Below are 57,671 nucleotides of genomic sequence, written 5' to 3' on the forward strand. Positions count from 1 at the left end.
TCTCGCTACGCTGGGCCACGCTCAGCTCACCCTTGGCCTGCACGTAATAGGCAATGCCGCGCTCCAGCCGCTTGACCTGTTTCAGGCCGCAGTTGTGGGCGATGTCGGTTGCTTTGGAAGACCAGGGGGAGATAGTGCCGGGGCGGGGGGTAACGAGGAACAGCTGACCGCTGGGGGTGTGTTCCGGGATGGTCGGGCCGTAGCGCAGAAGCTGGCCCAAGGTCGCTCGCTCGGGGGGCGACAGCGGGCTCGTCAGCTCGGCAAAATGCACGTATTCCGCATAGACGCTTGCTATCTCTACTCCTCTCTGTGCGCAGCTCTGCAGCAGCTTGTGGACACGAAACTCAGACAGTGCTGGGGCACCACGCAAGATTTCCATATACCTTTCTCACCAAGTTTTAGAGTGTGGGGGGATTTGAGACGCGCGTATTATAGGGATCAGGCCCATCCTGAACAAACGTTTTTCTCATCTCGCGCGGTGTGACTCCCTTCATACTCTCTGGTATAAAGGTGCCTCTTTTTTGACAAATGCCGTTTTTTTCAACAAGGGTACTCACCTACTTGCGCTGCATTTTTCGACTGTTCATCGGGATGATGTTGACGCTGGCCCTGGCCGGTTGCGACTTCTACCACCCCTCCAGCCAACTGGAGCAGATCCGCCAGCGAGGCGAGATCCGGGTTGGCACCCTCTATGGCCCCACTTCCTATTACCAGCGTGACGACACCGCACTGGGGTTCGACTACGAGCTGGCGCAGCTTTACGCCGACTGGCTGGGGGTCAAGCTGACCATAGTACCGGCCTACAGCACCGCCGAGCTGGTCGAGCAACTGCAAAAGGGCAAGCTGGATCTCGCCGCCGCCGCCATCGTCGTGACCCCGGAGCGGCGCAAGCTGTTCCGCTTCGGCCCCGGCTTCTACCAGGTCTCCCCCAAGCTGGTCTATCGCAACGGCTCCCCCAGGCCCAAGAACCTCGGTGACATCAAGGGCAGCATAGTGGTGCCGGCGGGCTCCACCGGCGAGGACCTGATGAAGGAGCTGGCCAAGCAGTACCCCAACCTGAAGTGGAGCACCAATCGGGATGCGGACGTGGAAGAGCTGCTCAAGCAGGTGGCCGACGGCAAGGTGGACTACACGGTGGTGCAGGACACCATACTGGCCCGTACCCAGCGCTACTACCCCGAACTCACCGAGGGCTTGACCCTCGCCAGCAAGCAGACCGTGGCCTGGGCCATGACCAAGCTGCCCGACGACAGCCTCTACGCCAGCATCATCGACTTCTTCGGTCAGCGCTTCATGGATGGCGCCATCGCCAAGCTCGACGAGAAGTACTTCGGCCACGTGCAGAACTTCGACTTCGTCGACACCCGTACCTTCCTGCAACGGGCCAAGAGCCTGCTGCCCAAGTACCAGGCGCTGTTCCAGACCCACGCCAAGGATATCGACTGGCGGCTGCTGGCCGCCATCAGCTATCAGGAATCCCACTGGGATCCCCAGGCACGCTCCTACACCGGGGTGCGCGGCATGATGATGCTCACCGGCCCGACCGCCAAGGCGATGGGGGTAAACGATCGCACCCACCCGGAAGAGAGCATCAAAGGGGGCGCCCGCTACCTGCAGGAGATGATGGCGAAGGTGCCCGACTCGGTCCCGGCGGACGAGAAAGTGTGGTTTGCCCTCACCGCCTACAACATCGGCTACGGCCACATGATGGATGCCCGCCGCCTGACCAAGGAGCTGGGCAAGAACCCGGACGCCTGGAGCGACGTGAAAGAAGTGCTGCCCCTGTTGCAGCAGTCACGCTGGCATCGCAAGGTGCGCTATGGCTATGCCCGTGGCGGCGAGGCGCGCAACTATGTCAACAACGTGCGCCAGTACTACCAGAGCCTGCTCTGGCTCGACAACGAACAGCAGAAGGCCCATCGTCGGGAGGAGCTGGACGAGGACGACAGCAGCGAGCCGGACGTGCCGGCACAGCGTCCGGCCATCATCGCCGAAGTGGTCAAACAGATCATCACCCCCTAGCCTCGCCAGGGGTGTGTTTTCCTGCCCTGTTCTCTGTTACCATCCTTTGGTATACGAGGGGCGCTGGAGCGAACTTATTGCAATGTATTCATTGCGTTGCAGTTCCTGCCAAGGGCCCTTTCGGCCCCACGCAAGACCAGGGAGGAGAACAGGATGCGAGCACGCAGAAGAGCCATATTGGCCCGAAAAACCAAATGTGCCTGGAGCCCGAGACGCAAGCTCAAGCTGGCCGACATGAAACGCAAGATCTGGCACAGAAACCGCTCCTTCACGCTGCTGATAGCGGAGCACACAGTATAAACCCGGCATCAGCCGGGTTTTTTTATGCCTTGTCAGGCTGCGCCTCAAACAGAACGGTGCGCTTGGAGACCAGGGTGTTGCAGTGGTTGCAAAAATAATCCACCGCGCCGCAAGCCCGAAGCCGCTCCAGCTCCTGCCCGCAGGCAGGACACAGGGCCCGAATGCGATAACGGGCCTGACACTGGCCACACGTCGTCTCGCGGCTGCGGCTGTCCAGTTCGCCCTGACAGGCAGGGCAGGTCAGCGTGTTCATTCTCTTCTCGACTCCTCTTTACGTCACTGTGCACCGGCGTCACTCGCAGCCCCTCCCCTGGTTTGTCTGCCCTGAGGAGGGCCATCAAGAAAAACGGCTGCCGGTAAGGGCAGCCGCAGGGCTTTATTTCTTCGCTTTGGCCTTGAGCAGGCGCTTGCGCTGGCGTTCCTGGCTCAGGGTCAGGGTGTTCTTCTTGCCCTCGAACGGGTTGACCGACTCCTGGAACTCCACCCGGATCGGCGTCCCCATGATCTTCAACGACTTGCGGAAGTAGTTGATGAGGTAGCGCTTGTAGGAGTCCGGCAGGTCATTCAACTGGTTGCCGTGGATCACGATGCGCGGCGGGTTGTAGCCACCGGCGTGGGCATACTTCAGCTTGACCCGGCGACCATTCACCATGGGCGGCTGGTGATCTTCCTGGGCCATCTGCATGATGCGGGTCAGCATGGCGGTGCTGGTGCGGCGAGTCGCGGACTCGTAAGCCTCGTTGATGGATTCGAACAGGTGACCGACGCCACTGCCGTGCAGGGCGGAGATGAAGTGCACCCGGGCGAAGTCGATGAAGCCCAGACGTCTGTCCAGCTCGTTCTTGACGTCCTCTTTCACCTTCTGATCCAGGCCGTCCCACTTGTTGACCACCAGTACCACGGAGCGGCCGCTGTTGAGCACGAAGCCGAGGATGCTCAAGTCCTGATCCGTGATGGTCTCCCGAGCGTCAATGACCAGCAGGCAGACGTTGGCATCTTCAATCGCCTTGAGCGTCTTGATGACGGAGAACTTCTCCACCGTCTCGTGCACCTTGCCACGGCGACGCACGCCGGCGGTGTCGATGACCACGTATTTCTGATCGTCGCGCTCCATGGGGATGTAGACGGAGTCGCGGGTGGTACCCGGCATGTCGTAGACGATGACCCGATCTTCACCCAGCATGCGGTTGGTCAGGGTCGACTTGCCGACGTTGGGACGACCGACGATAGCAAATTTGATGGGCAGGTCGGCGAACGGCGTCTCCTTGGTGTCTTCCCGGGTGTCGAGCTCACCGGCAGCCACCATGCGCAGCAAGGCCTCTTCGTCGAACTCCTCCAGCTCCTCTTCCTCTTGTGCCTCGGTGGCAGAGCCGACCAGGGTCTCGAGGTGAGGGGCCAGGGCCAGCTCCAGCAGGCTCAGTACGCCACGGCCGTGGGCGGCCGCCATCTGGTAGACCTCGCCCAGGGCCAGACCGTAGAATTCGGACACCGCGGAGTCACCGTCGATGCCGTCGGTCTTGTTGGCTACCAGAAACACCTTCTTGTGGGTCTTGCGCAGGTGCTCGGCGATGGCCTGATCCGCCGCGGTGAGACCGGCACGGGCATCCACCATGAAGAGCACCACATCGGCCTCTTCGATGGCCAGCAGGGACTGCTCGGCCATCTTCAGCTCGATCCCCTCCTCGGTGCCATCGATACCGCCGGTATCGACCACGATAAATTCCAGCTCGCCCAGCTTCGCCTGGCCATATTTGCGGTCCCGGGTCAGGCCGGGGAAGTCGGCAACCAGGGCATCCCGGGTACGGGTCAGGCGGTTAAACAGGGTGGATTTCCCCACGTTGGGGCGGCCCACCAGGGCAACTACAGGAGTCATAAAAGCCTCATTCTCAAGACGACAAAGGCTCCGGGTCCGAAGACCAGGAGCCGGATATTCACATTATCGGACGATCAAGGACGCTTGAGGGCGTACAACTTGCCGTCACGGCTCTGCACATACAGGGTGTCACCCTCCACCAGCGGAGCGGCATAGAGACCACTGCTGTCGAGCTGCTGCATGGCCTTGATGGTCCCGTCGGTACGGTCCAGCCAATACAGGTAACCTTCCACATCGCCGACCACCACATAGTCACCCAGGATGACGGGGGCGGTCACGGTGCGGTTTTCCAGCTGGGTGTTGGACCACAGCTCGAGACCGTTGCGACGATCGACCGCAAACAGATGGCTGCGGCTGTCGGTCAGCACGATGGCATTGCCGGTCACCGCCATGTCGCGATAACCGGAATACTTGCGCTTCCACACTTCGTCGCCGCTCATCAGCTTGCGCGCCATCAACTGGCCGTTGTAGGCGATGGCGTAGAGCTCATCACCGGCAATCAGCGGGCTGGCATCGACGTCCACCATCCGATCCAGTTCGGTGGCGCCGCGCGGGTCAGCCACCTTGGATTGACGCACCGGCTGGCCGTTGCTCAGCAGGGCGATGCCCACCTTGCCATCGGCGCGGCCATAGATGACGGCACCGTTGGTGATGATGGGGGCGCCGGCACTGCGCAGGGTCAGGGGCGGCTGCTCTTCGGACAGGGTCCACTGCAGCTTGCCTTCGTCGGTATCGAGCGCCACCAGGCGACCGGAGGTGGTCAGCACCACCACGCGGCCATCCTCGACGGCGGGGCTCGCCACCACTTCCCCCGGCACCGTGGTCTGCCACAGCACTTCGCCGTTGGCCTCGTTCAGGGCGTAGACCACCCCGTTTTCGGACCCGAGGAACAGCTTGCCGTAGCGGGAGACCAGACCACCGGAGAGACGGGCGCTGCGCTTGTCGGCGTTGATGGGCAGATCTGCCAGATCCACGCTCCACAGCTCCTTGCCGCTCTCGCGCTCGAAGGCGGTCACATCGCCATCGCGGGCCGCTGCATAGATGCGGTCCTCTTCCACCACCGGCTTGAGCTGGGAGTAGAAGTCGCCGATGCCATCCCCGACCGAGGAGGACCAGGCGGTATCGGCAGTGAACGCGGACTCGACCTTGGGCAGGGGCGCCATGGGGTTGAGATCCTCTTCCGAACTGAACAGGGAGCAGCCCTGCAAGGCGAAGGAGACAGCCACCCCCAGCGCCATTCGCTTGTACAGATTACGCATCCGGTGCCTCGCCCGCAGTGACGGCTGGCAGCGCCAGATCATCCATCTTCAGCTTGAGTTCGGCGCTGCTCTGCAGGCCGCCGGCATCCGCCGCCGCCTGATAGGCATCGCGCGCTTCTTCGGCCTTGCCCTGCTTTTGCAGGATATCGCCGCGCACTTCCGCCACCTGGGCCTTGAAGGCGTCGTTGTTGATCTTGCCAAGCTGGGCCAGGGCCTCGTCAGCCTTGCCCTGATCGCTCAGGACCCGTGCCAGACGCAGGGCGGCGATGGGCTTGATGCTGTCGTCGCCACTGGCGGCCACCTGGGTCAGCTGCTCGGCAGCCAGATCCAGCTTGCCCGCCTTGACGGCGGCCGCGGCCAGTTGCAGGGCGGCCAGCTCGGCATAGGCGTCACCCTTGTGAGCGGTAATGAAGCTCTTTGCCTGCTCCAGGGCGGCGTCGTCCCCCTTGGCGAGCTGGGCGGTCATCTCGTTGTAAGCCTGGGAGGCGGCTTCCTGGTTGTTCTGCTGCATCTCGTTGTAGTAGCGCCAGCCAAAGAGGCCGACCAGACCGATCACGGTCCCGGCGATCACCGAGGTACCGTTCTCTTTCCACCAGTTCTTGATGACCTCAACCTGTTGTTCTTCAGTGGTATACACTTCCACAGCTTACTCTCCTTTCGCTGCCAGCAGGGCGATGGCGGCATCGACCGAGACGGTCTGTTGCTCGGCCTGGCCACGCAGATATTTAATGGTGATCTCCCCGCTTTGCACCTCGGTCTCCCCAAGGATCAGGGCAATGGCCGCGCCGCTCTTGTCGGCACGCTTGAGTTGTTTCTTGAAGTTGCCGCCGCCGCAGTGGCTCATGAGGCGCAAGTCCGGCAGGGCATCGCGCAGGCGCTCGGCCAGGGCAAAGCCAGCCTGCTCGGTCCCCTCACCCACCATGCAGAGATAGACATCCACCGCCGGGCGGATGTCAGCATTGAGCTCGAGGGTTTCGAGCATCAGTACCAGACGCTCCATGCCCATGGCAAAGCCCACCGCCGGGGTCGGCTGGCCACCGAGCTGCTCCACCAGGCCGTCGTAGCGACCACCGGCACAGACGGTGCCCTGGGCCCCCAGGCTGTTGGTCACCCACTCGAACACGGTCAGGTTGTAGTAGTCGAGGCCGCGCACCAGACGCTCGTTCACCTCGAACTGGATGCCGGCCGCCGTGAGCAGGCGCTTGAGCCCTTCGAAGTGAGCCAGGCTCTCTTCGCCCAGGTGGTCGAACAGACGGGGGGCACCCGACAGGATGGCCTGCACTTTTTCGTCTTTGGAGTCGAGCACCCGCAGGGGGTTGCTGTACATGCGGCGCTGGCTCTCTTCGTCCAGCTGCTCCTTGTACTGCTCCAGATAGGCCACCAGCGCATCGCGATAGGCGGCACGTTCGCTGCTCTGACCGAGGGTATTGAGCTGCAGGGTCACGTGATCGCTGATGCCGAACAGACGCCACAGGCGGTGGGTCAACATGATGAGCTCGGCATCGATGTCCGGCCCGTTGATGCCGAACAGCTCGACCCCGAACTGGTGGAACTGGCGATAGCGACCTTTCTGGGGACGCTCGTGACGGAACATGGGGCCCATGTACCACATCCGGCGTTCCTGGTTGTACAGCAAACCGTGCTCGATGCCGGCACGGACGCAACTGGCGGTCCCTTCCGGACGCAGGCTCAGGCTGTCGCCGTTGCGGTCTTCAAAGGTGTACATCTCTTTTTCGACCACGTCGGTCACTTCACCGATGGCACGCTTGAACAGATGGGTCTGCTCGACGATGGGCATGCGCACTTCGCTGTAGCCATAGCTGGCCACGACCTGGCGCAGGATCTGTTCTACTTTCTGCCATACCGGGCTCTGCTCCGGCAGGCAATCATTCATACCGCGAATAGCTTGGATCTGTTTTGCCACGTTGATACTCGAGAAAAAGAGGTAAAATTTGGCCGCATTATAGGGATTTTCGACCCCGAGGTAAAATCGGGTACCCGGATGCGGGATGTAAAATCAACAACCTAAAGCCGGGGCCACCCCAGGTGGCCCCGTCATGGTTCAACCTTTGTCCACCTGGATCTGGTTGGCCGGATCCAGCATGGCGGCCCGGGCACGGATGCGACGCTCCAGGGTCGGGATCAAATCCTTGTTGTCGAGCCGGTCGACCCGCTGGCCCCCCTCGTAGAAGGCACTCTTGTTGGCGGCGCCCGCAAGGCCGAGATCGGAGACCAGCGCCTCCCCCGGACCGTTCACCACACAGCCGATGATGGAGACATCCATCGGGGTGATGATGTCTTCGAGCCGCTCTTCCAGGGCATTGACCGTGCCGATGACGTCGAACTCCTGACGGGAGCAGGAAGGACAGGCGATGAAGTTGATGCCGCGGGAACGGATGCGCAGGGATTTGAGGATGTCGAAGCCCACCTTCACCTCTTCCACCGGATCGGCGGCCAGGGAGATGCGCAGGGTGTCGCCAATCCCTTCGCTCAGCAACATGCCAAGGCCAATGGCGGACTTGACCGCGCCGGCGCGAAAACCGCCCGCTTCCGTGATGCCCAGATGCAGGGGTTGATCGATCTGCTTGGCCAGCAGGCGATAGGCACCGACCGCCAGGAAGACATCGGACGCCTTGACGCTCACCTTGAAGTTCTGGAAGTCGAGGCGATCCAGGTAATCCACGTGGCGCATGGCGGACTCCAGCAGCGCCTCCGGGGTCGGCTCGCCGTATTTCTCCTGGAGATCACGCTCAAGGGAACCGCCGTTGACGCCGATCCGGATGGGGATGTTGTAGTGACGGGCGCAATCCACCACCGCACGCACCCGCTCTTCGTTGCCGATGTTGCCCGGGTTGATGCGCAGGCAGTCGGCCCCGTACTCGGCCACTTTGAGGGCGATGCGGTAGTCGAAGTGGATGTCGGCCACGATGGGGATGCGGGTCTGCTGCTTGATGAGCTTGAACGCTTCCGCCGCCTCCATGGTGGGGACGGAGACCCGGACGATGTCGGCGCCGACCCGCTCGATCCGCTGGATCTGCTCGACGGTAGCGGCCACGTCCGTGGTCTTGGTGTTGGTCATGGTCTGTACCGTGATGGGGGCATCGCCCCCAACCGGCACGTTGCCGACCATGATCTGTCTGGATTTGCGACGAACGATGGGTGATTCGTGTGCGGGCTTTTCGTGAACAGACATGGCGGACTGATTACTCCTGCGGCAGTGAGAAGCGGGCAGTCCGGCCGTTGTTGTAACGGCTCATGTCGAAGGACTTGCCCTGATATTCGAGATTGACCGCCATGGGCGCGCCAATGATGAATCTGAGTGGCTCGGGTCCTTCCAGTACCAGTTCGTCGTTCGCCTTCTTCAGACCGCTGAACAGGGTCTTGCCGTTGGCATCCTTGACGTCCAGCCAGCAATCGGCGGTGAAGCTCATCTTGAGCTGGGGCGCCTTGGCGGGCTCGGTGGTCGTGCTCTCGGCAGTCGAGACCGCACCGGAAACGTCCGTCGGGACGGCTGCGCTGGCATCCGTAGCGACCACAGGCAGGGTCGCGGTGGCACCGCTCACCACAACCTGGGTGGACACGGCATCGGACGCTGCGGGCAGCACGGGCTCGGTGACCTCCACGGCGGGGGCAACATTCGCTTCCGGCGTATTGACGGTCGCGCTCATCTCGGTCGCCGCCAGGGCGTCGTCACCGGCTGAGCGGCGCGCTGTGCTCTGCCACCACCAGGCGACGGAGAGCCCGATCAGCACCAGAATCACCAGCCAGGTCACCACCTTGAGCCGGCTGTCATTGGCCTGCTGGCGGGATCGACGGGAGAAGCTCTGCATGTCGATGTTGTCGGGGGGAGTCAGTCCCAGCTTCTCGTAGGCGGCGAGGATGGTCTCCTCGGGGATGCCCACGAGCTTGGCATAGGCGCGCAGATAGCCACGAATGAAGGTATGGGACGTGTGCTTGTCATAGGTATCCGCTTCGATGGCGGCGATCAGGGTCAGACGAAGGTGAATGCGGGACGCAACCTGTTCCCGGGTCCAGCCGAGCTGTTCACGGGCATTGCGCAGCAGCTGGCCTGGGCCCACTGCCTGGGAGTCGTCTTGGAAATCGTGTGGCTGTTCAGTAGTCATTGGCTAAGTAACGCTTGGCTTGTTGCGAAGTGGGATATTGCCTTACCAGCTCAGTCCCGAATTGGTGAAGTAATGCCGGTTTGTCCATGGCCTGGGCCAGCCGCAGCCGGAGCCAGAGGCTCTCCTCGTTCTCCTCTGCCACATCGGCAAAGCGCACGAGGTAAGACTGGACATCAGGAAGCTTGCCATCTTTCATGGAAAGCTCGGCCATGTCCAGCAATAACCTAGGATTGCGGGGATTATACCCCAAGGCCAGACGATAATACTCGCCGGCCTTGTCATTTCTGTGATTTTGCATCGAGCAGAGCGCCGCATTCTCGTAGGTATCGGCGATCTTCACGTAATCGGGCTGGCTGACGGCCTGCAAGAACGCCTTTTCCGCTTCGTCGAAGCGGCCACGGTTGCAGAGGAAGGCGCCATAGTTGTTCATCGCGTCAGCATTGGACTGATCCATGGCCAGCGCTTTCTTGTAGCTCGCCTCGGCGGCCTTGAAATCCGACACCTGCTGATAGAAATAGGCAAAACCGATGTAGACCTGAGGATTGTTGGGATCGTACTGAAGGGCGCGGTCGAGGTTGAATTTGGCCTGCTCGGCATTGCCCTGGCGCAGATACTGGATACCCAGATCGAGACGAGTCTGGGCGGCGGCCTTGAGGTCGGGACCCACTTCACGCTGGGTCGAATTCTGGCCAGCGTAAGTGGTCTCTGTGACACAGCCTGGCAGCGCACAGAGCGCTGCCACTACGATCAATGTACGGATATCCATTTCCTGTCTATACAATGGCTTAGGAGTTAAACCATTTTGACGGAAATCCCATCCTGTTGCATCCGATTTTTCATGGTGCGCTTGGTGCGGTCAATCACCTCCCCCACCAGCTGCCCACAGGCGGCGTCAATGTCGTCACCGCGGGTCTTGCGCACGATGACGGTCAGGCCGTATTCCATCAGCACCTTGGAGAAACGGTCGATACGGCTGTTGCTCGGCTTGCCAAACGGGTTGCCCGGGAAGGGGTTGAACGGGATCAGGTTGATCTTACAAGGGGTTTCCTTGAGGACCTTGGCCAGCTCATGGGCATGCTGCATGTCGTCGTTGATGTGATCGAGCAGCACATACTCCACGGTCACCCGGCCGCCGTTGGCGTTGGACTTGGCCAGATAGCGGCGTACCCCGGCAAGGAAGGACTCAATGTTGTACTTGTCGTTGATCGGCATGATCTCGGAGCGAAGCGCATCGTTCGGCGCATGCAGGGAGATGGCCAGGGCAACGTCGATCTGGTCCCCCAGCATATCCAGCGCCGGTACCACACCGGAGGTGGAGAGAGTGACGCGGCGCTTGGAGATACTGAAGCCGAAGTCATCCATCATCAGCTTCATGGCAGGTACTACGTTGGCGAGGTTGAGCAGCGGCTCACCCATGCCCATCATCACCACGTTGGTGATGGGGCGCTTGCCGCCCACCACTTTGGCGGCACGCCACACCTGGCCGATGATCTCGGAAACTTTCAGGTTGCGGTTGAACCCTTGCTGGGCGGTGGAGCAGAAGGTGCACGCCAGGGCGCAGCCCACCTGAGAGGAGACGCACAGGGTCGCGCGGTCCGCTTCCGGAATGTAGACGGTCTCCACCTCCTGATCGCCCACCTGCAGCGCCCATTTGATGGTGCCATCGGCGGAGCGCTGTTCACGGCTGATCTCGGGGGCACGGATCTCGGCAATCGCCTTGAGCCGCTCGCGCAACGCCTTGTTGACGTTGCTCATCTGATCGAAATCATCACAACCGAAGTGATAGATCCACTTCATTATCTGATCTGCCCGGAACGGCTTCTCGCCCAACTCGACGAAGAAGGCACGCATGGCATCCCGGTCGAGATCCAGCAGGTTGGTTTTTGTTTCGCTCATCAGGGGCCTCAGCTCACACACTTCATAAATTATCGGCTGACCTACGTCAGGGGGCGGCATTGTACAAATAATGGGTCTGGCTTTCCACCTGGAGAATAAGTGGATATTGGCAGGATGACCAAAAAACAAAAGGGAGCCGAAGCTCCCTTGGTCACCAGCAGACAACATCAGCCGCGCGGGCAGATCTCGTCGTCGGAGAAGAAGTAGGCGATTTCACGGGCGGCAGAGGCCGGGGCATCGGAGCCGTGGACGGCGTTGCGATCGATGCTCTCGGCGTAGCAGGCGCGCAGGGTGCCGGCCAGTGCCTCTTTCGGGTTGGTGGCGCCCATGATTTCACGGTGACGGCGGATGGCGTCTTCACCTTCCAGCACCTGTACCATGACGGGGCCAGAGGTCATGAAGCCGACCAGACCATCATAAAACGGCTTGCCCTGGTGCTCGGCGTAGAAACCGGCGGCCTGTTCGCTGGTCAGGTGCAGCATCTTGGCGGCGATGACTTTCAGGCCGGCGCTTTCGAAGCGGCTGTAAATGGCACCAATCAGGTTCTTGCTGACCGCATCCGGCTTGACGATGGAGAAGGTACGTTCGATAGCCATTGAGTTCTTTCCTTAACTACAGAGTTTTATTGTAGGAATCCATGTTCGGCGGCGATTATACGTAAACAAAAAACGAAATAACACACAAAAAATCAACTTTTTGTTAAACAAAAGAATCCTTGAAACAACATGGTGACTCATCTTGTGCCAGGGCAGAGAGAAAAAATGTGCGCTTGCGCACGATCGGCATGCTAATGCTTCAAAACCGTATCAATTGCTCAGCAAAGCAGCGCTGGAAAGGGCACCCTGAGGTGCCCTTGTGATGCCGTTCACTGACTCAGCGCGTCTCCGCCATCAGGGTATGGGCGATGGTGCGCATCCCCAGGGTATTGGCCCCGGGCGCCCACAGACTGTCGCCGTTCTCGCTGAAGCAGGCGGCGAGATCGACATGCAGCCAGCCTCTTCCCTCATCAGGGACAAAGCGGGAGAGGAAGCCTGCCGCATTGGAGGCTCCCCCCGGTCCGCCGCCCGGCACGGGGCGGCTGTTGGCGGTGTCGGCATAGTGGGACGGGCACTGCTGGCGATGCCAGGGCTCCAGCGGCAGCGGCCATGCTGGCTCCTGCTCCGCATCCGAATAGGCCATGGCGCGGCTCACCAGCCCCTTGTCCAGTCCAAACAGGGCGTTGTAACGCCCCCCCAGCGCCATCACGGCCGCCCCGGTGAGGGTGGCGGCGTCGATGATGAGCGGCGCACCAGACTCGCCGGCCAGTTGCAAGCCGTCTGCCAGGATCAGACGCCCTTCGGCGTCGGTATTGACCACCTCCACCGTGGTGCCGTTCTTGTAGGTAAGGATGTCACCCAGCTTGTAGGCATGGCCGGATACCAGGTTCTCGGCGCAGCAGAGGATGAGCTTCACCCGCTTGTCGAGGCCACGCAGAATGGCCAGCGCCAGCGCGCCGGTGACGATGGCGGCACCGCCCATGTCGTGTTTCATGGTCAGCATGCCCTGGGAGGTCTTCATGGAGTAGCCGCCGGAATCGAAGGTGATCCCCTTGCCCACCAGGGCGGCCGCTACCGGCGCCTTGGGATCCTTGCCCGGATTGAAATCCAGCTCCAGCATCACGGGCTCGCGGTCACTGCCACGACCCACTTGATAGAGACCGACCCAGCCCGCCTGTTGCAGCGCCTCTCCCTTGAGGATGCGATGGCTGATCCGGTCCGGTGCCAGCTCGGTGAGGAAGGCAGCGGCTTCGACCGCCAACTCCAGCGGCCCCAGCTGCTCCGGAGTGGCGTTGGTCATCTCCCGCACCCAACGCCCGCACAGCCAGCGCGCCTCCAGCTCCTCCCTGTCCTCCTCGGACGAAGTGGCCCACTGCAACCCCACTTCCGCCTTGGGCGTCTGCAGCCCCTGGGCAAAGGCCCACTGCTGCTCCCGCTCCCAGTGGCCAGCCAGGACCACCTGCTGGATCCCCTGGCTGCACAGGCGCCGCGCCGCCTGCTGGATATCCAGCAAGGGAGTGGCGCTCACCAGATGGATCACCATGCCGTCGGCACGGTGGGAGAGCAGTGCCCCCTCCCCCCACTCGGCCGGTGCAAACTCTCGGCTCAACCAGACGTTCATGCGCACACCTCCTGCAACCAGCGGGCAATCGTGCGAAGACCATGGCCCTTGGCCCCGGTCGCCCAGAGCTCATTGCCCGACTTCTGATAGGAAGCGGCCAGGTCCAGGTGCACCCAGCCCTTGCCTTCGTCACGGACGAAGCGCGACAGGAACGCCGCTGCCGTGGTGGCGCCGGCAGTACCTTCGGCGGATGCCACATTGCCCAGCTCGGCAAAGGCCGAGGTGAGCTGGCCTGCGTGCCAGGGTTCGAGCGGCAGCGGCCAGGCCTTCTCGTTTTCGGCGTTGGCGGCAGCCAGCGCGCGCACCTGCTCCGCCTCATCGAGGGCAAACACGGCATTGTAGTCGCGGCCCAGCGCGGTCTTGGCGGCGCCGGTCAGGGTGGCAGCGTCCAGGATGTAGGCAGCCCCGCTTTCGCTCGCAGCCAGCAGGCCGTCTGCCAGCACCAGGCGACCTTCCGCGTCGGTATTCTGGATCTCGACCGAGATGCCGTTGCGATAGGTGAGGATGTCGCCGAGCTTGAAGGCGTGGCCGGAGACCAGGTTCTCGGCGCAGCAGAGGATGAGCTTGACCCGCTTGTTCAGGCCACGGCTGATGGCCAGCGCCAGGGCGCCGGTCACCATGGCGGCGCCGCCCATGTCGGACTTCATCGGCAGCATGTTGTCGGAGGACTTCATGGAGTAGCCGCCGGAATCAAAAGTGATCCCCTTGCCCACCAGCGCCGCGACCACGGGGGCGTTGGCATCCCCGGTCGGGTTGTAGTCGAGCTCCAGCAGCACCGGCTCGCGCTCGCTGCCACGGCCCACCGACCAGATCCCGATATGACCCGATTCACGCAAGGCTTCGCCAGCGGTGATGCGGGCGGTCACCTTGTCACCGCCAAGGCTGCGAATGAGCAGCAGAGCGGACTCCGCCAGGCTCATGGGGTAGATGGCTTCCGGGCAGCCGTTGGTCACCTCGCGCACCCAGTGGGTCGCCTTGAGCAAGGCGGCGAGTTCGGCCGCTTCCTGTTCGCTCTGTTCACCAAAATCGAGCTCGCGAACCCCCTTGGCGGCATAGAAGCCCTGGGCAAAGGCGTAACGACGCTCCCCATTCCACCCCTCGCCCACCAGCTTGATGCGCTTGATGCCGCTCGACTCGAGGCGTCTGGCCCCGCGCTGGATGGCGCGCAGCGCCTCCTTCTCCTGGCCAGCGGCCAGATGGAGATGGGCCTCGTCCCCGTTGAAACTGAGCAGGGCACCCTCGCCCCACTGGGCGGCGGCAGCCTGGGACGACAACCTTACGTTCATCATGTCAGCCATGTTCTCTTGCTTCCTTTTTATTGGCACTTTCATCAACGAATAGGGAAATCACGGGCACAAAAAAGGCCGCTCCCTCAAGGGTCACGGCCTTCACCATATCATTACTGCACCATGAGATGCTGCACGCGCAATTCACTCATGTGTAATTAAGGGGTCATCAGTGGCGCTCGGACGCCAGATTCAGGGTGTACTTGGGCAGTTCCACCACCAGATCCTCGTCCGCCAGTCTGGCCTGGCAGCTGAGACGGGATTCCGGCTCCAGCCCCCACGCCTTGTCCAGCATGTCGTCTTCCAGCTCGTCGCTCGGCTCGAGGGAGTCGAACCCTTCCCGCACCACGCAGTGGCAGGTAGTACAAGCACAGGACTTCTCGCAGGCGTGCTCGATCTCGATGCCATTGCGCAGCGCGATATCCAGAATGGTTTCACCGGTCGCACCTTCGAGGGCCGCGCCGTCCGGACAGAGCTCGGGATGGGGCAGAATAATCAGTTTTGGCATATCACACCTTGTTGACGTTTTGTCCGGTCAGCACCTTGCGGATGGAGGCATCCATCCGGCGGGCTGCAAATTCGCCACTGGCAGCGTCCGCCGCCTCGATGGCCTCTTTGATCTGGTTGGTGGTGCCCGTGCTGCGCATGGTCAGCAGATGGGCGATAGCGGCATCCAGCTCGGCCCGCTCGGCGGGGCTCAATAAAGCCTCGCCATCGGCGGCCAGGGCGGCGTTGAGGCTCTCGACCACCCGGTCGGCCTCAACCTGCTGCTCAGCCAGCATGCGGGCATCCATGTCCTGCTGGGCATTGGCGATGGAGGCGCTCAGCATGTTGAGGATGTCATCTTCCCCCAGCCCGTAGGAGGGCTTGACCTGGATCTCGGCCTGCACGCCGGAGGATTTCTCCATGGCGCTGACCGACAGCAGACCGTCCGCATCCACCTGGAAGGTGACGCGAATGTGGGCGGCGCCGGCCGCCATGGGCGGAATGCCGGTCAGGGTGAAGCGGGCCAGGGAGCGGCAATCCGCCACCAGCTCGCGCTCCCCCTGCACCACGTGGATGGCCATCGCGGTCTGGCCATCCTTGAAGGTGGTGAACTCCTGGGCGCGGGCCACCGGAATGGTGGTATTGCGCGGGATCACCTTCTCGGCGAGGCCGCCCATGGTCTCCAGACCCAGGGAAAGCGGGATGACGTCCAGCAGCAGCATCTCGGCGTCGGGCTTGTTGCCCACCAGGATGTCGGCCTGGATGGCGGCACCGATGGCCACCACCTTGTCAGGGTCGATGCTGGTCAAGGGGGTGCGGCCGAAGAACTCGCCCACCCGCTCGCGCACCAGCGGCACCCGGGTCGAGCCACCGACCATCACCACTTCCAGCACCTCTTCCTGCTCGAGACCCGCATCGCGCAGGGCGCGCCGACAAGCCTGCAGGGTGCGTTTGACCAGGGGCTGGATCAGCTCGTCAAACTGGCTGCGGGTGACGGTACCCTGCCAGCCGGCAAAGGTGCAGGCAACGGCATCTGCATCGGTGAGGCCGTGCTTGATGCTGGCCGCCGCATCCAGCAACTCGCGCTGGGTACGGGCATCGAGCTGACCGGACAACCCGGCTTGCTCTTTGAGCCAGTCCGCCAGCAGATGGTCAAAATCGTCACCACCGAGTGCCGAGTCGCCACCGGTGGCCATCACCTCAAACACCCCGCGATGCAGGCGCAGGATGGAGATATCGAAGGTTCCGCCACCCAGGTCATAGACGGCGATCACCCCTTCCTGACCCGAGTCGAGGCCATAGGCGATGGCGGCTGCCGTGGGTTCATTGAGCAACCGCAGCACGTGCAGACCGGCCAGTCTGGCCGCGTCCTTGGTACCCTGACGCTGGGCATCGTCAAAATAGGCGGGCACCGTGATGACCACGCCGTCGAGGTCTCCCCCGAGGGACGCGGCACCGCGCTCGGCCAGTTTTTTCAGGATCTCGGCCGAGACCTGCACCGGATTGACCAGCCCCTGGCGGGTCTGCAATTGCGGCATGCCGTTGTCGGCCGCCACGAATTGATAGGGTTGCTGGCGGGTATCGATGTCGGCCAGCCCCTTGCCCATCATCCGCTTGACCGAGACGATGGTGTTGTGGGGATCGAGGGCCGCCTCACGCTTGGCATCGAAGCCAACCCGGATGGTATCGGCCTGGTAATGGACCACGGAAGGCAGCAGATCACGCCCCTGCTCGTCACAGAGGGTGTCGGCCTGGCCGCTGCGCACGGCGGCGACCAGGGAGTTGGTGGTGCCAAGATCGATGCCGACGGCACGTTTATGCTGGTGAGGTGCGGCGCTCTGGCCTGGCTCGGCAATTTGCAGTAATGCCATGGGTAATCACAATTCCTGCGTTAGAGGGTCAAGACTCGAACAGCGAGTCTTCGAATCGTTCCAGCTCCTCGAGGAGCTTGTCGACAAATTTGAGCTTGCGAACGCAATCCGCCGCCTGCAGATCCTCACCCCTGGTGAGAGAGTCGGTCAGCCGTTGCATCAACGCCTGGTGATCATGCCTGATTTCCTGGCGAAAATCCTTGATGGCCCCCTCAGGGTCGGCGTCGCCCTTGAGATCAGCCAGCCGCTCTCGCCACTCCAGCTGTTGCATCAGAAAGGCGGGATCTTGCAGTGTCTGCTGCTCGCCGCGAATATCGGTGCCCCGCAAGGAGAGCAGGTACTCGGCTCGGCGCAAGGGGGCCTTGAGGGTGGTAAAGGCATCGTTGATCTGGGCAGCACGCTGCACGGCAGCCAGTTGCTCCCGCTCGGGGGCAGTCGCAAAACGATCGGGATGGAACTGGGTCTGCAGCTGACGATAGGTGTCAGCCAGTTGGCGAGTATCGAGCTCGAAGCCCTCAGCCAGCCCGAACAGCTCGAAATGATTCATCCTTCGTCCTCAGACAATAGCGCTGGGAGTGCAACCACACTCGTCTTGAACTTGAGAGCAGTGGCATGGACTGGCGTCCACACCACTGTGTTGATGAGCAAGGTGTTGATCACAAGAGACTCGCCGCAACAGGGCTCACCCTTGGGGCTACGAGGCGTTGCAAACATGGGCGATCGGTCAATCGAACCACTTACACGCTGAAGCTTTCGCCACAACCACATTCGCCCTTGGCATTCGGGTTGTTGAACTGGAAGCCCTCGTTGAGGCCTTCCTTCACGAAGTCCAGCTCGGTGCCATCCAGGTGGATCAGGCTCTTGGCATCCACGATGATCTTGACGCCTTTCTGCTCAAATACCTGATCCTCGGCAGCCAGCTCATCCACGAACTCGAGCACATAGGCAAGGCCAGAACAGCCGGTCGTCTTGACGCCGAGGCGCAGGCCGATGCCCTTGCCCCGGTTGATCATGAAGGAGGAAACCCGCGCCGCTGCGGCATCTGTCATGGTTATGGCCATACTGCTCTCCGGACCTTAAAGACCTTTCTTCTGCTTGTAATCGGCGATGGCGGCCTTGATGGCATCCTCCGCCAGAATGGAGCAGTGGATCTTCACCGGCGGCAGCGCCAGCTCTTCGGCGATGTCGGTGTTCTTGATACCGGCCGCTTCGTCCAGGGTCTTGCCCTTGACCCACTCGGTCACCAGAGAGCTGGAGGCGATGGCGGAACCACAGCCGTAGGTCTTGAACTTGGCATCTTCAATGATGCCATCGTCGCTGATCTTCAGTTGCAGCTTCATGACGTCACCACAGGCCGGTGCACCGACCATGCCGGTGGCGACGCTGGGATCGTTCTTGTCAAAACCACCGACGTTGCGGGGATTCTCGTAGTGGTCGATTACTTTTTCACTGTAAGCCATATCTAACTCCTGCTAATTCCGTTGTTCACCAGACCCTTGCCATGCTGGCAAGGATCAGTGATGTGCCCATTCGACCGTGTTCAGATCGACGCCATCCTTGAACATCTCCCACAGGGGGGACATCTCGCGCAGACGACCGATGGAGTCGCAGATGAGCTTGATTGCGTAGTCGATCTCTTCTTCGGTGGTGAAGCGACCGATGCTGAAACGGATGGAGCTGTGTGCCAGCTCGTCGTTCAGACCCAGGGCGCGCAGCACGTAGGAAGGTTCCAGGCTGGCCGAAGTACAGGCAGAACCGGAAGAGACCGCCAGATCCTTCAGTGCCATGATGAGGGATTCCCCTTCCACATAGGCGAAGCTCACGTTCAGGTTGCCCGGTACACGCTGGTCCAGATCCCCGTTGATATAGACTTCTTCGATGTTCTTGATGCCATCCCACAGACGCTGGCGCAGGGCCATGATGTGCTGACTCTCGCTCGCCATCTCTTCCTTGGCGATGCGGAAGGCTTCACCCATGCCGACGATCTGGTGGGTTGCCAGGGTGCCGGAGCGCATGCCGCGCTCGTGACCACCGCCGTGCATCTGGGCTTCCAGGCGCACACGGGGCTTGCGGCGTACATACAGGGCGCCAATGCCTTTCGGGCCGTATACCTTGTGGGCGGACATGGAGAGCAGATCAACCTTGAGTGCTTCCACGTCGACCGGGATCTTGCCCACGCTCTGGACGGCGTCCACGTGCAGCAGGATCTTGCGGGAACGGCACAGCTCACCGATGGCAGCGATGTCTTGCACCACCCCGATCTCGTTGTTGGCGTGCATGATGCTGACCAGGATGGTGTCATCACGCAGGGCGCCTTCGATCTGCTCAAGGGTGAACAGGCCATTGGGCATGGGCTCGAGGTAGGTCACCTCATAGCCTTCCCGCTCAAGTTGGCGGCAAGTATCCAGCACGGCTTTGTGCTCGGTCTTGGAGGTGACGATGTGCTTGCCCTTGCCGGCGTAGAAATGGGCGATGCCCTTGATGGCCAGGTTGTTGGACTCGGTCGCACCGGAGGTAAAGACGATCTCGCGCGGGTCCGCGCCGATCAGCTCTGCCACTTGATTACGGGCCAGATCCACCGCCTCTTCGGCCTGCCAGCCGAAACGGTGGGAACGGGAGGCTGGGTTGCCGAACAGGCCGTCCATGGTGAGGCACTGCATCATTTTTTCTGCGACACGCGGGTCCACCGGACAGGTTGCCGAATAATCAAGGTAAATAGGCAGTTTCATCTTTTTCTCCGTTACGACGGGGTCACACAGCGACTCGTCGTGGAAAGCACGTTTATAGTTGGACTTTCAAGCTCACATCACCGCGTTCGGCCCGATCAACCAGGGACAACACGGTCTTCATTTGTTCATCTTGCTTGCCGGCGATACGGCGCACATCGGCCTGACCAACCAGCTCGGCCAGGGTGATATCCCCCAGGAAACTGGAGATGCGTTCGCTCAGATCCCGCCACAAGGAGTGGGTCAGGCACTGGGTACCACCGTGGCAGCCCCCTTTGCCGAGGCACTTGGTCGCATCGACCGATTCATCGACCGCGGTGATCACCTGACCGACCGAAATCTCGCCAGGGGCCAGACCGAGGCGATAGCCGCCACCGGGGCCACGTACGCTGCTCACCAGACCATGCTTGCGCAGACGGGCAAACAGTTGTTCCAGATAGGACAAGGAGATGCCCTGGCGCTCTGAAATATCAGCCAGGGGCACGGGCCCCTGCTCTGCATGCAACGCCACGTCGAGCATGGCTGTCACCGCGTAACGTCCTTTTGAGGTCAGTCTCATATGCCTTACCGTCTTGCGAACCAATCAATATGTGGCATATGGTCACATACCCGACTAAATCAGTCAAGTATATGCTTGAGTAAATCAGTCGGGATTAATCCTGTGCCCTGGACTTCTGGACAGAGGTGAGAATGCCCCGCAGGATGTTCAACTCCACCGCTTCGGGTCTGGCCCGATTGAATAGACGACGCAGTTTGCTCATCACATGGCCTGGATGGTCATCGGCAATGAATCCCGTCTTTTGCAGCGTCTGCTCCAGATGCTGATAAAACCCTTCCAGTTGCTGGGCGCTGGGGTACTCGACCCGCTCATCCTCCGGAGCCGAATGCTCCTGGTTCTGTACTTCCAGCCAGCGCATCCGCACCTCGTAACAAAGGGTCTGCACTGCCATGGCCAGATTGAGGGAGCTGTATTCTGGATTGGCGGGAATGGCCACATGGAAGTGGCATTTTTGCAGTTCGTCATTGGTGAGGCCGGTGCGTTCACGGCCAAACACCAGCGCAACCGGGTGCGCCATGCCCTCGGCAACCAGCTTCTCGCCCGCTTCACGGGGATCCAGCATGGGCCAGCTCAGGGTGCGGGAACGGGCACTGGTGCCGATGACCAGACCACAGTCGGCAATGGCTTCATCCAGGGTCGGCACGATACGAGCGCGAGCCAGGATATCGCTGGCCCCCGCCGCCAGGGCGACGGCCTCCTCATCCGGCTGGGCCTGGGGATCGACCAACACCAGTTGAGTCAGCCCCATGGTCTTCATGGCCCGCGCCGCGGATCCCATGTTGCCGGTGTGAGAGGTGTTTACCAACACGATACGAATCTGATCCAACATGCCCAGTCAATCTTCAGTCAAAAATGGCGCGCAATTGTAACATAACCAATCGCTATTTTGGCACCGCTTCCAACCAGGCATTTCTGCACAAACAGGCAGATGACGCCTCCCCACCCTGCGTGGTCACGCTGACAGTGGGGTACTGCGGCTCAAGTTCACTTGTTCCGCAGCACTCGGGCAAGAAAACGGCTCAGCTCATTGTCGCGGCAGTGGGCACGTGCGTCTCGCGGGCCCGCTCGATAAAGGTCGCCAGATCCATAAGGGGGTATTTCATCAATCCCAGCCCGTCCAGATCCAGGCTGTCCATCAGATTTTTCACCTCCAGGCCCAACTCTGTATCCCCCTCTATCTTCAGTCGGCGCTGGAAGAAGAGGGAATCCGGGTCTTCACGGCGCCCGGCGATCAGAACAAGATCCTGGCTATTGCCGCTGAAACAGACATCGGCGCGCTCACACTTCCTCGCCACTACCAATTTGCCCTCCTGCTCGCTGATAAACCAGCATAGCCCCAGATCGCTGACTTCCACTTTCAGCCACTTGCCCGCAAGAAACGCAAATTCCCCCTCTTCGATGGCCTCCCGGAACACCCTGCCCAGCAGGGCCTCCATCAGGTTTTGTTGCAAAGGGAAGGGCACCAGCTTGAGGGGGTGGCGCAAGAGACGGGGTGCTTGTTCGACCAGGCGACGTTGCAGATGTTGAAACACGATAAACTCCCAGTTTTTTGCGCATTCAAGCACAGCCCCTTCGGCAAGATCCTGTTGAAAATCAAACTTGTGCCCACTTACCTCAAGAAGGGTAAAGCCACCTAAAGCTGCCTCAGGTCAAAAAGCGGGAGGGCAAGCATGAATACAATCGGGCCACTTTTGCATTTTTGCCCTCTCGGAGCGTACCCGATGGAATTACTCTGCCCGGCAGGCAGCCTGCCGGCACTGAAGACAGCCGTGGATAACGGGGCCGATGCGGTCTACATCGGCTTCAAGGATGACACCAATGCCCGCCACTTCGCCGGGCTCAACTTCACCGACAGCAAGCTGGAAAGAGCGGTTGACTATGTCCACCAGCATGGCCGCAAGCTGCACATCGCCATCAATACCTTTGCCCACCCGGGCTCCGATGCCCGTTGGAAGCAGGCCGTGGACAAAGGGGTGGCGCTCGGTGCCGATGCCCTGATCATCGCCGATCTCGCCGTGCTCGATTATGCCAGCCGCCGCCATCCCGGCATGGAGCTACATGTCTCGGTCCAGGCCAGCGCCACCAACGCCGCTGCCATCCGCTTCTACCAGCAGCACTTCAACGTCGGCCGGGTGGTGCTGCCGAGGGTGCTCTCCATGCATCAGGTGAAGCAGCTTGCCCGCGAGACCGACGTCGGCCTCGAGGTGTTCGCCTTCGGCAGCCTCTGCATCATGGCGGAGGGGCGCTGCTACCTCTCCTCCTACATGACAGGCGAGAGCCCCAACACCGTCGGCGCCTGTTCACCGGCCAAGTTCGTGCGCTGGGAAGAGACCCCGAGCGGCCTCGAATCCCGCCTCAACGAGGTGCTGATCGATCGTTACGGCCCGGGGGAAAACGCCGGCTACCCGACCCTGTGCAAGGGGCGCTTCGAGGTGGATGGCCAGACCTATCACGCGCTGGAGGAGCCCACCAGCCTCAACACCCTCGGCCTCCTGCCCGAGCTGTTCCAGACCGGCATCCAGTCGGTCAAGATCGAGGGACGCCAGCGCAGCCCCGCCTATGTAGAGCAGGTGACCCGGGTCTGGCGCGCCGCCATCGACGCCTATCAGGCCAACCCCGAGGCCTATCAAGTCAAGGCTGAGTGGGATGCCCAGCTCGCCCGCGTCTCCGAGGGGAGCCAGACCACCCTCGGTGCCTATCATCGCCAGTGGCAATAAGGAGCACTGCTCATGAAATTCTCTCTCGGCCCCCTGCTCTTCTACTGGCCCAAGGCCGACACCCAGGCCTTCTATCAGGCGGCGGCCGCCAGCCAGGCCGACATCGTCTATCTGGGGGAAACCGTCTGCAGCAAGCGGCGCGAACTGAAAGTGGATGACTGGATTGCCCTCGCCCGTCAGGTGGCGGGCTCCGGCAAGCAGGCGGTACTCTCCACGCTGGCGCTGATCTCAGCTCCCTCCGAGCTCAAGGAGGTAAAGCGGCTGGTCGACAACGGCGAGCTGATGATCGAGGCCAACGATCTGGGGGCGGTCCAGCTCGCCAGTGAAGCCGGGCTGCCGTTCGTCTGCGGCCCCGCCATCAACGCCTACAACGCCGACGTGCTGCGCATGCTGCTTAAACAGGGGATGCAGCGCTGGGTGATGCCGGTGGAGCTCTCCCGCGACTGGCTGATGCAGCTCAATCAGGATCTGGGCAGGGAGCGCCAGCAGTTCGAGGTGGAGGTGTTCGCCTATGGTCATCTGCCGCTCGCCTACTCGGCACGCTGCTTCACCGCCCGCTCCCTCGACCGGCCCAAGGACAACTGCGAACTGGCCTGCATCGACTACCCCACCGGGCGACTTGCCAGCAGTCGCGAGGGGCAGAAGGTGTTCAACCTCAACGGCATCCAGACCCAGTCCGGTTACTGCTACAACCTGGGTAACGAGCTCAAGGGGATGGAGGGTCTGGTGGATGTGGTGCGCCTCTCGCCCGAAGGCATGGAGACCCTGACGATGCTGGAGCGCTTCAAGGCCAACGAACAGGGGATGGCCCCCCTGCCCCTGCAGCAGGAGCGGGACTGCAACGGTTACTGGCGCCAGATCCCCGGCATGAGCCTGGTGGAGTAGCGGTACACCCCGTGTCACCAGACAGCAAAAAGGCCTCGTCAAGAGGCCTTTTTCATGGGGTTCAAACCCGTTTAGTCACGCTTTGCCGCTCTTGCCCTGGGCTCCGGGTGGCTGGGGCTTGCGCGCCATCAGTTCCAGCTCCAGCAAGGCATAGCGATGCTCGATGAAGTCATAGACGTTGTTGGCCAGCGCCAGCTTGAAGTAGCTGATGGCTTCCTTGCGGTTACCCTTGGCCAGCTCGAACTTGCCGAGGTAGAAGTAGGTCTCGCACAGGCGCTCGGCGAGCTCCCTGTTGTCCTTGACCCCTTTCACCACGTTGCTCATCAACTGGGTGGCATTGATGTCGCCCGTATAGAGGCGCACCAGATCCCAGTTCCAGGCGTCGTCGTCATACTTGTTGAGCCGCTCGCGCATCCGGCTCATGGCCGCCGGTCCGTTGAGCTTCTGCTCGGCCAGATAGAGCCAGATCACCCGATAAGGGTCTTCTGGTTGCGCCTCGTAGAAGCGCTTCATATCCGCCGCGGCAAGCTCGGGACGATTGCCGTAATAGAGCGCGATTCCCCGGTTGAGATAGGCGTAATCGTAATCCGGGGCGAGCTCCAGGGCGGAGTCGAACGCCTCATAGGCCTCGTCGTAGTTCTGCTGTTGAACCAGATAGACACCGATGAAGTTGTAGGCCTCGGCAAAATCCGGCTTCTCCCGCAGGGCGCGGTTGAAGTCGAGTCGCGCCAGGGAACGCAAGCCCACCCGGTCAAACACCACGGCACGCTCATAGAAGAGTTCTGCCCGCTGTTCGGTCGTCAATTCCATTTCACTGAGCATCTGCCCGAGTCGCGCCAACGCCAACTCGCTCTGGTAGGAGACCTGCAAGGGGGTCGCCAATACCAGTGAAGCGGGTTGCGGCTTGGGAACTTGAGGCGCTTTTACCTGACTGCTACTGCTGCAACCCCACAAGGGGAGCAACAACAGGATACCCGTGAGGTATCCAATCCCTATCCTGACGTTCAATGAACACTCCGACGCTTACGCTTGACCCCGCATATGGTAAAGATCACGGGGCCGTTTGTCATGTGGCGCAGCCCCTCTCCCTCAAATAAATCAGGATTCGACAGGGTATCCGGCATCGCTCCAGCCGCGAAAGCCTCCATCGACGCTGACGACCCGGGAATAACCCATCTTGTGCAGGTTATCCGCCACCAGGATGGAGCGAAATCCCCCACCACAATAGAGGTAGAGTTCGGTGTCGGGATCCGGATACCGGGTCTCGATGTCACGCTCTATCACCCCACGCCCGAGATAGGTGGCCCCCGGCAGATGGCCCCTGGCCCACTCGCTCTCTTCGCGCACGTCGAGCAGATGAAATGCTCGGCCCTCATCCTGCCAGCGCTTGATCTGGTGCACATCGGTTTCCTGCACCTGCGGGCGGATGGCCTCTACCAGGGCCAGAAAACGGGGATTGTGTTGCATGGGCTTGCTCCTTGCTTTGGGTAATGGATGCTGGGTTGTGGGGAGCATCATGACTCACCCCGGCCACAAGAGAAAGGGCGCCTTGCGGCGCCCTTGTCTGTTACGGCAGGATCTCTTGCTGATCCGCGCCCTCTTTTTCCACCTGGGTCGGCAGCATGTGCTCCCGCTTGATCCCGAGGAACATGGCTGAGGCGCTCGCCACATAGATGGAGGAGTAGGTCCCGAAGGCCACCCCGATCACCATGGCGATGGAGAAACCGTGGATCAGAGGCCCGCCTTTGAGCAGCAGCGCCACCACCACCACGAAGGTCAACCCCGAGGTGATGATGGTCCGGCTCAGGGTCTCGGTCATGGAGAGATCCATGATCTCCGCGGTGTCCCCACGGCGTACCTTGCGGAAATTCTCCCGCACCCGGTCGAACACAACGATGGTGTCGTTCAGGGAGTACCCCACCAGCGTCATCAGCGCCGCCAGCACGGTCAGGTCGAACTCGTACTGGAAGTAGGCAAAGATGCCGAGGGTGATGATCACGTCGTGAGCCAGGGAGAGGATGCCACCCGTGGCCAGACGCCACTCGAAGCGCACCGCCACGTAGATCAGGATACAGATGATGGAGGCCAGCATGGCCAGGGCACCGTCGGTGGCCAGCTCGTCACCCACGGAGGGACCGACGAACTCGACACGCTTGAGCACGGCGCTCTCGTCGACCAGCTTGGCGGCCGCCAGGACCTCGTTGCCCTGCTGCTCGACCTTGACGCCCTCTTGGGGGGCCATGCGCACCAGCACATCACGGCTGGAGCCGAAGAACTGCAGGGTCGCCCCGTCAATCTTCTGCTGATCCAGCGCCTCGTGCATCTTGTCCAGGCTCACCGACTGCTGGAACCCCACCTCGATGGTGGTACCGCCGGTGAAGTCCAGCCCCCAGTTCAGGCCTCGATCGTACAGAACGTAGAGGGCGAGCACCGTCACCAGAGCAGAGAGGACCATACCCAGCTTGGCGAAACGCATGAAGGGGATGGGCTTTTCAAAATGTAGAATTTGAAACATGTCTCTTCCTTAGATCGGCAGCTTGTCGATGCGCCGTCCACCCCAGGCCAGGTTGATGATGGCGCGGGATACCGTGATGGCAGTGAACATGGACGCCGTCAGGCCGATCCCGAGGGTCAGGGCGAAGCCCTTGATGGCACCGGTACCGATACCGAACAGGATCACGCAGGTGATGAGCGAGGTGACGTTGGAGTCGGCGATGGTGGAGAAGGCGCGATCAAAGCCCAGGTGAATGGCTTGCTGCACCCCGCGACCATTGCGGATCTCTTCACGAATACGCTCGTAGATCAGCACGTTCGCATCCACCGCCATCCCCAGCGTCAACACGATACCGGCGATGCCCGGCAGGGTCATGGTGGCCCCCGGGATCATCGACATGATACCGACGATGAGCACCAGGTTCATGGTCAGCGCCAGATTGGCCACCCAGCCGAAGGCACGGTAGTAGATCCCCATGAAGAGCACGATCACCAGCATGGCCCAGCCGATGGCTTCCATCCCGCTGTCGATGTTCTGCTGACCCAGGCTCGGGCCTATGGTGCGCTCTTCGACGATCTGGATCGGGGCAATCAGGGCACCGGCACGCAGCAGCAGCGCCAGGTTGTGGGCTTCGTTGGCGTTGTCGATCCCGGTGATGCGGAACTGGCTACCCAGGCGAGACTGGATGGTGGCGACGTTGATCACCTCCTCCTGCTTGCGGAACTTGCGCTTGCCGTCCGGACCAGGCTGACCCACCGGCTTGTACTCGATGAAGACGGTCGCCATGCCTTTGCCAACGTTGTCCTTGGTAAAGTTGGCCATCTTGTTGCCACCCTGACCATCGAGCTTGATGTTGACCTGGGGACGGCTGTATTCATCGAAACCGGACTGGGCACCCACGATGTGGTCACCGGTCAGGATCACGCGCTTTTGCAGTACCACGGGACGACCGTTGCGATCGTTGTAGACCTTGGAGCTCGGCGGCACGCGGCCTGCGGCAGCGGCCTGGATATCGGCAGCCTCATCGACCATGTGGAACTCCAGGGTCGCGGTGGCACCCAGGATCTCCTTGGCACGGGCGGTGTCCTGGATCCCCGGCAGCTCGACGATGATACGCTCGCCGCCCTGCTGCTGGACCAGCGGCTCGGCCACACCCAGTTCGTTCACCCGGTTACGGATGATGGTGATGTTCTGCTCGAGGGCATACTTCTTCACCTCTTTGATCTTGGCTTCGCTCAGAGTGGCCAGCAGGATGAAGTCATCCCCTTTCTGGTCGGTGGTGAAGACAAGATCCGCATTCTGGCGACGCAGGAAGGAGAGTGCCTTGGCCTGATCGGCCTCGTCACGGAAGACCACCTGCACCTGATCCCCGACCCGGCGTACACCGGAGTAGCGGATCTTCTGGGTGCGCAGCTCGGCGCGGAAATCCTGCACCATCTGTTCCTGCTGCTTGGCCAGCGCTTCGGCCATGTCCACTTCCATCAGGAAGTGCACACCGCCCCGCAGGTCAAGACCGAGCTTCAGGGGCGCCGCGCCGATGGCCTCAAGCCAGGCGGGGGTGGAGGGTGCCAGGTTGAGGGCGGTGATGAAATTGTCGCCCAGCTTGTTGGCCACGATATCGCGCGCCTTGAGCTGGTCTTCGGTGTTGTTGAAACGGATCAGGATGAAGCCGTGCTCGAACGCCGCATGCTTGACCGGGATCTTCGCCTCGTCGAGGGTTTCCTTCACCTGATCGAGGGTTTCTAGTTTGACTTCGGCACCACGGCTGGCAGAGACCTGCAAGGCCGGGTCTTCGCCGTAAAGATTGGGGGCTGCATATAGAAAACCGATGGCGATCACGACGATCACCATCAGGTATTTCCACAGCGGATAGCGATTTAACACGCTGTGCTCCTCGGGAGATTAGAGGGACTGGATAGAACCCTTGGGCAGAACGGCAGAGACGAAGTCACGCTTGATGGTGACCTGGGTCTGATCGTTCAGGGCCAGCACAATGTAGTCGCTGTCGGCGGAAACCTTGGCGATCTTGCCGACCAGGCCACCGGAAGTGAGCACTTCGTCGCCCTTGGAGAGGGAGCTCATCAGATTGCGATGCTCCTTGGCACGCTTGGCCTGGGGACGGTAGATCATGAAGTAGAAGATGAGACCGAACACGGCCAGCATGATGATCATTTCCATGCCACCACCCTGTGCTGCCGGAGCCGCGCCTTCTGCATACGCCTTGGAGATAATGCTCATTTAACAACCTCTTATTGATGTAGATTTGAATACTAACTTATATGTCGTTGTTATTTCACGTCATTTTCAGCCAGTGGAGGCACAGGCTTCCCTTGCCGACGGTAAAACTCAGTTACAAAGTCGTCTAATTTACCCTGCTCGATCGCGTCCCGCAAACCCTGCATCACGCGCTGGTAATAACGCAGGTTGTGGATGGTATTCAGACGGGCACCGAGGATCTCGTTGCACTTGTCCAGATGGTACAGATAGCTGCGGGTGTAGTTCTTGCAGGTGTAGCAATCGCAGTCCGCATCCAGGGTGCTGGTGTCTTCCCGGTACTTGGCGTTGCGGATCTTGACCACCCCATCGGTGGTAAAGAGATGACCGTTGCGGGCGTTGCGGGTCGGCATCACGCAGTCGAACATGTCGATACCGCGGCGCACCCCTTCCACCAGATCCTCCGGCTTGCCCACCCCCATCAGGTAGCGCGGCTTGTCGGCCGGAATTTTCGGGCAGACATGGTCAAGGATGCGATGCATGTCCTCTTTGGGCTCACCCACGGCAAGACCGCCGACCGCGTAACCGTCGAAGCCGATCTCAAGGAGACCGTCCAGCGACACATCCCGCAGCGGTTCGTAGACAGAACCCTGGATGATGCCGAACAGGGCGTTCTTGTTGCCGAGTGCATCGAACTTGTCACGGGAACGCTTGGCCCAGCGCAGGGACATCTCCATGGACTTGCGCGCTTCCTCGTAAGTGGCCGGGTACGGGGTGCACTCGTCGAAGATCATCACGATGTCGGAACCCAGATCGTACTGGATCTCCATGGACTTCTCGGGGTCGAGGAAGATCTTCTCGCCGTTGATGGGATGACGGAAGTGCACCCCCTCCTCGGTGATCTTGCGGATGTGCCCCAGACTGAACACCTGGAAACCACCGGAGTCGGTCAGGATCGGCCCCTGCCAGTTCATGAAGTCGTGCAGATCGCCGTGGGCGCGCATCACTTCCTGACCCGGGCGCAGCCAGAGGTGGAAGGTGTTGCCAAGCAGGATCTGGGCACCGCTCTCACGTACCTCTTCCGGTGTCATCCCCTTGACGGTGCCGTAGGTGCCGACCGGCATGAAGGCCGGGGTCTGGACCACGCCACGCTCGAACACCAGTTGACCGCGACGGGCACGCCCATCGGTGGTTTTCAATTCAAATTTCATTGCTACCTCTATTCAGTCAGAGAAACAGTCTGACAACAAAGGGCCCGAGGGGCCCGGTAATATGAAGCCGGCCGGCATACTGACAAGCAGGGCCTGAACGACTTCTGAAGGGCAAGGCTTAACCCTGCACCCGGCGACGGGTGACGAACATGGCGTCCCCGTAGCTGAAGAAACGGTACTGTCCCGCCACGGCGGCCTGATAGGCGGCCATCACGTTGTCATAGCCGGCAAAGGCGCTGACCAGCATGATCAGGGTGGATTCGGGCAGGTGGAAGTTGGTGATCATGGCATCGACCACCTGGAACTCGTAACCGGGGAAGATGAAGATGTCGGTGTCATTGAAGAAGGGCGCCAGCGGCTTGCCCTGGGCCAGGGTCGCCTTGGCCGCACTCTCGAGGGATCGCACCGACGTGGTCCCCACCGCAACCACACGACCGCCGCGGGCGCGGGTCGCCGCGATGGCATCCACCACCTCCTGGGGCACTTCGGCGTATTCCGAGTGCATGTGGTGATCTTCAATCTTGTCGACGCGCACCGGCTGGAAGGTGCCCGCCCCCACGTGCAGGGTCACGAAGGCCATCTCCACGCCCTTGGCACGGATCTGCTCGAGCAGCGGCTCGTCGAAGTGCAGACCGGCGGTCGGCGCCGCCACGGCACCCGGCTTCTGGTTGTAGACGGTCTGGTAGCGCTCCTTGTCGGCATCCTCGTCGGGACGGTCGATATAGGGAGGCAGCGGCATATGGCCGATGGCATCCAGAATGGTCAGCACAGGGCGCGGGTCCAGGAAGTGGATCTCGAACAGAGCGTCGTGACGGGCACGCATCTCGGCCTCGACGGGCACGCCGTCGGCACCGCCATCCAGAAGGAGGCGGGTACCTGGCTTGGGGGACTTGGACGAGCGGACGTGCGCCAGCACGCTGTGCTCGTCCAGAATGCGCTCCACCAACACCTCCAGCTTGCCGCCGCTGGCCTTCTGGCCAAACATGCGGGCCGGAATGACACGGGTATTGTTGAACACCAGCAGATCGCCGGGGTTGAGCTGGTCAAGCACATCGACAAAATGACCGTGGCGCAGGGCGCCGGTTTGACCATCGAGCTGCAGCAGGCGGCTAGCGGTACGCTCCGCCATGGGATAGCGGGCAATCAGCTCGTCTGGCAGATCAAAATGAAAATCGGATACTTGCATCTTTCACCTCGGGGGAATCGGCGGCTAGTCTAGTTATCCCCCTCTTCCAAGGCAACCCAAAAGACTAAAAACCCAAGGAAGACAAGGGATAGCGGGCCATTTTGTGAGGCTGGGCCCGTTAAAAAACCTTTAAGGTTTTGTATTGACCCCGATCATGTTCTGGCGACGGGGGCTGGGCTAGGGTGGAAGCAGACACACAAGGAGGCCCACCATGATGACCCTCTCCGAGATCATGACTGAACACCCCTTTACTCTGGGTCCGGAAAACAGCGTCAAGCAGGCGATGGAGCTGATGCAGCAGGAGCGGATCCGTCACGTTCCCATCGTCGATGAACACCAGCATCTGCTTGGTCTGGTCACCCTCTCGGACATCCTGGCCACCCGTGAATCCAAGCTGCTGCTGATCAACCCCGAGCGGGAGGCGGAGTTCACCGACAGCGTCCAGCTCGACGAGATCATGACTCGTCAGGTGGCGAGCGTGGATCCCCACGCCGGCATCAAGGAGGCGGCCCTGTATCTGCAGCGCCACAAATATGGCTGTCTGCCGGTACTCAAGGGGCGCAAGCTGGTTGGCATCGTCACCGAGTCGGACTTCATCGCCGTGGCCATCAATCTGCTGGAGCTGATGGAGGAGCAGGAGCCCCCAACCGACTTTTGATCTTAAAATTCTGTAATAAAATTACAATAAAAGCGTTTTCAGCCTAATTTAACGGCTATTTAAGTGAAACACTTTCAATTTGACTGTAAAATTACACCACAAAACTTGCGTTGTGACATTCATCACACTATGATGCCCACCATGCAATGGTTGCCGAAGAGGAGATGAGGATTGTGCACCCGCCATCTTCTCTTCATATGTCTGCAAGTTTGCACACCCCGTAGTTAGTCTTTGCTGTAAAGCATATTTATCGCCATTCCTTGTTTGATGACCCGGCCCTGTCTGTGCGACGGCGCCGGGATTTTTTTATCCCTCTTTTTTCTACTGCGCCGCCTCGTCTGCCCCCTTCTCTGCTCACGCAATGAAAACAAATCCGGCCCAGCCCTTGAAAATGTGACATGCAGGACAGAAATTGAACTTCGACAATGAGTTATCTCCGAAGGCCTGAGATATTCATGTTAGGTACAGTTGTGATGATCTATCTAATAAATAGATTTATGTGATTCAAAATTGTGGCTTTGACCGATTAGAAAAAGTCACTATGATGACTCCATCGAAAGTTAAGCGCCTCGTCTGGCACGACTCTTCAACACCAGACAGGCATATGTACATCACCAAGGAGCAAATACATGTCTACCTACATCAACACTGAAATCAAGCCGTTCAACGCCACCGCCTACCACAATGGCAAATTCGTTCAGGTGTCTGACGCTGACCTGAAAGGCAAGTGGTCCGTGGTGTTCTTCTACCCGGCTGATTTCACCTTCGTCTGCCCGACCGAGCTGGGCGACCTGGCCGACAACTACGCCGAATTCCAGAAGCTGGGCGTCGAGATCTACGCCGTCTCCACCGACACCCACTTCACCCACAAGGCCTGGCACGACACTTCTGACACCATCCAGAAGATCCAGTACCCGATGATCGGCGACCCCACCGGCACCATCACCCGCAACTTCGGCGTGATGATCGAAGAAGCTGGCCTGGCTGACCGCGGTACCTTCGTCATCGACCCGCAAGGCGTCATCCAGATCGTTGAAATCAACGCTGGCGGCATCGGCCGTGACGCACTGGAACTGCTGCGCAAGGTCAAGGCTGCCCAGTACGTTGCTTCCCACCCGGGTGAAGTGTGCCCGGCCAAGTGGAAAGAAGGCGACGCCACCCTGGCCCCGTCCCTGGATCTGGTAGGCAAAATCTAAGCCTCCCCGCTCTGAAGACCGGCCCGTTCAAGGGCCGGTCTTGTTTACGGCCCTCAGAAAATGCGCCGGTCTGCTGTGTGGACCTCTGTTTTCTGTATCCGGTCATCGTGCCGACCCGCATTCAGCAAGAAGGAATTCGACCATGTTAGATACCAACCTCAAACAACAACTCAACGGTTACTTGCAGTACATCGTCAATCCCATCGAGATCAGCGTGTCCGGCAATGACAGCGACAAATCCGCCGAACTCCTGGCATTGGCCAGCGAGATTGCCGAGATGTCCCCCAAAATTTCCCTGACCGATGGCACCAATACCCGCAAGCCTTCCATGAGCATCGCGCCCCAGGACCAGGCCCCGCGCGTGCACTTTGCCGGCATTCCCATGGGTCATGAATTCACCTCCCTGGTGCTCGCCCTGCTGCAAAGCGGCGGTCACCCCTCCAAGGCCGATCCGGCCGTGCTGGAGCAGGTGAAGAACCTCAAGGGCGAGTTCCACTTCGAGACCTATATTTCACTCTCCTGCCACAACTGTCCGGACGTGGTACAGGCCCTGAACCTGATGTCCACCCTGAACCCCGGCATCACCCACACCATGATCGACGGTGCCCTGTTCCAGGATGAGGTGAACGAGCGTCAAATCATGGCGGTCCCGAACGTCTACCTGAACGGTCAGCCGTTCAGCCAGGGCCGCATTTCGCTGGAAGAGATCGTTGCCAAACTCGACACCGGCGCTGCCGAGCGCAAGGCGCAAGAGCTGAGCGAAAAAGCGCCTTATGACGTGCTGGTGGTGGGCGGTGGCCCGGCCGGTGCCGCCGCGGCCATCTATGCCGCCCGCAAAGGCATTCGCACCGCCATTGTCGCCGAACGTTTCGGTGGCCAGGTGATGGACACCGTCGGCATCGAAAACTTCATCTCCGTGCCCTACACCGAGGGCCCCAAGCTGGCCGCCAGCCTGGAGCAGCACGTCAAGCAGTACGGCGTGGATGTGATCACCGAGCAGCGCGCCGCCGCCATCAGCAAGGATGGTTACGTCAACGTGGATCTCGCCTCCGGTGCCACCTTGAAGAGCCGCGCCGTGATCCTGGCAACCGGTGCCCGCTGGCGCGACCTGAACGTGCCGGGTGAACTCGAGTATCGTACCAAGGGTGTGGCCTACTGCCCCCACTGTGACGGCCCCTTCTTCAAGGGCAAGCGCGTGGCGGTGATCGGTGGCGGCAACTCCGGCATCGAGGCGGCCATCGATCTGGCCGGCATCGTCGAGCACGTCACCGTGGTGGAGTTCGCCGATACCCTGCGTGCCGACGACGTGCTGCAGAAGAAGGCCCGTTCCATGGGCAATATCGACATCATCATGAGCGCCCGCACCACCGAAGTGATCGGCGACGGCAGCAAGGTGGTGGGCATGGACTACGAAGATCGCACCACCGGCGAGATCAAGCATCTGGCTGTGGCCGGCATCTTCGTCCAGATAGGCCTGGTGCCGAACACCGAGTTCCTCAAAGGAAGCGAGATTGCCCTGACCCGCTTTGGCGAAATCGAGATCGATACCAAGGGTGCCACCTCCCTGCCTGGCGTCTATGCCGCAGGGGATGCCACCACGGTACCGTTCAAGCAGATCATCATCTCCATGGGGGCAGGTGCCACCGCCGCCCTGGGTGCGTTTGATTACCTCATTCGCAACCCGGCGCCGGAAGCACAAGCTACCCAGGCCGATGCCGTGACCGCCTGATAACAGCCGCTCAACAAAAAACCGACTCCCTGGAGTCGGTTTTTTTATCCCTGTCGTTGGGTCGGCAGCCTTCAACGCCCTTGCGGCGCGTCCCTCTCCTGCCCCTCTTCACTCACCGCTCTCTCTTCTGCATCAGGCGCGGCATAGCTCGCCGGCACTGCCTCCCCTTCCAGATCCGTTCTTGGCTCCAGCTCCGCCGTCATGGGGGTGTTGGGGGGCACCGGCATGAAGACCTGATGCTCCGTCAGCGGAATGGGGGCTCGCTTACGCCTGCGCCAGCCGAGATAGGCCGACAGCAGCAGACCGCATAGGGCAAAGTAGACGAACAGCCCCTGTGGTCCGAACGTCGCCATGGTAAAGGGGGCCAGCAGCGGACCCGTCATGGCTCCCAGGCTGTAGGCAAGCAGCAGCCCCTGGTTTGCCCCCAGCACCTGATCCGGGCGCAGTTCATCGCAAGCATGGCTGAGGCTCAAGGGATAGATGGAGAACGCCATGCCCCCCAGCAGGAAGACAAGAGTCCCCTCGACTGGCTCGCGCCAGGGCTCCGGCAGCAGCACCATCAGCAACGCGATCAGGGTCAGCAGGGCGCAGAGCAGCAGGATCACCAACCGTCTGTCGTAACGATCAGATGCACGCCCGATGGGATATTGCAGACACATCCCCCCCAGGATCACCAGCGCCATCATGTCCGCCACCTGGGAGAGGGAGGCGCCGCTGTCGGTGAAATAGAGCGGCAACAGCCCATAGATGGCCCCGAGGATGAGGCCCGAGGTAAAGCTGCTACCCATTCCCGCCGGAGTGAGGCGCACCAGCTCCAGCACTCCCACCGGCTGGGGTGCCACCATGGCCGGCGTCGCCACTCGGGAGAGAGCCAGAGGCACCACGGAGAGAGTCGCCGCCATGGCGCACAGGGCGAACGGCGTCAGCACCATGGGGTCCACCTGCTTGAGCAGCAGCTGGCCCAGGGCAAGTGAACCGTACAGCAGGATCATGTAGAGGGACATCAACCGCCCCCGGTTCGCCGGGGTGCTTGAGACCAGCATCCAGGACTCCAGCACCACGAACAGGCCGCCGGTGGCAAACCCCCCGATCAGCCGCAGCGCCGCCCAGGTGACAGGCTCCACCACCATGCCGTGCAGCAGAAACAGAAAACAGAGCAGGGAGGCATAAGCCGCATAGGCCCGGATATGCCCCACCCGGATGATGAGGCGGGCATTGATGAAGGTCCCCAGCACCAGGCCGCCGAAATAGGCAGCCGACACCAGACCGATGGCCTGGGCGGACACCTGCTCGGCGGAGAGACGCACCGTCAGCAGGGTATTGAACAGACCGTGACCCAGAATGAAGATCACCAGACTGGTCAGGGGGGACAGCAACCTTGTCAGTGCCATGGAGCCTCCTCGCAATAAAAGGGTCATGGTAGCCCCTGCCTCCCGCCCCCTTCAACCCGAATGCCCTCCCCCTGCGGGGCTATGCTTGACGGGAACCCCACATGGAGATCCGAAAGATGAGACTCATACTGTTGTTGGCCGCCCTGCTCTTTTGCGGCAGCGCCCTCGCCTTCCACTGCCCCATGGACATGAAGAAGATAGACGACGCCCTGGCCGCAGGCCCCGCCCTCAGTGCCGAGCAACTGGCCGAGGTGAAGCAGTTGAGGGCGGACGGAGAGACCCAGCACAACGCGGGCAAGCATCAGGAATCGGTCGATACCCTGGCCAAGGCCATGGCCATTCTCAGCATCGATCAGGGCTGATACCGCCCCTTCGCCGCGCGACGGTCTCTTTCGCATCGCCCGGATACAGACCGCCAAAATGAAACAAGGCCCTCGCCATCACTGGCGGGGGCCTTTTCACTGCGGATGTCAGCGCTGAACGGGGCTACACCCGGCCACTGTAGACCAGAGTGCAATAGTTGAAGGCTATCTTGCCGTCAACGGCGTGGCGAGCAAACTCGCGGCGAACGAGCGCCGTCATCTGATCGTGGGCCGGCGTGCCCGCCACAGGCGCATAGGAGGAGGAGTTGAGCCGTCCAAGCACCCCGTCAAGATCGAATAGCTGGCTGTTCTCGAAGCGATCGAGCCGGTACTCCCCGGTGAAGAAGGCGCGAAAATCCGCCTCACCGAGGTTGCGATGATTGACCTCCTCGTAATCCCCCGAGTAGGCGTGCAGCCCCTCTTCATAGGCCTTGAGAAACGGGGTGTTCGTCAGCCTGTCATTCCAGATGAGGGCGACCTGGCCACCGGGCTTGAGCAGCCGCTGGCACTCCTGCCGAAAAGCCGCGCGATCGAACCAGTGAAACGCCTGGGCGACCGTCACCAGATCCATCGCCCCCGTGGGCAGGCCCGTGGCTTCCGCACTGCCGTGCAGCCAGCCGATGTTCCCCACCTGAGCGAGCAGCCGTTTGGCGGCAGCCCGCATATCGTCATTGGGCTCCACCGCCCAGACCCGCGCGACCCGGGGGGCCAGCAGGGAGGTCAGGATGCCGGTGCCCGCGCCGATGTCCGCCACCTGGGCCTCTGGCCCCATGGCCAGCTCCCTTGCCAGAAAATCCAGCATGGCGGCGGGATAACCGGGCCGATATTTCACATAGGCCTCGACCCGGGTCGAGAATCGCTGGGTACTGTCCATGGCAGACTCCTCTCTTGCTGCGGCCTTCATGCCGGCTCCCGGCCTGGTGACCAGGATCCCCATGCCACTACACTTGACCCCATCATGCAAGCCCCAAGCGGGTGGCAAACGGCGTACAGGCTGGCTTGCCACCCAGCAAAACAGCAGGCGCTGCGGGCGACAGGATACCCATCGGGGCGCCCGCTCACGGGCGTCGAAGGACAATTACCAGGATGGAGCTGCGACACAATGAGACCAGTCAAGAACAGGATTTGCCTCTGGTATGACGGGGATGCTGAGGAGGCGGCACGGTTTTACGCCAGCCTCTTCCCCGACTCCGCCGTCGGTGCCGTACACCGGGCCCCGGCCGACTATCCCGCCGGCAAGGAAGGGGATGTGCTGACGGTCGAGTTCAGGGTGATGGGGATCCCCTGCCTCGGCCTCAACGGCGGGCCCGGGGTCCGCCACAACTGGGCGTTCTCGTTTCAGGTGGCCACCCAGGACCAGGCCGAGACGGATCGCTACTGGCACGCCATCATCGACCATGGCGGTCAGGCGAGCGAGTGCGGCTGGTGTCAGGACAAGTGGGGCATCTCCTGGCAGATCACCCCTCAGGTCCTCATCGAGGCGATAAGCGATCCCGACCCCGAGGCAGCGAGACGCGCCTTCGAGGCCATGATGCAGATGGACAAGATTGACATTGCCACCATCGAGGCGGCGCGCCGGGGTTGAGGCGACCATAACCCTCAACATCTCGCTAATTGATCAAAAGCTAATACCGTGGGAGATTGTGCTGAAAAGACCCTACCAAAGGTACTGGTTGGAAACTATTTCTCACTGCAGCCTGAGATAAATCCTGTTCGAAAGACTGGCAACTTTACGCAGGATTAACCCCTCTCTTCATCACCCCAGACCGAGACTGCTTTTCTGTCAGCAGCCTCGGTCTAAGGTCTAGCACATGTATGGTCAATGAAACTGCACCTCCCATTTCCCGCTCTACACGTCTGGCTTCATCATCCAACAGTTCCTTGAGCTCTTCTAAGCCGATTCTTTCCCCGCTATCAGGATGCTGCCAATACCGGTTCTTGGATATAGTTATAACTAAGGCACCTGAGCAGCGGGTCTCCAGAGAAAGGTATTTAATTGCCAACTGCTCCCCAATAGTTTCTCGTAAGACGTTGGCTGACCACCTGTTACCATCCTCAATTTTTAACTCGATTACAGCTTCATATTTGGATGCAAGTGAGCAAAGACGAATATCGGTCTCTTTTTCATCTGCAGTTACTGCTTCTTGAACAACCTTATAAAGCCCATTGGCAGCATGCTGTAATTCTTGTGCGATTGCACGCCGCATTAACTTTTCTTGATGTATTTCAGCCCACAGTTCACGTGGCGACTCATCGCTATTTAATAACTCATCGAGATCAGCCAAGCGATCATGCAGCAAGGTGAACATAGCCGCATTAGTAGTCAGTGGAAGTTCACCTTTATGTTCGAGTTCACGACATTGCTGTTCATCCAAGAGTACCGAATCAATTTCTTTGGCCCATGCTTCCTGAGCTAATGCCAGAATCCGATCTTTAAAATGAGAAAATAGGGGGTCAATGGCCATATCATGTTTAACTTGCCATCCTTCTTCTCCTTGTGACTCCAACAATGCAGTCAGAATTGCATTGCGTGCATATTCGGCATTATCACGCATATCGGGTGTATAACAGCCTTCATGTTCAGCATCATCCTGACGTCTTATATGCTGGTACGCCAGACGGGAAAGCCTGAGCAATAATTCAGGTGTGAAATCATTATTTCTTATATTAATGCCACCATGGCGTTCATTAAACAATTTTGTAAACCATTCCACGGCCTTGCTTAATGGCTCAGGTTCAATCTCTCGTAATTTTTCTTCAAGTACATCAACACCCAGCCCAGGGTTTAAACGAATCAAGGTTGATAGCCAGAGTAGCATAGCTGGCTCCAGCAGTTTTTTGCTTATATATTCCTGAGCCATAGAACATAGCTGAGCTTTCTGATCAATATCGCCATACTTTAAAATCAACTCAATCACTCTGGAATAGCGAGATATCAATGATGATAATTGAGATTCATCAGCGACTATGGGCTTAATTTCACTCAACCATGCAATCATACGAGGGATAAAAAGTATGGTCACTGGATCAGGGGCATTATGGAGGCGTTGCAACAACATTGAATGATGAATTTCATTGGCAGAGGTAGAGAGTACCCAATCAAGCTCTTTACCAAAAACCTCACTGATAGCAGATGGATGTTGCTTAACCAAGTCATAAATCCAACTTGGTAATTCATTCAGCTCAAGTAATGAATAGCGAGCGGCACGCATTGCCTCTTCATAGGTCAGCTGGCTTACCCAATTGGGCCCCTCAGCTTCAGCATAGAGCCCAGCCAAACCGAATCGCCATAAGTCGAAATATGTACTTCGTTGATCTTCTGGTCTCTCACAAATGAGAGTTGGGAGATGCTTTCGCCAGCACTCCATAAAAATCGTACGCAGCCAGTCTGTAACTGTTTCTCCAAAATGAGATTCGAGAAAAGAGCGATTCCAACCGGATAAATTACTACCATCCGAGCCACTTATCATCACTCTGAATAAATCCCAAGCCAAATTTTTACAACGTTCATCCGAAAAATTCTTGTCAGGACATTCTGATATTTCACGATGTAGCATCACCCAACTGGCACGGTTCTTTGCTGCTTTTCGCTCTCTTCTTTTATCTCGAATGGCTTCTTCACGCCGGGCTCTTTCATGCTTTATATCAAAGGTAGAGGGCTTCATTATCTCATCGAGATATAGAATCAAGTCCGGACAATCTATCACCAAGGGACGTAAGTCTATTGGCGAGATACGCAATAGATAAAGAGCAACATGCATAAGCATCTGACGCTCAAAAAATGGCTTATCTTTATCTTGAAGGTCACTGACTACCCAAGCCCGATCCAGCTGTACCGTGAAGTTAATAAGCGAATCATAAGGGATAATTTCAACCACCCGTTTCCATATATCATCGATCGGACATAGGGATTGCACCAAAGCATCAATTGCCCAAAAAACCTGCTTTCTATTTTTGCTATCAAGTTCATTTATTCGCTGTGACAATCCCTTATGAATTTTGTCATCATCGTATTCATGTTGACGCAGACGCAATGCAAGTACGCAAGCATGAATCCATTGTTCGGAACACTGGTGATCGAGCCCGCAAATGCAAACAGCAGCTAATGTACTGCTCAGATACTGGCGAGGAGACACCAAATGTGGCCATTGCTCTTGCCGCCATTGCAACCCATCCGAGATGAGGGTTACTAATTTTTCCCGCAGCTCCTCCAGTTGCGACATGACAAGTGGTGCATTTTTGATTAGCGATGGCAGTCGCCAACTTAGGTTGCTAACTGACCGCTTTTTCCATTGCAGCCAGCCTAATGACTGACAGAGCTGCGCTACAGAAAGATAGCTTGGAAACAGTGCAAGAATTGCTTCACGCACTATTTCGTCAGGCCAGTCAGGATGTTGAGAAACCATAAGTGCAGCTATTTCACCCAATCTTGGGTCGTTCAGCGCTTGCAGTGCATGAATTGCATAAATACGCTCCACCTCAACAAGCATTGAATCCGTGGCAACTGAATATACAAGATCAGAAGAGCCAAAAATCACTCCTCGCTCAATGAGCTGCAGCAAAACACATCGCACCTCATGATTCTCAATACCTTGCTGCCACTGCAGATTAATCTCATCAGTCAACTCAGGAGTCGCAAAGCGTTTAATTTGGATAGATGGAGTGTGTAAACCACGCCTCCCTCCTCTTCCATAACGCTGAACATATGCACCAAGAGCTTGTTTACGCTGAGCAAGAGTCAATGATGCAGGGTCGCCTTCATCCAGCAGCAGCGTCGGCTCATAGTCACGAATTGCTTGAAAAATATCGTCATTCAATGATGCCAGCCAACCTGCAAGCGCACGCTTGGAAGGAAGTACAATGGTATTACCCTTCGTTTCAATAAAGAGCAGCCGCTTGAGCGCCCGAAGCGACATCCCATTATTCCTCATCTCCTGCAATCTTTTTGCGGCAAGAAATTCTGACACTGAACGATGGTGAAAACGCACCCGGCCATAAGATGCGAACCCAAACAAAGGGCGCTCCAACAACGTTTTCCGTTCATCTTGTGTCCAATCTGACAAGATTATCGCCGGGTCAAGGGCAGCCTCACCCTGCTGAACATTATCAGCTTTAGCACTGTGTCTGATCGTCAGGCGACGGGTCAGCCACATGGCCAGAGCCAGCCTGCTCGCCCCCTCGATTGCCTTATCTATTGAGAGTTCGGTAAGCTCACCTCTATCTTCCCTATCCCGAGGTTTGAGTTTGATACGAATACTGGCTTCAACTTGCTGGCGATGGGTTCGAAGCTGAAATCCCGCACGCCAATCAGCGCATAGCTCAATGAGATCTTGAGGACGTCTGGCAAACTCAAAGGCGTTTTGCCTCTCAATGTCACTGAGTAATTCGGCTGTATTTTTGACACCCTGTAATTCGGCAAACTCAGCGATCTGAGGATTAGACAGCGGCATCAGAGCAACGGTGCGCCACTCAGGAATGGACTCTTCATTCGATTGGCCAGAGGAGATGGGCATATGCTCGCCCAACGCCATGCTGGCAAATTCTCTTTCCTTTTCTTCAGTCGACTGGAGCTTAATCTGTGGTGGTACCGGCAGTTTGCTGCGAACGAGTTGCCCATCAAAAGGGATCGGGCGGGTCGTCACCACCACTCGTACCCTGTTCAAGTTACTTTGAATACCTTTAACGAAACGATCCAACGCTTGTTTGAATGATCCCTTGGTCAACTGGAGTTCGTCATAAGAGTCCAGAAAAAATGTGGCTATCTCAGACTCAGAAGCCAGCCATAGATCAAAACGCGTCTCCTCCTCATAACCAAGCAGATCCCGCAAATGTGTGGATGCCAGACTGGCCAACTCAACAAAGAATGCGGCTTCACCATTTGCAGCCAAACGACGGGCTTGCTCGCGACATTCATGGGACTTGCCTGACCCCGCCTCGGAAATTAGCAGGATACGCTTTGAGCGTAATAATGTTTCCCAAGTGAGACCATCTAACCAACCTAGCTGAGTCAGAAAGTGCTGCTTATCAGCATCAAATATTTGTTTTTCATCAATATCTTTGTAAGTGCGTTTGATCATGACTGCTCGCTGAGTGCTGCTAGATGGATGACAGTAATAACCAGAGAAGAGAGCTTCAAACTGCCGCTGGCGGTACCAAGCGTATCTTACGAAAGATGGGGGCAATAAATCTCGATTAACCGGTAGCTAAATCAATAACCTGTTGATTTAAAGCAACAACTTAAGAAATGAGTTCTTTGTATTGAGAAAAAGGCCACCCCTGGGGGTGGCCTTGTGCATATTGGCTGTCAGTCTTACTGCGCCGCGATTACTTGGCGTAATCCTCGGTGGGTACGCAAGAGCAGAACAGGTTGCGATCACCATAGACATCGTCGATGCGGTTGACCGACGGCCACAACTTGCTGGCGCGCACCGCGTCGGATGGGAAGACCGCCTCGGCGCGGCTGTAGCCACGGTTCCACTCTGCATCCATCACGTCGTCCTGGGTGTGCGGCGCATGGACCAGGGGGTTGTCGGCGAGGCTCCAGTGACCGTCCTGTACCCGGGCAATCTCTGCGCGGATGGCGGTCATGGCTTCCACGAAGCGATCCAGCTCGCGCTTGGATTCGGATTCGGTCGGCTCGACCATCAGGGTGCCCGCTACCGGGAAGCTCATGGTCGGCGCGTGGAAGCCGTAGTCCATCAGGCGCTTGGCCACGTCCATCTCGCTGATGCCACTGGCTTCTTTGAGCGGGCGGATGTCCAGGATGCACTCGTGGGCCACCCGGCCGTTGCGACCTGTATAGAGCACGGGGAAGGACTCGCCGAGCTTCTTGGCCAGGTAGTTGGCGTTGAGGATGGCGACCTGGGTGGATTTCTTGAGCCCCTCGTCACCCAGCATGGCGATGTACATCCAGCTGATGGGCAGGATGCTGGCCGAGCCGAACGGGGCGGCAGACACGGCGCCGTTGTCACGGCTCTCCTTGTCGGTCTTGACCACGGCGTGACCGGCCACAAACGGTGCCAGGTGTTTCTTCACGCCGATGGGGCCCATGCCCGGACCGCCACCGCCATGAGGAATGGCGAAGGTCTTGTGCAGGTTGAGGTGAGAGACGTCCGCGCCGATAAAGCCTGGCGCCGTCAGCCCGACCTGCGCGTTCATGTTGGCGCCGTCGAGGTACACCTGACCACCATACTGGTGAACGATATCGCACACCTCCTTGATGGTCTCCTCGTATACCCCGTGGGTGGAGGGGTAGGTCACCATCAGGCAGGAGAGCTGGTCTCCGACCTCGGCGGCCTTGGCGCGCAGGTCGTCCAGATCCACGTTGCCTGCCTTGTCACAGGCGGTGACGATGACCTTCAGGCCCGCCATCTGGGCGGAAGCCGGGTTGGTGCCGTGGGCAGAGGCCGGGATGAGACAGACATCGCGATGCCCCTCGCCGCGGGACTCGTGGTACTTCTTGATGGCCAAGAGGCCCGCGTATTCGCCCTGAGCGCCGGAGTTGGGCTGCATGCAGACCGCATCGTAGCCAGTCACCTTCACCAGCCAGTCTTCCAGATCTGCCAGCAGCAGCTGGTAGCCTTGAGTCTGCTTGAGCGGCGCGAAGGGGTGCAGCTTGCCAAACTCGGGCCAGGTCACCGGGATCATCTCGGCGGTGGCGTTGAGCTTCATGGTGCAGGAACCGAGAGAAATCATGGCGTAGTTCAGGGCCAGATCTTTCGCTTCGAGACGGTGGATGTAGCGCAGCATCTCGGTCTCGGAGTGGTACTTGTTGAATACCTCGTGGGTCAGCACGGCGTCGGTGCGCAGCAGATCTTGCGGAATGGCGTGATGAGTCTGGGCGGCATGGTCGAGGGCCTCCACATCGAGGCCGTGACCCGCCCCAAGGAACAGGTCGAACAGCTCGGCCACATCGCCTCGGGTGGTGGTTTCAGAGAGGGACACACCGACCGCACCATCGAGATCCGCACGCAGGTTGATGCCGAGCCCTTCGGCCTTGGCAATGAGTGCCGCCTTGTCCGACGTCAGTACTGTGAGGGTATCGAACCAGCTTCCGTGCTTGAGGGCCACGCCCTTGGCGGTAAGGCCGAGCGCCAGGATGGTGGTCAGACGGTGCACGCGGGAGGCGATGGTTTTCAGCCCCACCGGCCCGTGGTAAACGGCGTAGAAGCTCGCCATGTTGGCCAGCAACACCTGGGCGGTACAGATGTTGGAGTTGGCCTTCTCGCGGCGGATATGCTGCTCGCGGGTCTGCATGGCCATGCGCAGGGCGCTCTTGCCACGGGCATCCTTGGAGACGCCGATGATGCGACCCGGCATGGAGCGCTTGTAGGCGTCGCGGGTGGCGAAGAAGGCGGCGTGGGGGCCACCGTAACCCATGGGCACACCGAAGCGCTGGGCACTGCCGAACACCACGTCGGCACCCAGTTCACCTGGGGATTTGAGCAGCAGCAGGGAGAGCATGTCGGTCCCGACGCAGGCCAGCCCCTTCTGGGCCTGGACGGCGGCAATGAGGGAACGCAGATCGGTCACATTGCCGGTGGTGCCCGGGTACTGGAACATGGCACCGAATACCTCTTCGCTCACGGCCTCGCCCGCAGGGCCGACCACCACATCGAAACCGAAGTGGACCGCGCGCTCCTTGACCACGTCGATCACCTGGGGGTGAACGTCGTCGGCCACGAAGAAGAGGTTGGATTTGGATTTGGCCATGCGCTTGGCCAGCGCCATCGCTTCGGCGGCGGCGGTGGCTTCATCGAGCAGGGAGGCGCTCGCCAGATCCATGCCGGTGAGATCCAGGGTGAGCTGCTGGAAGTTGAGCAGGGCTTCGAGACGGCCCTGGGCCAGCTCGGGCTGATAGGGGGTGTAGGCGGTGTACCAGCCCGGGTTTTCCAGCACGTTGCGCAGGATGACGTGGGGCACGTGGGTGTCGTGGTAGCCCATGCCGATGTAGCTCTTGGCGATCTGGTTCTTGGCCGCATAGCCCTTGAGCTTGGCCAGGGCCTCCACTTCGGTCATGGGGGCGCCGATACCAAGCGGCCCCGGACGACGGATGGCGGCGGGGACCGTCTGCTCAATCAGATCGTCCAGGCTCTCGGCCCCCACGGTGGCGAGCAGGGCCCGCACTTCTTCCTCACCCGGGCCGATGTGACGGCGGATGAAATCGGTTTTTTGCTCGAGTTCAAACAGTGACTGGGTCATTTCCCTATTTCCTGGTAATAGGTCCTGGCATGACATCCTGACAACCAAGACCTGATGTTCCTGTAGCCGGTCGATACCGGCTCCACTCATGTTCTGTGTCCGCCGCGGGCAGACGGGGAATGCGGCAAGGGCATCCCGAAGGCGCAAAGACTGCGCCCTTCCTGCAACCGCCATGGCCGCTGGATGGCAGTCATACAAGAGGGCCCTGCTGTGTTGGCAGGGCCCGGGGGCATTACTCTTCGTCCACCACGTTCTGGTAGCCTTCGGCATCCAGCAGGTTGGCGAGCTCGCCCGCGTCGTCCAGCTTGATGCGGAACAGCCAGCCGGCGCCGTAGGGGTCGGAGTTGACCAGCTCGGGGCTGCCTTCCAGCTCCTCGTTGACGGCCAGGATCTCGCCGCTCACCGGGCTGTAGATGTCGGAGGCGGCCTTGACGGACTCCGCCACGGCGCAATCTTCACCGGCGCTCACCTGCTTGCCCACTTCCGGCAGATCGACGAACACCATGTCCCCCAGCAGATCCTGGGCGTGCTCGGTGATGCCGACCACGGCTTCGCCGTTGGCTTCAACACGGACCCACTCGTGGGAGGTGGCATATTTCAGTTCGCTCGGGATATGGCTCATTTGTGCTTCCTTTATGCTCTTGGATCGCTTCAACAAAAATGGGGCGGCGAAGGTCAACTCTCGCCGCAATCAATGATTACACCAGCGGCTGGCCGTTGCGCACGAAGGCCGGCTTGGTGACTTTCACGGTGACCTGCTTCTTGCGGATCTCCACCTGGGCCTGTTCGCCGATATCACGGGGCACCCGCGCCAGGGCAATGCTGTAACCCAGGGTGGGCGAGAAGGAGCCGGAGGTGATCACCCCTTCCCGTGTCTCGCCGCTCTCGCTGGTGAAAGTGACCGGCATGCCAGCACGCAGCACGCCTTTTTCTTCCATCACCAGACCCACCAGCTTGGGCTGGTTGCCGGCGGCCTTCTGGGCTTCCAGGGCGGCGCGGCCGATGAATTGGCGGGAGGTAGGCTCCCAGGCCAGGGTCCAGGCCATGTTGGCGGCAAGCGGAGAGATTGACTCGTCCATGTCCTGACCGTAAAGGTTCATGCCCGCTTCCAGGCGCAGGGTATCACGGGCACCCAGGCCGCAAGGGGCCACGCCGTTATCCAGCAGGGCCTGCCACAGATCGCACGCCTTCTCTTGGGGGACCACGATCTCGTAGCCATCTTCGCCGGTGTAGCCGGTGGTGGCGATGAAGAGATCCCCGGCCTGCACACCGAAGAAGGGCTTCATCCCTTCGACCGCCGCATTCTGATCGGGGGTGAACACCTTGGCCGCCTTGGCCTTGGCGTGGGGGCCCTGCACCGCGATCATGGCAAGCTCGGGGCGCTCGGTCACGCTCACGGCAAAGTCGATGGCGTGATGGCGGATCCAGGCCAGATCCTTCTCGCGGGTGGCGGAGTTCACCACCAGGCGGTAGAAGGTATCGGTCAGGAAGTAGGTGATGAGGTCATCGATGACGCCGCCTTCCGGATTGAGCATGCCGCTGTAGAGGGCCTTGCCGGGGACGGTGAGTTTGGCCACGTCGTTGGCCAGCAGGTGTTGCAGGAAGGCTTTGACCCGCTCGCCGGTCAAATCGACGATGGTCATGTGGGAGACATCGAACATGCCTGCATCGGTGCGCACCACATGGTGCTCTTCCAACTGGGAACCGTAGTTGATGGGCATCTCCCAACCGTGGAAGTCCACCATCTTGGCACCCGCTTCCAGGTGTTTCGGATGCAATACAGTAGTCTGGATCATCGCTGTGTTTCCTTAAGCGTTCGCGACAACACTCGCAATCCGCCCCGGCTCGTCGGGAACTACGGACCACAAGCTCTGTGCTCGTTCCCGCCCGGGCGGGCAGGAGTGATTCCTTGAACGGAGCGGATTATATGACAAGCGTGCCGGGGCACCGCTCAAAAAAAACTAATCCTCACCCGACTCACTGACACCAGACACTAAGGCAAAAACAGTGATAAAAACAGCCAAAACCGCGTTATTGCGGGATTTAATGTTGATTTTTACCGTCCCGTCACAATTTCCAGAAAAACGTTTCGCTTCTCGCCAACATTAAAGGCTGACACCCCGAAGGGGCATCTCGCCCTGTCAGATTAGTTTTTTTGTTAAAACCCCGGGGTAATATTAGATTTTTTCACCTTTGGCCAGGGTGGGCAGCTCCCCATCCAGCCCCATGGCGGCCCGGATCATGCCCTGCTTGAGGGTACCAAGACCGTCGACGGCGCGAAGCCCCACCCCGCGCACCAGCTTCTTGAGGGGGTTGCTGCCCGCAAACAGTCGCTTGAGCCCCTCCATGGCCGCCAGCATGCGCGCCGCCTCGCTCTTGCGCCAGCGCTCGTAGCCCCGCAGGTTGGCGAGCAGGCCGATGTCCGCGCCCTTGCCGTGATGAATGAGGATCTGCTCCGCCAGAGCGGCGGCATCCAGCAAGCCCAGATTAACCCCCTGCCCCGCCAGCGGGTGGATGGTGTGGGCCGCATCCCCCACCAGCACCAGGCGCTCGCGGGCAAAGTCGCGGGCGTAGCGGGCGGTCAGCGGAATGGCGCTGCGAGCCCCCTCCACCTTGCACAGCCCGAGGCGCCCATCAAAGGCGGCGGTGAGCTGGCGGTTGAAGCCGTCGTCATCCAGGGCGCAGAGCGCCTCGGCGCGGGCCGCGGGCACAGACCACACGATAGAGCAGAGGTCGGGCTGCCACAGGGGCAGGAAGGCGAGCGGCCCCTGGGGGGTGAAGATCTGGCGCGCCACCGCCTCATGGGGCTCGGCACAACGCACCGTCGCCACCAGGGCGTGATGACCGTAATCCCAGCTGGTGAGCGGGATATCGGCCTGACGGCGCACCCAGGAGTGGGCACCATCGGCGGCCACCACCAGCTTGGCCGAGAGGGCCTGGCCATCTTCCAGCAGCAGCAGGGCGCCCGCTGGCCCGCACTGCAGGCTGGTGGCCCGGGCCGGGGTCAGCATCTGGATATTGCTGGCCCCCGCGATGGCGTCCAGCAGCGCAAGCTGGATCACCCGGTTCTCGACGATGTGGCCAAGGGCCCCCTGACGCAGGCTGGCAGCATCGAAATCGATGTGGCCGAAACTGTCCTGCTCCCACACCTGCATCTTCTCGTAGGGCTGCAGGCGGCGCGCCACCATGCCGTCCCAGGCGCCGACCCCTTGCAGGATGTGCTGACTCGCGAGGCTCAGGGCACTGACCCTGTTGTCCGGCGTCTCACCGAGCGTTGCATCGGGCAGCCGGCCTTCCACGATGGCCACCTTGATCGCCCGGTTCTTGAGGGCGGCAGCGAGCCCCAGGCCCACCATGCCCCCCCCCACGATCACCACATCCACATCTTGCATCTGCATTCTCTTGTGTCCTTTCCGGGCGGGTCGCCAGGATCTGCGAGGCGACGCCCACAGGCGTGCCTCTTGCTCGAAATCGTCTTTGCCGCCGGGGCGACAGCGCTTATTGGTCGCACACCTCGCCCACGAATCCCAGGGTGCGGGAGGCGAGCGGTGCCTTGAGCCAGGGCACTCTGCCCATCAGGGAGAGCGCCAGATTGCGGCCCACCACCAGGGGAGCGTGATGGTTTGAGAAGAGCTGGGCCAGGGAGGACGTGAGCCAGACGGTCTGGGCCTGATCGTCACGCCGCTGCTGCCAGTAGCCGCTTAACACCTCAAAGCCGCCGATGTCTTCCCCCGCCGCGAGCGCACGGGCCAGGGTCCGGGTCAGCACGTCCAGATCCCGCATGCCGAGGTTGAACCCCTGACCGGCGATGGGGTGCAGCAGGTGGGCGGCGTTGCCCACCAGCACGGTGCGCTGGGCCAGCGGGTAGTCGGCCACCGTCAGCACCAGCGGATAGAGGTGGCGCACGCCTGTACGCTCGATGCGCCCGAGGCGCCAGCCAAAAGCCTGCTGCAGACGGGCGAGAAAGGCGGCGTCATCCAGTGCAAGCAACCCCTGTGCCTCGTCCCGCGGCACGCTCCACACCAGAGAAGAGAGGCCGTCCTGCATGGGCAGCAGGGCCAGCGGCCCTCCATCGGTGAAGCGCTCGAAGGCCCGCCCAGCGGGATCCTCGGCGGTCTTGACGGTGGCGATGATGGCGCTCTGGCCATAATCGTGGCGACTGACCGGCATCTTGAAATGCTGGCGCACGAAGGAGTGGCCCCCGTCGGCCGCCACCAGCAGCCGGGTGCGGTAGCGCGCGCCACCCTCCAGGGCGAGCGTCACTCCCGCCTCATCGGGGTCGATGGCCTCAAGCCTGGCCGGGCACAACATACGGATCTGCGGGCTGGCGGCGATCGCCTCTTGCAGCACGATGCCCGCCGCCGACAGCTCGATCACCTGACCGAGGGCGGGCAGGCCATACTCTGCCGCCGACAGCCGGGTCTGGCCGCAGTGGCCCCGATCCGACACATGGATATGGGTGATGGGGGAGCAGTGGGGCGCCAGGTGCGGCCAGAGGCCGTGACGGGCCAGCGCCTCGCAGGTACCGGCGGAAAGCGCGATGGCACGGGCATCGAAACCGGGATGAGCATTGAGCTCGGGCGCACTCGCCTCCAGCAGCAGGATCTGCAGGGGGGCACCATCCTGTCCTTTCAGGGCGGCAAGGGAGAGGGCCAGCACGGCACCGCTCATACCACCGCCGACGATAGCCACGTCGACGTGAACCAGATCAGATTGAGACATGAGAAGAGGGCATAGGCGAAAAAACGTGGGCCAATCCTACCACAAAGGTGGCGGACGGGATGCGAAGCCACGGGCAAAAAACCGCTTTGGCACCATGGGTTAGCAGAGTGCCTCCCCTGCTCTCGCCCCTTGTAAAACAGAAAGAGCGCCGTGATGCGCTCTTTCATTGACCCGGTGGGAGGGCAGATCAGTGCAGGGTCGGCGGCGTGCTCGGTGCGACCGGGCGCTTGCCAAACTCCTCGAACGCCATCATGACCCCGAGGCGCACGTGTTCGTAGAGCACCAGGAAGGAGGCTTCGTTCTCTTCATCTTCCTGATCGAACTCGGCAGAGACCTGGGTGATGCTGGCGATGTCCTGAATCATCTCCTGCAGCTCTTCGGATGCCTTGGAGAGCTCCTGTTGGACCACGCCAAAGCCGGCCAGGAAGGCCTGGGACCAGTCCACCAGCGAGTCGATGCGCTCATCGAGCGGCGCCTCGTCGCTTGGCAGCAGCAGCTCGACGCCCTTTTGTGCCATCAGGCTCTCGATCACCTCGTGATAGAGGTCGGTCATCACCTGGCGCACCGGTGCCGGCAGGCCGAAACCGTCGTTGATCAGATCATTGAAATGGGGCTGCCAGCTTTTGTCGTCCAGGGCCACGCCACCGCACACCAGGCCGCAGATCACGCCATGGGCCTCGACGGCCGTCGCCATGAGGTCGTGCTGTGCCATCAGGTCCGCCACGGCGGCGTATTTCAGGGGGTTTGTTTTGCTCATCTAGGATCCGCTCAAAGTTCAGGCAAATATGCAGAATTTATGGCCGAGATCCTAGCATTCTCCCCCTGCCAGAGCCAGCAAGGCCTTGAAACTTCTGCATCTGCGCTATATAGTCCCGCCCAGTTGTCCACGTGGATAAAGGCGGAAATCAGCCCCGCCGTATTGAGGAAGGCATGAGCATAGAGGCCGTAGAAATCGTCATTCTGGGACGTCCCTACAAGGTGTCCTGTCCCCTGGGACAACAAGATGCCCTGCGCCAGGCCGCCGACCAGCTGACCGACAAGCTCATCGAGCTTCGTCAACGTTCCAAGGTCTCCAGCAACGAACAGCTGGCCGTCATGGCAGCGCTCAATTTCTGTCATGAGCTCTGCCTTGAAAAAGAGAAAAACCACCAATACTCTGAGACCATGGACAAGCGGATCAAGATGCTGCAACGCACCATCGAAGCCGCCTTGATCGAGCACGGACAATACGGTGAATCCAGCGAAGAGGCGCAACAGCCCTAATCGCACCGAGTTTTGAAATTCCCTGGAGTGTTTGTCAGCCGGTTCAAGTCCCCGAGCCGATATTCATACCAAACAGGGGGTCTGCCTTCTGGCTATTGAGCATGCTCGGCCCGACCGAGAAGCCTGCGGCCAGATTAGATCTCCGCCTTGAACCGACGGTTCAAGGGCCCAAACCGGCAACGGCATCTCCGGGGTACCTACCCAAAAAAGCCCGTCATCACGACGGGCTTTTTCTTTGCCTGCGCGGCAACCCCCTTCCACTCCCCTGCGGCGTCTCGCCACGCGGCAGGAGGCAGTAAAAAGCCCGCCAACGGAGCGGGCTCTTGGCAGTGTCAGACGGCCATCTGCTCGTGGGGCGCGCCGTGGTGGCGCAGCCATACAAAGCTCAAGGCCACGATCAGCACCATCACCGTCATGATGGCCCCCAGGGTCACCTGCCCCGTCATCGGGAAGCTGGCGGCCAGCAGGGTTACCACGCCAGCCCCCAGATTCTGCATGCCCCCGAGCACGGCTCCCGCGGTGCCAGCCTGGCCCGGGAAGGGCTCGATGGCACAGGAGGTGGCGGTCGGATAGAGAATGCCGCTGCCAATGAAGTAGACCGCAGCCCCGCCCACGAGGGAGGCAGCGCTCACCATACCGAGCAGCCCGGGTACCAGGATGATGAGCGACCCCAGGGCCAGGAAGGCGATGCCAAGGCGCATCAGCTTGCCCTGGCTCAGGCGAAAACTCAATCTGGCGGAGAGCCAGGCGCCGAACAGATAACCGGGCAGCGGCAGCACGAACAGCACGCTGACGGTGCGGGCACTCAGCTTGAGCACGTCCCCCAGCAACACCCCGGCCGCCGCCTCGAACACCGCGAGGCCGGCAAAGGTGGCCATCAGACAGAGCAGGTTGCCCTGAAAGCGCGGGTTGCCGAGCACATGACGATAGGCGGCGCCCACCCGCAGCGAATGCTGGCGGGCGGATGCTGGCAGCGTCTCCCCAAACCAGGCCAGCAGCGCCAGGGTGGTCAGGGCACCAAAACCGAACAGGAACCAGTAGCCGGCACGCCAGTTGAACAGCTCGGTGAGCCAGCCGCCCAGCACAGGTGCCAGCAGAGGGGAGAAGATGACCCCCATGCTCACCAGGCTGTTGGCACGGTTGAGCTCGGCGCCACTGTAACGGTCGCGCATCACGGTCCGGCTCATGGCGCCCCCTGCCCCGGTGCCCAGCCCCTGGATCAGGCTGCCCGCCAGCAAGGCGGTGAAGCTCGGGATCAGCTGGATGGTGAGGGTGCCGACCAGGAAGATCATCATGCCGATGATGAGCACAGGGCGACGACCGATGCGATCCGACAAGGGGCCATAAACGAACTGGGAGAGGCCGTAGGGAATGAGGTAGCAGGCCATCACCGCCTGCAGTTGGCCGGAGGCCACATGGAAGTCCCCCGCCATCATGGGAATGGAGGGCACATAAAGGGTCTGGGTCATCTGACCCACGGCGACCATCAGAATGGTCAGGAAAAACAGGGGATAGAAGCTGTGCCGATACATACTGTCGTCCGAAAAAAATCAAAAAGCCGCCACCCTCCGGGCAGGGATCTGCAGGAGGTGTCTGACAAAGGTCGTTGAAGAGGAACAAGGCGGAGGACCCGCACCCGCCAGCAGCAGGACGCTCTCTGGCTTGCGACAATCTTAGTGATTCATATCACAAAAAACGAACGAAACTTTATAATCTGCTTACCCAAGTTTTTCTAATGCGACGGGGCCCAAGGCCCCGTCACTGTCATCTCATCATGGGGGAAGGGTTCATCCTGTCCCCTCTTTACCCCACTCTTCTCACCTCGGCCGACGCGCCTTCGAACATGGGGGTACCCGCCTCCCCCAGTCTCAGACAACGAGGAGCAACCTTGCCGGCCAGCCCCTCGTCATGGGTCACCAGCAGCAGGGCGCAGCCTATCTCCCCCAGTTCCTCCAGCAGACAGGCGATGGTCTGTTGCTGGCTCAGGGGATCGAGCCGGGACGTGGGCTCATCGGCGAACAGCAGCACGGGGCGCAGCAACAGGGCCCGGATAAGCGACAGCCGCTGCAGCTCCCCTCCCGAGACCTGGTTTGGCAGGCGCGTCAGCAGCCGTTCATCCAGCCCCAACCGGGCCAGATAGTCGACAAGCCGATGGCGGGGCAGCCTGTGCAGACGCAGCACATCATCGAACTGGGTGGCGAGGCGTACCCGGCTGGCAAAGGCCTGCACCGGATCCTGATAGAGCTTCTGCCAGCGGCAGGGGGCTATCCCTTCCCGGCGCAGTACCTCCCCTTGCAGGGGGCGTTGCAGCCCCAGCAGCACGTTGCCGAGGGTGCTCTTGCCCGCGCCGCTCGGCGCCATGATGGCCATTCGCTCCCCTTGCGCCAGGGCAAGGTCGAGCCCCGTGAACAGGGGCTGATCCCCATATCCCATGGCAAGCTCCTTCCCGCGGATGAGCCAGTCACCGGTGGGAGGGACGGCCGCCTCGGGCCAGGCGGAGGGCTCCGCCGCCAGCAGGGCCCGGGTATAGGCATGGGATGGCGTGTGCAGCACACGCTCGGCGGGCCCCTGCTCCACGATCTCTCCTCCCTTGACCACCAGCACCCAGCCCCCCAATGCGCGAGCCAGGGAGAGATCATGGGTGATGGTCAGCAGATGGCGTCCACGGGCCAGGTAGCCCAGCAACAAGACACCCAGCCTGACTGCGGCCCGGCTGTCGAGCCCCTTGGTGGGCTCGTCGGCCACCAGCAGACGGGCCTCCCCCAGGGTGGCGGCGGCAAAGGCCGCACGCTGGGCCATGCCTCCCGAGAGCTGGTGTACAAAGGCGCCCTCCCGCCCGGCCAGTCCAAGCCGCTCGAGGGCGGCGCGGGCCCGCGATCGGGCCTCCTTGCCCCCTGGCAGCCACCCTTCCTCCACCTGGGCAAGCAACCCCATGGTGGGATCCAGCGCCAGCACCGGTTCCTGGGGCAGCATCGCCAGCTCGCGCCCCCAGAGAGTACGCAGGCGAGGCGTGTCGGCCAGGTTGTGATGGCGGCCACCCGACACCATCTCGCCCCGGCCTGCCAGGGGGGCTGGCAACGTCCCCATCAGGGCATGAGCCAACAGGGATTTGCCCGAGCCGCTCTCCCCGATCAGGGTCAGGGCGGTGCCGGGATGAATGGTGAAATCCAGCGCCTGCAACAGGGTTTTCTGGCCATCATCGACCTGCAACCCCTTGATATGAATGGCCGTCATGAGGTGGCTCCTTGTGAAGATGGCATGTCAAGGCCGCGCGTCTGATGAAGCAGCACCAGGGCCAGCAACATCAGCCCCATGACAAGAATGGGGGCCAGTAGCAGACGGGGAGCCTCCTGATAGTGGGGCAGTGCCTCCGTCATCATCAGGCCCAGCTCCGGCGTGGGCGGCTGAATGCCCACTCCGACAAAGCCCAGGGTAGAGAGGGTTAGAATGGCACCCGCTAGGCCGAAGGCCATCATGGTGAGCAACTGGGGGGCGAGCTCGGGCCAGAGATGGCGCCGCACCACATGGGCATGGCCGAATCCCAGCAGACGGGACGCCTCCACCTGGGGTGAGGCGAGCAGCCCCCGGCTGCGGGCACGCACCACCCGGTAATACTCCACCCACTGGGCCATGGCCAACCCGAGATAGAGGATGGCAAAGCCACCCTGGGCCATGGCGGAGAAGAGCAGCACCAGCAACAGGCCTGGCAGGGCCAGCACGCCGTCGGCCAGGCTGCGCAGCAGACCGTCGACCCAGCCGCCGCGCCAGGCCGAGAGCCAGCCCAGCAATGACCCCAGCAGCGCCGCCGTGATGACGCACAGCAGTCCCAGCAGCAGGGAGAGCCGGGTCGCCGCCGCGAGGCGCGCCATCAGGCTGCGCCCCATCTGATCCCGCCCGAGGGGCTCCTGCCAGGAGGGATCAGCCAGAAACTGTGCCAGATCCTGAGCCGCCGGATCGGGCCAGAGCACGGGGCCCAGCAGGGCAAACAGCACCACCAGCAGGAGCAGGCCCAGCCCCGTTTTGACAGACAACGACATGATCAGGACTCCTTGGGACCACGGGGGTCAATGGCAAGACAAAGCAGGTCGGTGAGGGTATTGAGCAGCACGAAGAGCACCGCCAGCACCAGCACGGTCCCCTGAACCATGGGGATGTCGCGCCAGAAGATGGCGTGCACCAGCGCATGGCCGATCCCGGGCCAGGCAAACAGGCTCTCGACCACCACGACCCCCTCGATGAGCAGCACCAGCTGCACGCTGGTGTAGGCGATGATGCTGACCCCGGTGTTGCGCAGACCGTGGCGCCAGAAAACCCGGGCCGGCGAAAGCCCCTTGGTGAGGGCAAATCGGTAATAACCGGACTGCACCACGGTGAGCACGCTTTCACGCACCACCCGGGAGAGCACGCCGGAGAGCCCCAATCCCAGGGTCAGGGCGGGCAGCAGCAGGTTGCTCCCCTCCCCGTGCCCTGCCGCACTGACCCAGCCCAGCTCCACCGAGAGCATCACCATGAGCACCAGGCCGAGCAAGAAGGGGGGCAACGCACGCATCAGCACGCTCCAGCCCAGGGTCAGGCGATCACACCATCCCCCCGGGCGCAGCGCACTCAGGCTGCCAAGCGGCAGCGCCACCACCAGCGCCAGCACCACGGAGGCGCTCGCGAGCGTCAGGGTGGCGCCCAGGTGATGACCCACGTCGGTGGCGACCGGTGCGCCCGTCACCAGGGAGCTGCCGAGATCCCCTTGCAGCAAGGCCCACAGCCAGTCGCCAAAACGGGCAAGGGCCGAGCCGGCCAGCCCCAGCTCGCTGCGCACCGCGTTGGCCGCCTCGGCGGTGACATAGTCATAGCCATAACGACCCGCCGCGATGCGAAAGGCGATGTCTCCGGGCAGGGACTGCACCATCAGAAAACAGAGTCCGGCCACCAACAGGGCAACCACCAGCGCCTGCACCAGACGCTGACCCAGTATCCCCATGACGCGAGACAAGGGTGTCGCTGTCATCGTGCGCTCCATGTCAACTTGTCCAGGCCATAGCTGCGCTCCTGGGGATCGAGTTCAAACCCCTCCAGCCCCCGACTGACCGCCGCGCTCTGGCGGTACCAGGCGATGGGCAGGAGCGGCAACTCCTGTTGCAGTGTCGTGGCTATCTCCCGGCGAGCCGCGGCGGCGTCTGTGGGCGACAAGGCTTGCGTGGCAAGACGGGTCAGTGTTTGCGTCATGGCCGGGGAGTGCCAGTTCATCACCCCCCAGTCCGCACCGGCAGGGGCCAAGTCCCCCAGCAAAGTGACCAGGGGATCCGGTACCAGGGCATAATTGCGGGCGTAGAGACCAAGCTGGAGGGAGCCGTCCTGATGGCCCGCCGGTATCTCGCTCGAATTGCCCACCGCCACCTTGAGATCCACCCCCACCGCCTTCCACTGCGCCTGCAGTGCCGTGGCGAGAAGCGGCAGCTCCGGACGGTCAGGGAAGGTACGCAAGGTCAGGGCGAAGCGCTCTTCCCCCTTGCGCAGCACACCGTCCTCTCCCAGCTGCCAGCCTGCAGCCGCGAAGGCCGCCCGGGCCGCCTTGACGTCATAGGCAAGCGGCGTCAACCCGAGCTGGTGCCACTCCCCCAGAGTGGGGGGAAAGAGCTGGGTTGCCGCCATCTCGGGATCCCGCAGCAAGGCGGCTGCCATACCACGACGATCGATGGCGAGACTCAGGGCACGGCGCACCACCGGATCGCTCAGACGGGGATCGGCGCCATTGAGCTTGAGCTGGATGGTCCGTGGCAGGGTGACCGAGGCGATGGAGACCCGTGACGCCTGCTGCAAGCGGCGGATGCTGACCGGATCCAGCCCCCAGACGATGTCGGCCTGACCGCTCTCGGCCATCAGGGTGCG

52 protein-coding genes and 1 other RNA gene (2 of these 53 only partly in view) are annotated in these 57,671 nt (G+C 60.8%); 10 read left to right on the forward strand and 43 right to left on the reverse strand.

The window, feature by feature from the left end:
- Positions 1-379, reverse strand: the 5' portion of a protein-coding gene (gene purL, locus BGO64_RS18095) for a phosphoribosylformylglycinamidine synthase (protein ID WP_286701128.1). It extends 3,515 nt beyond the left edge of the window; only the first 379 of its 3,894 coding nucleotides appear in the window; the start codon lies at positions 377-379; its stop codon lies beyond the left edge, outside the window.
- A gap of 149 nt (positions 380-528) precedes the next feature.
- On the opposite strand from purL, the gene mltF reads away from it, so the two are divergent.
- A complete protein-coding gene (mltF, locus tag BGO64_RS18100; protein WP_042880710.1) occupies positions 529-2,022 on the forward strand; it encodes a membrane-bound lytic murein transglycosylase MltF in 1,494 nt (497 codons plus the stop codon).
- Positions 2,023-2,344: 322 nt separating this feature from the next.
- Here the strand turns inward: mltF and BGO64_RS18105 are convergent, their stop codons facing one another.
- From BGO64_RS18105 to ubiT, 21 genes are all read right to left on the reverse strand, one after another.
- Positions 2,345-2,575 carry a zinc ribbon domain-containing protein gene (locus tag BGO64_RS18105; RefSeq protein WP_039038718.1) on the reverse strand — a complete coding sequence of 77 codons (231 nt, stop codon included), beginning with the start codon at positions 2,573-2,575 and terminating at the stop codon, positions 2,345-2,347.
- 123 nt (positions 2,576-2,698) lie between these two features.
- Positions 2,699-4,195: a ribosome biogenesis GTPase Der gene (der, locus tag BGO64_RS18110; protein ID WP_010675045.1), complete on the reverse strand. Its 1,497-nt coding sequence runs from the start codon at positions 4,193-4,195 to the stop codon at positions 2,699-2,701.
- 74 nt (positions 4,196-4,269) lie between these two features.
- The gene (gene bamB, locus BGO64_RS18115; protein WP_029314685.1) at positions 4,270-5,454 is read right to left on the reverse strand and encodes an outer membrane protein assembly factor BamB; all 1,185 of its coding nucleotides are present in this window, start codon (positions 5,452-5,454) and stop codon (positions 4,270-4,272) included.
- The gene (locus BGO64_RS18120; RefSeq protein ID WP_010675047.1) at positions 5,447-6,097 is read right to left on the reverse strand and encodes a YfgM family protein; all 651 of its coding nucleotides are present in this window, start codon (positions 6,095-6,097) and stop codon (positions 5,447-5,449) included. Before BGO64_RS18120 ends, bamB begins: the two co-directional genes overlap by 8 nt.
- Before the next feature lie 3 nt (positions 6,098-6,100).
- Complete coding sequence (hisS, locus tag BGO64_RS18125) at positions 6,101-7,378, reverse strand: histidine--tRNA ligase (RefSeq protein ID WP_103260279.1); 1,278 nt, start codon at positions 7,376-7,378, stop codon at positions 6,101-6,103.
- Between the two features lie 138 nt (positions 7,379-7,516).
- Positions 7,517-8,647, reverse strand: a complete 1,131-nt coding sequence (ispG, locus tag BGO64_RS18130; RefSeq protein ID WP_010675049.1) for a flavodoxin-dependent (E)-4-hydroxy-3-methylbut-2-enyl-diphosphate synthase — start codon at positions 8,645-8,647, stop codon at positions 7,517-7,519.
- A 10-nt stretch (positions 8,648-8,657) separates the two neighbouring features.
- Complete coding sequence (locus BGO64_RS18135) at positions 8,658-9,578, reverse strand: RodZ domain-containing protein (protein WP_214005616.1); 921 nt, start codon at positions 9,576-9,578, stop codon at positions 8,658-8,660.
- Entirely contained in the window at positions 9,568-10,359 is a 792-nt protein-coding gene (gene tapF / locus BGO64_RS18140; RefSeq protein WP_286701129.1) for a PilW family type IVa pilus biogenesis/stability lipoprotein TapF, read from the reverse strand. The genes BGO64_RS18135 and tapF overlap by 11 nt, the downstream gene beginning before the upstream one ends.
- A gap of 11 nt (positions 10,360-10,370) precedes the next feature.
- Entirely contained in the window at positions 10,371-11,474 is a 1,104-nt protein-coding gene (gene rlmN, locus BGO64_RS18145) for a dual-specificity RNA methyltransferase RlmN (protein WP_039038724.1), read from the reverse strand.
- A gap of 167 nt (positions 11,475-11,641) precedes the next feature.
- Positions 11,642-12,070, reverse strand: coding sequence for a nucleoside-diphosphate kinase (gene ndk, locus BGO64_RS18150; RefSeq protein ID WP_045524435.1), 429 nt, complete (start codon positions 12,068-12,070; stop codon positions 11,642-11,644).
- 277 nt (positions 12,071-12,347) lie between these two features.
- Positions 12,348-13,631 (reverse strand): aminopeptidase PepB, encoded by a 1,284-nt coding sequence (gene pepB, locus BGO64_RS18155; protein WP_039038726.1) that lies wholly within the window; start codon positions 13,629-13,631, stop codon positions 12,348-12,350.
- The gene (pepB, locus tag BGO64_RS18160) at positions 13,628-14,929 is read right to left on the reverse strand and encodes an aminopeptidase PepB (protein WP_109112004.1); all 1,302 of its coding nucleotides are present in this window, start codon (positions 14,927-14,929) and stop codon (positions 13,628-13,630) included. The genes pepB (BGO64_RS18155) and pepB (BGO64_RS18160) overlap by 4 nt, the downstream gene beginning before the upstream one ends.
- Before the next feature lie 157 nt (positions 14,930-15,086).
- On the reverse strand, positions 15,087-15,425 hold the full coding sequence (gene fdx, locus BGO64_RS18165; protein ID WP_005299781.1) for an ISC system 2Fe-2S type ferredoxin: 339 nt from the start codon (positions 15,423-15,425) through the stop codon (positions 15,087-15,089).
- 1 nt (position 15,426) lies between these two features.
- A complete protein-coding gene (gene hscA / locus BGO64_RS18170) occupies positions 15,427-17,274 on the reverse strand; it encodes a Fe-S protein assembly chaperone HscA (protein ID WP_266140020.1) in 1,848 nt (615 codons plus the stop codon).
- A gap of 28 nt (positions 17,275-17,302) precedes the next feature.
- On the reverse strand, positions 17,303-17,821 hold the full coding sequence (gene hscB, locus BGO64_RS18175) for a co-chaperone HscB (RefSeq protein WP_010675057.1): 519 nt from the start codon (positions 17,819-17,821) through the stop codon (positions 17,303-17,305).
- Between the two features lie 190 nt (positions 17,822-18,011).
- Positions 18,012-18,335, reverse strand: a complete 324-nt coding sequence (gene iscA, locus BGO64_RS18180) for an iron-sulfur cluster assembly protein IscA (protein WP_010675058.1) — start codon at positions 18,333-18,335, stop codon at positions 18,012-18,014.
- Positions 18,336-18,350: 15 nt separating this feature from the next.
- Positions 18,351-18,734: a Fe-S cluster assembly scaffold IscU gene (gene iscU / locus BGO64_RS18185; RefSeq protein WP_010675059.1), complete on the reverse strand. Its 384-nt coding sequence runs from the start codon at positions 18,732-18,734 to the stop codon at positions 18,351-18,353.
- 54 nt (positions 18,735-18,788) lie between these two features.
- Positions 18,789-20,003, reverse strand: coding sequence for an IscS subfamily cysteine desulfurase (locus BGO64_RS18190; protein WP_010675060.1), 1,215 nt, complete (start codon positions 20,001-20,003; stop codon positions 18,789-18,791).
- 52 nt (positions 20,004-20,055) lie between these two features.
- Positions 20,056-20,559, reverse strand: coding sequence for a Fe-S cluster assembly transcriptional regulator IscR (gene iscR / locus BGO64_RS18195; RefSeq protein WP_025327241.1), 504 nt, complete (start codon positions 20,557-20,559; stop codon positions 20,056-20,058).
- Positions 20,560-20,653: 94 nt separating this feature from the next.
- Complete coding sequence (gene trmJ, locus BGO64_RS18200; RefSeq protein ID WP_201901187.1) at positions 20,654-21,388, reverse strand: tRNA (cytosine(32)/uridine(32)-2'-O)-methyltransferase TrmJ; 735 nt, start codon at positions 21,386-21,388, stop codon at positions 20,654-20,656.
- A gap of 190 nt (positions 21,389-21,578) precedes the next feature.
- Positions 21,579-22,091: a ubiquinone anaerobic biosynthesis accessory factor UbiT gene (gene ubiT, locus BGO64_RS18205; protein WP_213319211.1), complete on the reverse strand. Its 513-nt coding sequence runs from the start codon at positions 22,089-22,091 to the stop codon at positions 21,579-21,581.
- Positions 22,092-22,280: 189 nt separating this feature from the next.
- Here ubiT and ubiU point away from each other — a divergent pair, with 189 nt between their 5' ends.
- A complete protein-coding gene (gene ubiU, locus BGO64_RS18210) occupies positions 22,281-23,276 on the forward strand; it encodes a ubiquinone anaerobic biosynthesis protein UbiU (protein ID WP_286701130.1) in 996 nt (331 codons plus the stop codon).
- 12 nt (positions 23,277-23,288) lie between these two features.
- Positions 23,289-24,161 (forward strand): U32 family peptidase, encoded by an 873-nt coding sequence (locus BGO64_RS18215; protein ID WP_160837378.1) that lies wholly within the window; start codon positions 23,289-23,291, stop codon positions 24,159-24,161.
- Positions 24,162-24,236: 75 nt separating this feature from the next.
- Here the strand turns inward: BGO64_RS18215 and nlpI are convergent, their stop codons facing one another.
- The 7 genes from nlpI to queA all read right to left on the reverse strand — a co-directional run bounded on the left by nlpI (position 24,237) and on the right by queA (position 31,266).
- Positions 24,237-25,169: a lipoprotein NlpI gene (nlpI, locus tag BGO64_RS18220; protein WP_280520777.1), complete on the reverse strand. Its 933-nt coding sequence runs from the start codon at positions 25,167-25,169 to the stop codon at positions 24,237-24,239.
- Positions 25,170-25,259: 90 nt separating this feature from the next.
- On the reverse strand, positions 25,260-25,628 hold the full coding sequence (locus tag BGO64_RS18225) for a rhodanese-like domain-containing protein (RefSeq protein ID WP_286701131.1): 369 nt from the start codon (positions 25,626-25,628) through the stop codon (positions 25,260-25,262).
- A gap of 100 nt (positions 25,629-25,728) precedes the next feature.
- A complete protein-coding gene (gene secF / locus BGO64_RS18230) occupies positions 25,729-26,676 on the reverse strand; it encodes a protein translocase subunit SecF (RefSeq protein WP_010675068.1) in 948 nt (315 codons plus the stop codon).
- A gap of 9 nt (positions 26,677-26,685) precedes the next feature.
- Positions 26,686-28,539, reverse strand: coding sequence for a protein translocase subunit SecD (secD, locus tag BGO64_RS18235; RefSeq protein ID WP_103260284.1), 1,854 nt, complete (start codon positions 28,537-28,539; stop codon positions 26,686-26,688).
- Positions 28,540-28,557: 18 nt separating this feature from the next.
- The gene (gene yajC, locus BGO64_RS18240; protein WP_010675070.1) at positions 28,558-28,893 is read right to left on the reverse strand and encodes a preprotein translocase subunit YajC; all 336 of its coding nucleotides are present in this window, start codon (positions 28,891-28,893) and stop codon (positions 28,558-28,560) included.
- 50 nt (positions 28,894-28,943) lie between these two features.
- Positions 28,944-30,080, reverse strand: a complete 1,137-nt coding sequence (gene tgt / locus BGO64_RS18245; RefSeq protein WP_045524416.1) for a tRNA guanosine(34) transglycosylase Tgt — start codon at positions 30,078-30,080, stop codon at positions 28,944-28,946.
- Between the two features lie 118 nt (positions 30,081-30,198).
- The gene (queA, locus tag BGO64_RS18250; RefSeq protein WP_010675072.1) at positions 30,199-31,266 is read right to left on the reverse strand and encodes a tRNA preQ1(34) S-adenosylmethionine ribosyltransferase-isomerase QueA; all 1,068 of its coding nucleotides are present in this window, start codon (positions 31,264-31,266) and stop codon (positions 30,199-30,201) included.
- A gap of 211 nt (positions 31,267-31,477) precedes the next feature.
- On the opposite strand from queA, the gene BGO64_RS18255 reads away from it, so the two are divergent.
- From BGO64_RS18255 to ahpF, 3 genes are all read left to right on the forward strand, one after another.
- On the forward strand, positions 31,478-31,924 hold the full coding sequence (locus BGO64_RS18255) for a CBS domain-containing protein (RefSeq protein WP_010675073.1): 447 nt from the start codon (positions 31,478-31,480) through the stop codon (positions 31,922-31,924).
- Between the two features lie 629 nt (positions 31,925-32,553).
- On the forward strand, positions 32,554-33,120 hold the full coding sequence (gene ahpC, locus BGO64_RS18260) for an alkyl hydroperoxide reductase subunit C (protein WP_010675074.1): 567 nt from the start codon (positions 32,554-32,556) through the stop codon (positions 33,118-33,120).
- 142 nt (positions 33,121-33,262) lie between these two features.
- A complete protein-coding gene (gene ahpF / locus BGO64_RS18265) occupies positions 33,263-34,849 on the forward strand; it encodes an alkyl hydroperoxide reductase subunit F (RefSeq protein WP_286701132.1) in 1,587 nt (528 codons plus the stop codon).
- Positions 34,850-34,920: 71 nt separating this feature from the next.
- Here ahpF and BGO64_RS18270 read toward each other — a convergent pair whose 3' ends face one another.
- Entirely contained in the window at positions 34,921-36,240 is a 1,320-nt protein-coding gene (locus tag BGO64_RS18270) for an MFS transporter (protein ID WP_286701133.1), read from the reverse strand.
- 116 nt (positions 36,241-36,356) lie between these two features.
- Here BGO64_RS18270 and BGO64_RS18275 point away from each other — a divergent pair, with 116 nt between their 5' ends.
- Positions 36,357-36,602 carry a PA2433 domain-containing protein gene (locus tag BGO64_RS18275; protein WP_286701134.1) on the forward strand — a complete coding sequence of 82 codons (246 nt, stop codon included), beginning with the start codon at positions 36,357-36,359 and terminating at the stop codon, positions 36,600-36,602.
- A 124-nt stretch (positions 36,603-36,726) separates the two neighbouring features.
- Here BGO64_RS18275 and BGO64_RS18280 read toward each other — a convergent pair whose 3' ends face one another.
- Positions 36,727-37,476 carry a class I SAM-dependent methyltransferase gene (locus BGO64_RS18280; RefSeq protein WP_286701135.1) on the reverse strand — a complete coding sequence of 250 codons (750 nt, stop codon included), beginning with the start codon at positions 37,474-37,476 and terminating at the stop codon, positions 36,727-36,729.
- A gap of 228 nt (positions 37,477-37,704) precedes the next feature.
- Here BGO64_RS18280 and BGO64_RS18285 point away from each other — a divergent pair, with 228 nt between their 5' ends.
- On the forward strand, positions 37,705-38,187 hold the full coding sequence (locus BGO64_RS18285; RefSeq protein WP_286701136.1) for a VOC family protein: 483 nt from the start codon (positions 37,705-37,707) through the stop codon (positions 38,185-38,187).
- 145 nt (positions 38,188-38,332) lie between these two features.
- Here the strand turns inward: BGO64_RS18285 and hyoA are convergent, their stop codons facing one another.
- The 7 genes from hyoA to BGO64_RS18320 form a co-directional block, all read right to left on the reverse strand.
- Entirely contained in the window at positions 38,333-42,679 is a 4,347-nt protein-coding gene (gene hyoA / locus BGO64_RS18290) for an NACHT domain-containing antiphage protein HyoA (protein ID WP_286701137.1), read from the reverse strand.
- 247 nt (positions 42,680-42,926) lie between these two features.
- The gene (gene gcvP, locus BGO64_RS18295) at positions 42,927-45,803 is read right to left on the reverse strand and encodes an aminomethyl-transferring glycine dehydrogenase (protein ID WP_286701138.1); all 2,877 of its coding nucleotides are present in this window, start codon (positions 45,801-45,803) and stop codon (positions 42,927-42,929) included.
- A 232-nt stretch (positions 45,804-46,035) separates the two neighbouring features.
- On the reverse strand, positions 46,036-46,425 hold the full coding sequence (gcvH, locus tag BGO64_RS18300; RefSeq protein ID WP_010675081.1) for a glycine cleavage system protein GcvH: 390 nt from the start codon (positions 46,423-46,425) through the stop codon (positions 46,036-46,038).
- A 76-nt stretch (positions 46,426-46,501) separates the two neighbouring features.
- On the reverse strand, positions 46,502-47,599 hold the full coding sequence (gene gcvT, locus BGO64_RS18305) for a glycine cleavage system aminomethyltransferase GcvT (RefSeq protein WP_286701139.1): 1,098 nt from the start codon (positions 47,597-47,599) through the stop codon (positions 46,502-46,504).
- 381 nt (positions 47,600-47,980) lie between these two features.
- Positions 47,981-49,201, reverse strand: a complete 1,221-nt coding sequence (locus BGO64_RS18310) for an FAD-dependent 2-octaprenylphenol hydroxylase (protein ID WP_286701140.1) — start codon at positions 49,199-49,201, stop codon at positions 47,981-47,983.
- A gap of 100 nt (positions 49,202-49,301) precedes the next feature.
- A complete protein-coding gene (gene ubiH / locus BGO64_RS18315) occupies positions 49,302-50,525 on the reverse strand; it encodes a 2-octaprenyl-6-methoxyphenyl hydroxylase (protein WP_286701141.1) in 1,224 nt (407 codons plus the stop codon).
- A 187-nt stretch (positions 50,526-50,712) separates the two neighbouring features.
- A complete protein-coding gene (locus BGO64_RS18320) occupies positions 50,713-51,282 on the reverse strand; it encodes a UPF0149 family protein (protein ID WP_103242980.1) in 570 nt (189 codons plus the stop codon).
- Positions 51,283-51,455: 173 nt separating this feature from the next.
- On the opposite strand from BGO64_RS18320, the gene zapA reads away from it, so the two are divergent.
- A complete protein-coding gene (gene zapA / locus BGO64_RS18325; RefSeq protein ID WP_010675086.1) occupies positions 51,456-51,788 on the forward strand; it encodes a cell division protein ZapA in 333 nt (110 codons plus the stop codon).
- 16 nt (positions 51,789-51,804) lie between these two features.
- Positions 51,805-51,987: non-coding RNA, 6S RNA (ssrS, locus tag BGO64_RS18330), on the forward strand.
- Positions 51,988-52,120: 133 nt separating this feature from the next.
- Here ssrS and emrD read toward each other — a convergent pair.
- From emrD to BGO64_RS18355, 5 genes are all read right to left on the reverse strand, one after another.
- Positions 52,121-53,320, reverse strand: coding sequence for a multidrug efflux MFS transporter EmrD (emrD, locus tag BGO64_RS18335; RefSeq protein WP_039038746.1), 1,200 nt, complete (start codon positions 53,318-53,320; stop codon positions 52,121-52,123).
- A 271-nt stretch (positions 53,321-53,591) separates the two neighbouring features.
- The gene (locus BGO64_RS18340) at positions 53,592-55,022 is read right to left on the reverse strand and encodes an ABC transporter ATP-binding protein (protein WP_286701142.1); all 1,431 of its coding nucleotides are present in this window, start codon (positions 55,020-55,022) and stop codon (positions 53,592-53,594) included.
- On the reverse strand, positions 55,019-55,825 hold the full coding sequence (locus BGO64_RS18345; RefSeq protein WP_010675089.1) for an ABC transporter permease: 807 nt from the start codon (positions 55,823-55,825) through the stop codon (positions 55,019-55,021). Before BGO64_RS18345 ends, BGO64_RS18340 begins: the two co-directional genes overlap by 4 nt.
- Before the next feature lie 2 nt (positions 55,826-55,827).
- Positions 55,828-56,790 carry an ABC transporter permease gene (locus tag BGO64_RS18350; RefSeq protein ID WP_039038749.1) on the reverse strand — a complete coding sequence of 321 codons (963 nt, stop codon included), beginning with the start codon at positions 56,788-56,790 and terminating at the stop codon, positions 55,828-55,830.
- Positions 56,787-57,671, reverse strand: the 3' portion of a protein-coding gene (locus BGO64_RS18355; RefSeq protein WP_286701143.1) for an ABC transporter substrate-binding protein. 642 nt of this gene lie beyond the right edge of the window; 885 of the gene's 1,527 nt are visible here — the last part of the coding sequence; its start codon lies off the right edge, out of view — the gene reads right to left on this strand; its stop codon occupies positions 56,787-56,789. Before BGO64_RS18355 ends, BGO64_RS18350 begins: the two co-directional genes overlap by 4 nt.

The organism is Aeromonas sp. 62-46, from assembly GCF_001898585.1.
Taxonomy (GTDB): domain Bacteria; phylum Pseudomonadota; class Gammaproteobacteria; order Enterobacterales; family Aeromonadaceae; genus Aeromonas; species Aeromonas caviae.

Bases quoted from the DNA above. Each gene is read 5' to 3' on its own strand.
- mltF (WP_042880710.1), top strand. From the start codon at position 529: ATGCCGTTTTTTTCAACAAGGGTACTCACCTACTTGCGCTGCATTTTT.
- BGO64_RS18105 (WP_039038718.1), bottom strand. From the start codon at position 2,575: ATGAACACGCTGACCTGCCCTGCCTGTCAGGGCGAACTGGACAGCCGC.
- der (WP_010675045.1), bottom strand. From the start codon at position 4,195: ATGACTCCTGTAGTTGCCCTGGTGGGCCGCCCCAACGTGGGGAAATCC.
- bamB (WP_029314685.1), bottom strand. From the start codon at position 5,454: ATGCGTAATCTGTACAAGCGAATGGCGCTGGGGGTGGCTGTCTCCTTC.
- ispG (WP_010675049.1), bottom strand. From the start codon at position 8,647: ATGTCTGTTCACGAAAAGCCCGCACACGAATCACCCATCGTTCGTCGC.
- BGO64_RS18135 (WP_214005616.1), bottom strand. From the start codon at position 9,578: ATGACTACTGAACAGCCACACGATTTCCAAGACGACTCCCAGGCAGTG.
- rlmN (WP_039038724.1), bottom strand. From the start codon at position 11,474: ATGAGCGAAACAAAAACCAACCTGCTGGATCTCGACCGGGATGCCATG.
- ndk (WP_045524435.1), bottom strand. From the start codon at position 12,070: ATGGCTATCGAACGTACCTTCTCCATCGTCAAGCCGGATGCGGTCAGC.
- pepB (WP_039038726.1), bottom strand. From the start codon at position 13,631: ATGAACGTCTGGTTGAGCCGAGAGTTTGCACCGGCCGAGTGGGGGGAG.
- pepB (WP_109112004.1), bottom strand. From the start codon at position 14,929: ATGGCTGACATGATGAACGTAAGGTTGTCGTCCCAGGCTGCCGCCGCC.
- fdx (WP_005299781.1), bottom strand. From the start codon at position 15,425: ATGCCAAAACTGATTATTCTGCCCCATCCCGAGCTCTGTCCGGACGGC.
- hscA (WP_266140020.1), bottom strand. From the start codon at position 17,274: ATGGCATTACTGCAAATTGCCGAGCCAGGCCAGAGCGCCGCACCTCAC.
- hscB (WP_010675057.1), bottom strand. From the start codon at position 17,821: ATGAATCATTTCGAGCTGTTCGGGCTGGCTGAGGGCTTCGAGCTCGAT.
- iscA (WP_010675058.1), bottom strand. From the start codon at position 18,335: ATGGCCATAACCATGACAGATGCCGCAGCGGCGCGGGTTTCCTCCTTC.
- iscU (WP_010675059.1), bottom strand. From the start codon at position 18,734: ATGGCTTACAGTGAAAAAGTAATCGACCACTACGAGAATCCCCGCAAC.
- BGO64_RS18190 (WP_010675060.1), bottom strand. From the start codon at position 20,003: ATGAAACTGCCTATTTACCTTGATTATTCGGCAACCTGTCCGGTGGAC.
- iscR (WP_025327241.1), bottom strand. From the start codon at position 20,559: ATGAGACTGACCTCAAAAGGACGTTACGCGGTGACAGCCATGCTCGAC.
- trmJ (WP_201901187.1), bottom strand. From the start codon at position 21,388: ATGTTGGATCAGATTCGTATCGTGTTGGTAAACACCTCTCACACCGGC.
- ubiU (WP_286701130.1), top strand. From the start codon at position 22,281: ATGGAATTACTCTGCCCGGCAGGCAGCCTGCCGGCACTGAAGACAGCC.
- BGO64_RS18215 (WP_160837378.1), top strand. From the start codon at position 23,289: ATGAAATTCTCTCTCGGCCCCCTGCTCTTCTACTGGCCCAAGGCCGAC.
- BGO64_RS18225 (WP_286701131.1), bottom strand. From the start codon at position 25,628: ATGCAACACAATCCCCGTTTTCTGGCCCTGGTAGAGGCCATCCGCCCG.
- secF (WP_010675068.1), bottom strand. From the start codon at position 26,676: ATGTTTCAAATTCTACATTTTGAAAAGCCCATCCCCTTCATGCGTTTC.
- yajC (WP_010675070.1), bottom strand. From the start codon at position 28,893: ATGAGCATTATCTCCAAGGCGTATGCAGAAGGCGCGGCTCCGGCAGCA.
- tgt (WP_045524416.1), bottom strand. From the start codon at position 30,080: ATGAAATTTGAATTGAAAACCACCGATGGGCGTGCCCGTCGCGGTCAA.
- queA (WP_010675072.1), bottom strand. From the start codon at position 31,266: ATGCAAGTATCCGATTTTCATTTTGATCTGCCAGACGAGCTGATTGCC.
- BGO64_RS18255 (WP_010675073.1), top strand. From the start codon at position 31,478: ATGATGACCCTCTCCGAGATCATGACTGAACACCCCTTTACTCTGGGT.
- ahpC (WP_010675074.1), top strand. From the start codon at position 32,554: ATGTCTACCTACATCAACACTGAAATCAAGCCGTTCAACGCCACCGCC.
- ahpF (WP_286701132.1), top strand. From the start codon at position 33,263: ATGTTAGATACCAACCTCAAACAACAACTCAACGGTTACTTGCAGTAC.
- BGO64_RS18270 (WP_286701133.1), bottom strand. From the start codon at position 36,240: ATGGCACTGACAAGGTTGCTGTCCCCCCTGACCAGTCTGGTGATCTTC.
- BGO64_RS18275 (WP_286701134.1), top strand. From the start codon at position 36,357: ATGAGACTCATACTGTTGTTGGCCGCCCTGCTCTTTTGCGGCAGCGCC.
- BGO64_RS18280 (WP_286701135.1), bottom strand. From the start codon at position 37,476: ATGGACAGTACCCAGCGATTCTCGACCCGGGTCGAGGCCTATGTGAAA.
- BGO64_RS18285 (WP_286701136.1), top strand. From the start codon at position 37,705: ATGAGACCAGTCAAGAACAGGATTTGCCTCTGGTATGACGGGGATGCT.
- hyoA (WP_286701137.1), bottom strand. From the start codon at position 42,679: ATGATCAAACGCACTTACAAAGATATTGATGAAAAACAAATATTTGAT.
- gcvP (WP_286701138.1), bottom strand. From the start codon at position 45,803: ATGACCCAGTCACTGTTTGAACTCGAGCAAAAAACCGATTTCATCCGC.
- gcvH (WP_010675081.1), bottom strand. From the start codon at position 46,425: ATGAGCCATATCCCGAGCGAACTGAAATATGCCACCTCCCACGAGTGG.
- gcvT (WP_286701139.1), bottom strand. From the start codon at position 47,599: ATGATCCAGACTACTGTATTGCATCCGAAACACCTGGAAGCGGGTGCC.
- BGO64_RS18310 (WP_286701140.1), bottom strand. From the start codon at position 49,201: ATGCAGATGCAAGATGTGGATGTGGTGATCGTGGGGGGGGGCATGGTG.
- ubiH (WP_286701141.1), bottom strand. From the start codon at position 50,525: ATGTCTCAATCTGATCTGGTTCACGTCGACGTGGCTATCGTCGGCGGT.
- BGO64_RS18320 (WP_103242980.1), bottom strand. From the start codon at position 51,282: ATGAGCAAAACAAACCCCCTGAAATACGCCGCCGTGGCGGACCTGATG.
- zapA (WP_010675086.1), top strand. From the start codon at position 51,456: ATGAGCATAGAGGCCGTAGAAATCGTCATTCTGGGACGTCCCTACAAG.
- emrD (WP_039038746.1), bottom strand. From the start codon at position 53,320: ATGTATCGGCACAGCTTCTATCCCCTGTTTTTCCTGACCATTCTGATG.
- BGO64_RS18340 (WP_286701142.1), bottom strand. From the start codon at position 55,022: ATGACGGCCATTCATATCAAGGGGTTGCAGGTCGATGATGGCCAGAAA.
- BGO64_RS18345 (WP_010675089.1), bottom strand. From the start codon at position 55,825: ATGTCGTTGTCTGTCAAAACGGGGCTGGGCCTGCTCCTGCTGGTGGTG.
- BGO64_RS18350 (WP_039038749.1), bottom strand. From the start codon at position 56,790: ATGACAGCGACACCCTTGTCTCGCGTCATGGGGATACTGGGTCAGCGT.